This is a genomic window from Streptomyces sp. NPDC090994, from assembly GCF_044768905.1.
Classification (GTDB): Bacteria; Actinomycetota; Actinomycetes; order Streptomycetales; family Streptomycetaceae; genus Streptomyces.
The window spans coordinates 1-57,671 of the sequence record NZ_JBIVWS010000005.1; the positions used below are offsets into that span (position 1 = coordinate 1).

Genomic DNA, 57,671 nt, shown 5'->3' on the forward strand with positions numbered 1-57,671 from the left:
ATCAGCAACCGGCAGGCGTGCGGACAGCGGTGTCGTCCCTCCCCGTCCCACCAGCGGCGCAGGGTGGCCACGGCGAAGGCGGCGGTGTCACCGTCGCACCCCACCGACACCCAGCCGGCATCCGCGCCGATGTCATAAATCCCGTACGGCACCGCCTTCAGCGCGCCCTTCTCGGGAAAGTCATGGGCACGCACCCGCACCGGCTGCCCGACCCGGTGCCACTCACATCCGGCGACCGCGTACTGACCGAGGGTCTCCTTCTTCTTGGTGTCCACGCTGATGACCGGCTGCCCGTCCGCAGATACGTCTTCACCTGGTCGTTGATGTAGTGGAACTGGGCGTCCCGGTCCGGGTGGCGGGCCCCCTCGGTGGTACGCGAGGTGCCCTGCAAGGAGAACCCTTCGGCCTTCAACAGCGCGGCCACCGTGCCGTGACCGACCCGGTGCCCCTGCCGGGACAACTCCGCGGCCAGGACACGGGTGGACTTCACCGTCCACCGCAACAGCAACTCCGGATCTCCCCGCTGATCCGGCTCGACCAGCGCCAGCAACGCCGGGACCAGTTCCGGATCGTGGTCTCGCAGCCGCTTGCAGCCCGCGCCCGCCACCCGAACCCGGCCATCGAGCCCTTCACCCTGTTGCAACCCGCGCGACACCGTGGACTCCGCCGCCCCCGCAACCGCCGCCACCAGGCGAATCCCTCCGTGGCCTCGCACACGGGCAGCAGCCCCCAGCACCAGCCGTCGCTGCCGCTCGTCCAGATACGGCAGCAACAGCTCGAACGTCTCCGCCAGCCCCGCCTCGATCCCCTCCACCACACCCGCTTCCTACGGGTCAACAAACCTCAAAAACCAAGGAGTTCTTTTTCGACAGCTCTCAGGGTCATCGTGTGGGAAGGCAGCCATCATCCGGCCGGAAGGGCCGGGCACTTCATCGGCTGCGGTCCGCGGCTCCTGATCATGGGCCGAGACCGACGTCACGTTACCAGCACATGGCCACAGGGTTTACCCATGGAGACAACAGAGAATTCACCGTTTTGCCGTGTGTTCGGTCACAAGGTGAACTCAGCGTGACCGAAGAGCGGGAAACAGCGACGGGGCGCCGCCCGACCCTCCTCGGGTCGGGCGGCGCCCCGCGGCATTCCGTCCGGCTCAGTCCTCCGTCGTGGCCGACACCGACGGCGCCGACTGCTCGGCCGCCGCGGTCTTCTTCGACGCGGTCTTCTTGGCGGCCGACTTGGTGGTCTTCGCCGCCTTCTTCGCCGTCGTCCTCGCCGTCGTCTTCCTGGCGGCGGTCTTGGTGGCGCTCTTGGCGGCGGTCTTGGTGGCCGTCGCCTGCTCGGGCGCCGTCTCGGACGCCGCCGTGTCGGACGCCGCCGCCTCCGACGCCGCCTTCTTGGCCGTCGTCTTCTTGGCGGCCGTCTTCTTGGCGGCGGTCTTGGTGGCAGCCGTCTTCTTGGCGGCCGTCTTCTTCGCCGGGGCCTTCTTGGCCGCCTTGCGGGCGGTCTTCTTGGCCGGGGCGGCCTCCTCGGCGGCCGGAGCCTCCGTGGCGGCCGGGACCTCAGCGGCGGCCGGAGCCTCCGTAGCGGCCGGCGCCTCCGCGGACGGGACGACCACGACGGCAGCCTCCGCGTCGGCGGTGGGCGCGGTGGCCTTGCGCACGGCACGGCGCCGCGGACGGGCCGGAGGCGCGGGCTCGGCGACCGCCGGCTCGGGCTGCTGCTCGGCCTGAGCCGCCTGCGGCTCGGCCCGCTCCACCGGGGCGGCGGATTCGGGAACCGTCACCACGGCGGCCTCCGCGCCGGCCGGCGAACCGGCGGGGGCGGACGCCTTGCGGGTCGCCCTGCGGCGCGTACGGCCCTTGGGCGCGGCGTCCGCCACGGGCGCCTCGGCGACCGCCGGGGCCGCCTGCTCCTGCGGCGTGCCGACCACCGCGTCCTCCACGGCGGCGGGCTCGGCCAGCGCCTCGGCGGCCGGCTCCGGCCGCACCGGACGCTCGGCCTCCTCCCGCGCCGTCACGTCCTGCGCCGTCGGCACCTCGGCCCGCGGAGCCTGGGCGGCATGGGCGGGCTCGCCGGACTCGGCTGATCCGGCGGCCGGGGAGACCTCCACGGCCTCCGGCTTCGGCGCGCTCGCCGGGGCCGACGCGCGCCGGCCGGCCCGGCGCCGGCTCCGGCCGCGCTTGGCCGCGGCCTCCGCCTCGTAGACGCTGCTGTACAGCTCCTCGTCGGGCGCGAAGTCCGGCGACGGCAGGGCGATCGGCTCGGTGACGCGCTCCGCGGCCTGCTCGGCCTCGGCCTCCGCCTCCTGCTCCGCCGTCGGTGTCTCGACGGTGAGCGCGGCCTCGTGCTCGTGCGGCTGCTCGGCGCCGCCCGCGCGGGCCCGCTTGCGGCGCTTGCCGCCGCCGTTCCCGCCGGCGGACGGCTGGTCGAGGTGGACGATGACCCCGCGCCCGTTGCAGTGCACGCAGGTCTCGGAGAACGACTCCAGCAGGCCCTGCCCGACCCGCTTGCGGGTCATCTGCACCAGACCCAGCGAGGTCACCTCGGCGACCTGGTGCTTCGTACGGTCCCGGCCCAGGCATTCGAGCAGGCGCCGCAGCACCAGGTCCCGGTTGGACTCCAGCACCATGTCGATGAAGTCGATCACGATGATGCCGCCGAGGTCGCGCAGCCGCAGCTGGCGCACGATCTCCTCGGCCGCCTCCAGGTTGTTCCTGGTGACCGTCTCCTCCAGGTTGCCGCCCTGGCCGGTGAACTTGCCGGTGTTGACGTCGATGACGACCATCGCCTCGGTCCGGTCGATCACCAGCGAACCGCCACTGGGCAGCCAGACCTTGCGGTCCAGCGCCTTGGCGAGCTGCTCGTCGATCCGGTACGTGGCGAAGACGTCGACCTCGCTGGTCCACTTGGACAGCCGGTCGGCGAGGTCGGGCGCGACGTGGGACACGTACCCGTGGACGGTCTCCCAGGCGTCCTCGCCGCTGACGACGACCTTGGTGAAGTCCTCGTTGAAGATGTCGCGGACGACCCGGACGGTCATGTCCGGCTCGCCGTACAGCAGCGTCGGCGCGTTGCCGCCGTTCTTGGCCTTCTTCTGGATCTCCGCCCACTGCTGCTGGAGCCGCTCGACGTCGCGGCGCAGCTCGTCCTCGCTGGCGCCCTCGGCGGCGGTGCGCACGATGACGCCCGCGTCCTCGGGGACGATCTTCTTGAGGATGGTCTTCAGCCGGGCCCGCTCGGTGTCGGGCAGCTTGCGGCTGATGCCGGTCATCGAGCCCTCGGGCACGTAGACCAGGTAGCGGCCGGGCAGGGAGACCTGGCTGGTGAGGCGGGCGCCCTTGTGGCCGATGGGGTCCTTGGTCACCTGGACCAGGACCGACTGGCCGGACTTCAGGGCGGACTCGATCCGGCGCGGCCCGTTGGCCATGCCGAGCGCCTCGAAGTTGACCTCACCGGCGTACAGCACGGCGTTGCGGCCCTTGCCGATGTCGATGAAGGCGGCCTCCATCGACGGCAGCACGTTCTGCACCTTGCCGAGGTAGACGTTGCCGACGTACGAGGTGGCCTGCTCCTTGTTGACGTAGTGCTCGACGAGCACGCCGTCCTCCAGGACGCCGATCTGCGTGCGCTCGCCGTGCTGGCGCACGACCATCACGCGCTCGACGGCCTCGCGGCGGGCCAGGAACTCGGCCTCGGTGATGATCGGGACGCGCCGGCGCCCCTGCTCGCGGCCCTCGCGGCGGCGCTGCTTCTTGGCCTCCAGACGGGTCGAGCCCTTGATGGACTGCACCTCGTCGGAGGGCTCCGCCTTCGCGCGGGGCTCGCGGACCTTGACGACGGTCCGCTCGGGGTCGTCGGAGGACTGCTCGGCCTCGCCGGAACCGTCCCCGGCCCGGCGGCGACGGCGACGGCGGCGACGGCTGCTGCTGGAGCCGGACCCGCCGGCCCCCTCGCCGCCCCGCGTGCCGGTGTCGTCGTCCTCGGCGTCGTCCTCGTCGGCCTGCTCGGCGGTGTCCTCGGCGTCCTGCGCGGCCTGCTCGGCGGCGAAGTGCTCGGTGTCGGCGTCCGTGCCGTCGGTGTCGTGGTCGGCGTCGCCGTCGGCCAGGTCGCCCCGGCGACGGCGACGGCCGCCCCGGCGACGACGGCGGCGCGAGCCGCCCTCCTCGGCGTCGGCCCCGTCCGCGTCCTCGTCCGGCTCCTCGGCGTCCGCCTCGGCCTCCGGCTCGTCCACGTCGGCGGCGGTCTCGACGGGCCGCTCGTCGGCGGCCTCGTCGGCGGCGCCCCGGCGACGACGGCGGCGGCGCGACCCGGTGGGCTGCTCCTCCACGGCCTCCGGGGTCTCCACGGGCTCCGCGACCGGCGTGCGCTCCGGCTCGCGCTCGGGCTCCTGCGCGCCGGCGGCCACCGCGGCGGCCTCGGCCGCGGCCCGCTCGGGCGTCTGGAACTGGGGTTCGGTGAACACCGGCGGCTGGAACAGCGCGACGGCGGGACGGGCCGGGCGGGCCGCCCGCTCCTCGCCCGCCGAGCCGGACCCGGCCTTCCGCGCGGGCTCGGCGAAACCGGTGGCGGCCTTGCGGACGGCCCGGCGGCGCGAGCGACGCGGGGCGGCCTCCTCGGCGGGAGTCTCGGCCGCGGGAGCCTCGGCGGCGGTGGCCGTCTCGGCGTCCGCGTTCGCGGCGACGGGCTCCGCCGCCGCGCCGCCCGCGGTCTCGGCGCTCTCCACCGTTGCGCTCTCCGGCGTGCCGGTGCTCTCCGGCGTCTCGGCCGGGGCGGTCACCCGACGGGTCGCCCGCCTACGGCTGCGGCGCGGAGCGGCGTCCTCGGCGGCCGGGCCGCTCTCGGCAGCCGGCGCCTCGGAGGTCACGGACGTCTCGGACGCCGCTTCGGCCGGCGCGGGGGTCCCGGCAGCCTCGACGGCCTCGGGTGCCTCAGCGGTCGCCGCGGGCGCGGACACGCTACGGGTGGCACGCCGACGCGTCCGGCGCGGAGCGGCCTCCTCCGCGGCCGGGGCGCTCTCGGCAGCCTGCGCCTCGGAGGTCACGGACGTCTCGGACGCCGCCTCAGCGGTCACCTCGGACGTCACGAACGCCCCGGCGCTCTCAGCCGCCGCCACAGGCGCCGACACGCTACGGGTGGCACGCCGACGGGTCCGGCGCGGAGCGGCGGCGACCTCGTCGGAGGCCGCGGACGCGGTGGGCGTCGCGGGCTCGGCCGCCGCGGGCCGGGCCGGTGCCGCCTCGGCGGCGGGCGTCGCGGGGATCACGGTCTCGGCGTCCTTCGCGGACGAGGGGGCCCCGGCGGGCGCGGAGGCACGGCGCACCGCGCGGCGGCGCGGACGGGCGGCGGGCTCCGCCACCGGCGCCTCCACCGGCTGCTCGGCCGGCTCGGTCTCCTCCGCCTCCTCCTCGACGACCTCGTCGGTGAGGTCGTCTGCGAGGTCGTCGGCACGATCGTCCGAGAGGTCCTCGGCGAGGTCCGTACCGGCGGCCGGAACAGCCGGTTCCACGGTCTCCGCCGGAGTACCGGAGGAACCGGCCGGCGGACCCGCCGGCCGGGACGCCGCCCGGCGCCGGCGGCGCGGCGGCAGGGTGTCGCTGGGGGTGTTGTCGGATGCGGAGCCGGTCACGGACTCCGTCGTTTCGGTCGGTTCGAGCATGCGGGCGTATCTCCCGTCAGGCTCCCGGGCGCCGCGCCTGGTCCGGCGTCGATCTCGTCGACCTCCGGTGACGTCCGCGGCTCGCGCTCTGCGCGGATGCCGCCGTCCGTTGGCGCGGGCGCCGCTCGGGAGCTCGCTGTGTCCTGTCTCACCGGTTCCGTACAACCTTGTCGCGTACGGCCTGGCGAAAGTCTTGTGGTCGGTGGCGCTGCCCGACCCAGGTGGCTCCCGAGTTCGACGGCGGCGCTTACGACGTGCGTCCCTCCGCGGGACCTTCCCTACGCAGGCGCCGTCGCGGCGGCAGTCGCGGCGGCCGTCTTCGGCTCGGTCGCTACTGCCTCGCGGTCGGGCGCGAGCGGGTCGGTCACCGTGCCGGTCTCTTCATCGAGCAGCCCCTGCGCCAGCCTGGTCACCGCTACGGGGACCGGCGGCGCCAGGTCGGCCACGGCGCGGAGACCGGACAGGACGTCGTCGGGTCGTACGGCAGGCGTCACGTGCCGAACAACCAGCCGCAGTATCGCACAGGGCTGGTCACTCGGCCTATCAGCCGGGGAACCGTGCGCCTGGACACTCTCCAGCCGCACGACGGCGGAGCGGGCGTCGAAGGTGCGCACACCGTTCTTGGTACGGCGCTGCACCTCCACGGCGGGCGCCTCGTTGAAGGCGTCCACCGCGCGGCCGGCGTCGGCCGGGTCCACCCCGTCCAGCCGCAGCTCCCACTCGGAAGCCGTCAGCCGGTCGGCGAGCCCGGAGGTCCGGGCCTCGACCGCCTCGACGATGTCCAGCCCGGCGGGCAGGGACGCGTCGAGCAGGGTTCTCAGCTGCTCCGGGTCACGCGCCGAGGTGAGCGCGATCTCCAGGTACTCCGCCTCACTGCCCGTGCCGGTGGGTGCGGCATTGGCGTACGACACCTTCGGGTGCGGGGTGAACCCCGCCGAGTACGCCATCGGCACCTCGGCGCGGCGCAGCGCACGCTCGAAGGCGCGCTGGAAATCACGGTGGCTGGTGAACCGGAGGCGGCCGCGCTTGGTGTAGCGCAGTCGGATGCGCTGCACCGCGGGTACCGGCGGCGGGCCTTCGGGCTGTCGCTTGCCCAGTGTCGTTCAGTCCTTCGTGAGAGCGGTCGTACTACTACCAAGAGTACGTGCCTCGGCACCGGAAGGTTCCCGCCGGTCCACCGGCCGCGCCTGCCGGGGTGCCCCGAAGAGCGCGCGCCGCACATCGGCCCGCGCCTGCCGCACCGAGGCCCGCACGGAGGCGAGGCCCTGCCGGACGGCCCGGCCGGCACCGCGCGCCGCCGCGGCGACCGGCCGCAGAAGATGGTCCCGCACCACGTGCCCCACGGGCGTCAGCACCGTCCGGTACACCCAGCGCACCGGCTCCACGAAGATCCACCGCAGCAGCGTCCCGAGGAACCGTCCGACCGCCCGGGAGAGGTACCCGGCGACCCGCCAGGCATGGCCGAGGGCGGCCCAGACCTCCCGCCCGATCACGGCGAGGACCCGGCCGACGGGCGCCAGCACCCACCGCCACAGGGCGAGGACGGGCAGCACCAGCAGCACCCGCCCGGTCCAGTACAGAGCCGTACCGATCCCGGTCACGACCATGCGCACGCACCAGGCCACTCCCCTGCCGCACCAGGCGAGCGCGCGTCCCACGGGAGCCAGCACCCACCGGTGCAACCACCCCGCCGGCAGCACGACCAGGTACCGCGCCAGCCACACCACGGCCGCCCACAGCCCCGTCCCGACCGGCACGACCAGCCGCGCGTACACCCACCCCAGCGCGTGCCCGGCCGGCGTCAGCACCCAGCGGTACACCCACCGGACCGGACGGACGACCAGCACCGTCCCGAGCCACCCGACGCCCTTGGCCAGGGGGACGAGGACGTACCGCCACAGCCCCACCACCGGCCGGACGAACACCGCCCGTGCCAGCCACAGCACCGCTCGCCCCAGCGGCCGCAGCACCGTGCGCCCCAGGAACCGCGCGGCGACCACCAGCGCGTCCCACGCCATCCGCACGGGCAGCACCAGCACGAGCGCCACGATCCGCACCGGAAGGCGGACGGCGACGGTGAGGCACCCTTCGGCGGACTGCCCCGCCCCGGGCGCCGTGTCGCGCGCGTCCCGGGGCGGCTTTTCGAGATCCATACCGGAGTAGACGCCTGACCGGCCCCCGTGGATGCGGGTTACTTGACCGTCAGCGGCAGCAGCTTCTTGCCGGTCGGGCCGATCTGGATGGAGGTGTCCATCTGCGGACACATGGAAAAACGCTTAAAACCATGCCTACGCTGGTCACCATGAGGAAACGAGGACAGCGGCGGCTCGCGGCAGATCGAGCGGCCTACAGCGTGGAAGCCGAGTGGACCGAAGCCGACCTTGCGCTGTTGGAGGGAGCTGAAGCGAGCCGAGGACCTGCTCCCCGAGGACGCTCCTCGGGCACTTCTGTCGATCCGTCTGTCGGTGCTGACGGACGACACGACGTCACCAGTGCGACAGGAGCTTGATCTCCGCATCCTGGCCAGGGAGCGAGGTTGCCGAGTCATCGGTGTCGCCTCGGATCTGAACGTGTCCGCGACGAAGGTTCCGCCGTGGAAACGGAAGGAGCTCGGGGACTGGTTGAACAACCGCTCCCCCGAGTTCGACGAGATCCTGTTCTGGAAGCTCGATCGCTTCGTACGTCGCCTCTCCGACCTCTCGACGATGATCGAGTGGAGCCTGAAGCGCGGGAAGAACCTGGTCGCGAAGAACGACAGCCTCGACCTCACGACGACCGCCGGAAAGATCATGGTCACGATCATCGGTGGCATCGCCGAGATCGAAGCGGCCAACACCTCCACGCGCGTCACCAGCCTGTGGGACTACGCGAAGTCTCAGGAGGACTGGCTCGTCGGGAAGCCGGCGTACGGCTACGTCACGGATGAGGACGACACGGGGAAGGTCGTTCTCACCATCGATCCCGAGGCGTACAAGGCACTGCACTGGGCTCGGCGCATGGCGCTTCGGGGACGCTCCGCCCGTTTCATGGTGCGCTGCCTGAAGCGGTCCGGCCTCATGAGCCAAGGGCTCACCGTGGCGACTCTCCTCCGCCGTCTCCGCAACCCGGCACTCCTCGGCTACCGCGTAGAAGAGGACAAGAACGGAGGACAGCGGCGTTCGAAGCCGGTGCTCGGTAAGGACGGCAGGCCGATCAAGGTCGCTTCCCCCATCTTCACCGAGGAGGAGTTCGAGGCCCTCGGCGCTGCTCTGGACAAGCGCAAGAAGAACCAGCCTCCCCGCCGTGTCGGTGGAGCGACCCAGTTCCTCGGCGTTCTCCTGTGCGCCGACTGCAAGACGAACATGACGGTTCAGATTACGAACAACACGTACGGGACCTACCAGTACCTACGGTGCCGCAACTGCAAGAGCGGGGGTCTCGGAGCGCCTAACCCCGAGCGGATCTACGAACGCTTGGTGGAGGACGTCCTCAAGGTCCTCGGGGACTTCCCCGTACAGGTTCGCCAGTACGCGGAGGGCGCCGAAGCACGGCGGGAGGTCAAACGTCTTCAGGAGTCCATCGCGCTGTACATGAAGGAACTCGAACCCGGAGGCCGGTACACGAAGACGCGGTTCGCGAAGGAGCAGGCGGAGGCGACACTGGACAAGCTCATCGGGGAACTCGAAGCGATCGATCCCGAGACGGCGAAGGACCGATGGGTCAACGTCCACGGCGGCAAGACGTTCCGTGAGCACTGGCAGGAAGGCGGCATGGAAGCCATGTCCGCAGACCTGTACCGCGTCGGCATCCGCTGCGAGGTCACCCGCACGAAGGTGCCGGGGGTCCGGGCCCCGAAGGTGCACCTTCGCTTGCTGATCCCGAAGGACGTACGCGAACGGCTCGTAATCCGCGAAGACGACTTCGCGGGAGCCTTCTGATCCCAGGCCGTACAAGGACGAAGCCGCCTTCCCGTCATGCGGGGAGGCGGCTTCATGTCTCACTCGAACCATGTAGTCGCGTCGAACGGTTCCTCTGTGCCGTCCTCATCCACGATCACTATCTCGCTCTCGATCAGGCTCGCTGCTCTGTCGTTCGAGGGCTGGGGTGCAGGCAGGGGAGTTATCGGTTGCCACCTCCCCACCGCCTGTCCTCAGCACTGAGCCGCCGGCACTCCGCGAGGTCTTCGGCGACTCCAACCGCGATGAGGGCCGCGCCGGGGGTGTGGCCGGAGCCGACATAGCGCCAGTGCGCGTCTGTGACCGCGTCGGGAATCTCGGCGTGGCCGACGTGCTGAGCGCGTTCGGCCCGTAGCGCCGCGTAGGTGGTGGAGTACGCGCGGGACTTGGTGAGGATGTGGCCGCGGTAGCCGAGGGTGTGGGCCCAGGTGCGCAGGTGCAGGGGTGCGTACTCGGGAAGGCCGCCGAGGCGCCAGCAGATGCGCATGAGGGTGCGGACGTGTTCGCTCACGGGCGCCGTGTCGATGTCGTCCCGGGTGGTGACCTTGTGGTCGGTGCCGGCGCCGGTCTCGCCCGCTCCCTTGGTGACGTACTTGGCGACGTACGCGGCCACGGCGTCGTCACCGGGCCCGTCACCGTCGGCGTACAGCGGACGGACGTCGAGTTGGGCGCCCCAGCGCAGGAGCAGTTCACCGACGGCGGGACTGTACGGGGTGCGGACCAGGACCCGCCCGGCGGAGGTGCGTACGGCGTCCGTGAGCCGGTCGACGGTGGCCCAGAGCGGGGGTTCGTCGGCCGGTCCGTCGGGGCCGTCGAGGCGGACGACGGCGTGTACGTGGACGGCTGCCCGTTTCTGGTACTCGGCGACGCGTGCGAAGGACAGGCGGGCGTGGTGGGCGAAGTGGGACTGTACGAGGCCGGCGGAGGAGGCCAGGCGCCGACGGACGTCGATGACGAAGCGGTCCCACAGCTTGGAGGCGTGCGCGTGCCAGAGCACGTGTCCGGTGTAGTCGTAGCAGTCGGGGCACAGGGGCTGACCGATGAGGGGGTCAGCCGGAGCGTGCCCGGCGGCACAGCCGAGGGGACGGCCGTGCTCGCAGGTGCCGCCGTCACGGCGAGGGCGGCAGCGTTCCCCGGTGCGGTGCACGGGGCCGAAGGATGGCGCGGTCAGGGTGACGAAGAGCCGGGGTCGGCTGCGAACGGTGGCGGGGACGTTCTTGCCGCCGATCAGGCCCGCGCGGACGAGGTGGAAGGTGTCGCCGGCGTGGAGGCGGGAGCAGGGGGCGCAGACGGTTGCCCGGCGGTTGCGGCAGCGGACGAGGAGGTGTTCTCCGGGTTCGTCGCGGGTGTCGTACTGGCGGAGGATCTCGCCGGTCGTGCCGTCCAGGGTGGTGGTGGAGCCGGAGAGGTGGACGGGGTGGGCGCAGCCGCCGGTTGCGGTGACCTGCTCCAGCCAGCGGGAGAAGTGCGGATCTTGGGCGATGCGGATGGCGTCGCGGTCTGCTTCAGGGAGCCGGCGCAGGCGCGCCGCGCGGTCGAGGACGGCGCGCCTGTCAGCCGGGGTGAACTCCGGGGTGATGGTGGTGACCTTCCGGTGGGGGCCGCCGCAGCGGCTCGGACGTGGACGGGTGGCGCGTGGTCGGTCATGGGAATCACCTCTCCTGCTCGGTCGATGGGTGGGTGGGTCAGCGGATGGTTCCGACGCCCCGGCAGACGCGGCAGCGGCGAAGCCGTCCGGTCCAGGTCTTCCGGGCCCCGTCGCCCTTGCACTGAGGGCACCTCACGCGAGGCATGGGCATGGTGGTGTGTCCTTTCTGCTCAGGCGTGGGAGAAGCCGTTGATGATCCAGGTGACGAGGCCGTGCACGGTGTAGACCACGGGGGTCTGGCCGAGGTAGACGCCGAAGAGGCCGACGCAGACCGCTTCCCAGGCCCGTACGTCACGGGAGCGGACGAGAAGAACGGTGATGAGCCCGAAGATCACCGCGAACGCGAACGCCGTACCCTCGCTGATCACTTGTTCTCTCCTTCCAGCGCCGCCAGGGCGCGGGTGATGGCAGGCAGTTCCGGGGTCATGCCGGCGAACTTGCGGGCCGTCGCAACGGCCTCATCCGTCGGGGTCAGGTGCGAGCGGGCACGGCTCCAACCACCGTCCGGCCCGGTGCACACGGCGACCCCTCGTTCCTCCGGTGTGATCGCTTGCGCGACGGCCACGGCGTCCTTGTTGAGGTCGCCCAGGGTCATCTCTGCCGTGCCGGGGTCGTTGACCCGGTGGCAGATACGGCCGCCGAGCTGGGCCCGCAACGCGGTGACACCGGGGCCGAGGTCGGAGCCGACGCGTTGCCCGGCGACGACCAGGTGCAATCCGAGTGCGGCCCCGAGCTGGGCGATCCGGAGCAGGAGCGTCGAGCACTGTTCGGCTTCCGCCTTGCCCTCGCGGGTGCCGTCGGACAGGTACAGTTCCGCGATCTCGTCGACCAGGACGACGACCGGTACGGGCCGCGGCTTGTCCGGCAGTTCCCAGATCGAGCGCACACCGGCTGTGCGGCACGCGTTCATCCGTTCCTGCATGTCGACGACGAGCGCGGAGAGGACGGCGACCGCTTCGCGTCGGCAGGTGGCGAGCGCGCTCAGTCGCCCGGCGAACAGACCGAGTTCCATGCCGCCCTTGCAGTCGATGCCGACCAGGGCGACGGGTTGCGGGGCGAGCTGGGTGACCAGCCGGGCCAGCAGAGTGGACTTGCCGGAGCGGGTAGCACCAGCGATGAGCCAGTGCGGGACGAGCCGGAGGTTCATCACCCAGGCGCCGCCGCTCTCCAGCGCGCCGATGGGCGCGGACAGCAGTTCGGCGGGGGCGGTTGCTAAGCCGGGCCGCTGAAGCGGGTCGGTGGCCATCGCGGACAGCAGGACGAGGCCGCGTTCCGGCGAGGTGACCCGTACCGCGTGCACCCGCCACGCGTGGACCAGGGCATCAGCCGCCTTCATGTACGTCGCCGGAGTCTGGCCCGCGTGCAGTCGCACGGTCACGGTCAGCCCCATCCGGGTGGCACGCGGGAACGAGGCCCTCGGAGCGATCGGCCGGACCGGATCGCCCTTGACCACCAGGTCCCCGAGCAGGCCGCGAGGCGGACGGCGGGAGACGGCGAGGTCGTTGAGCACGGCGACCTTGCGCCAGGTGAGGACCACCCGGCACGCGGTGACGGGGTAGCCGATCAGGTACCAGTGCCAGACCGGACGGTGCCGGCGCACCAGATCACCGACGACGAACACCCACGCCAGCACCGCGAGCGCGAGGACGAACAGGACCGGCCCCATCACGCGCCACCGCCCTTGCCGTGCGCGGCACCGCCGCCGTGCACGGGCGTGATCGCGTCGGCCCGGAAGCTGACGCCGTGCCGGTCGCCCATGGCCCACATGAACGCCGTCAGTCCGGTGACCTTGACGATCTGTCCTTCCTCGATGCCCTTGGGCTCACCGGTCACCGCGATCTCGATGACGGAGATCCGCCGCCGGTCCTGCCGCACGGTGACGGCCACGGTGAACACCGGATTGCCGTCCCGGTCCTTCTTCACCTCCTGTGTCTCGGGGTTGCTGATCTTCGCTTCCGGCGCTATGGCGCACCGCAGTACGCCGAGCCGCGCCGTGTCCACGGGAATGGACTGCATGTTTCTTCGGCCTCCCTGGCCAGTCAGGACGCCCAACACATCTAGACGTCACTTGTCCTTACGAGTTACGACTATGAGGCTCTGTACGGCGAGGGTGCAACTACTTATGCTGACGAGTGATGACGCGCGTGCGACGTGCCTACGACACCGAACCGGAGAAGCCGAGATGACGGAGATCCAGCGCCCCGGAGCCCTCTACCAGCAGGTAGCCGCCGCCATCCGCGAGGCGATCCTGTCCGGCGAGTTCGCACCGGACTCCCCGTTGCCGTCGGAGGCCCAGCTGATCGCCCGCTACGGGGTTTCCCGCCCCACCGTGCGCAACGCGATCGCCGCACTGCGCGCGGAAGGGCTGATCGACGTACGGCACGGCAAGGGCAGCTTCGTACGCTCCGACGGCCAGCCCGCACTCACCATCGAGCGCCGTGTCAGCCGCACCAGCGACGGCCGCTTCACCATGCCCAACGGCGACACATGGGAGGAGGCCGAGGAGCCGGCCACGTACCGCACCCGCACCAGCAAGGCCACAGGCCGACTGCTCCAACTCGCCGAGGAAGAGGCGCTCTTCGGCTGCGACCGACTGCTGATCGATCCGGGCACCGGCACCCGCGTCATGCACCGCACGCTGATCCCCTTCGAGGTAGCCGAAGCCGTCCCGCTGCTGGGAAAAGAGCCGTGCAAGCGCCCGGCAGCGATCTACCGGTTGCTCGCCCAGGACGGCCATGCCCTGTGGTGGTCGGAAACGGTCCGTGCCCGTATGCCGCTGCCCGACGAACGCGCCACCCTCCAGCTCCCGGACGCGACCCCGATCCTGCACCTGGCCCGCATCGCGCACGGCACCGACGACCGCCCGAAGATCCTCGAAGAACTGCGCGTCGGCGCGGACCGTGCCGAAATCGCCTACCGGATCACCGCCGACAAACAGCCCGCCCGACACCGCCAGGCGTGAGGGGCGAGAGGCATCGGTCGAAATCGCCTTTACTTCCTCAAGGGCGCGCCTGCGGCGCGCCGGGTCGCCCGGCCGCCCCGGCCGGGCGTGCGGCGTGGCCGCCGATCCCGTCCGGTCGCCGGACGCCCCACACCGCAGAACACCCGAGGGGTCGAGGCGTCGACCGGCCGTCCCGGGCCGGGGCGTGGTCGGCCGGGGGTCGCCGGCCTCCGAGACTTTAGGCAGCTCCCATGGGGCGAGCCTCGAAGAACAGGGGGCCCATCGGGCACATACGCGGGCAGGACCAGTGCCTGCCCGATTCGCCGGGCCAGCGTAGGGCCCCCTGTTCACTCGCCCCATGGCAGCTACCGCCCAAAGTCTCTCCGGCAGGCGACGTGCCCACGCGCGCCGCTCACCGGCGAGAAGGCCCCTCATGCCGCGCCACCGTTATCGTGAGCGAGTCCCTCCAGGAGCCCGGCGAGCAACTCCGCCGCTTCCGGCCGGCCCGCCAGCCGCACGACCCCGCGCCCGTCGCCGTCTGTCGAGGCGACCGCCCGCACGGCGGACAGTTCGAAGCCGACCCCGAGAAGCGCGCGGTTCAACCGGTCGGCAGCTTCACGCGCAGTACGCCAGCCCGAAACGTAGTCGACGCCCGACACCCACAAGCCGCAGTCGCCCCTTGCGACATCGTCGAGGCCGTCGCCCACCCAGCTCTCACCCGAGCCAGTCACCTTGCCCACCTCTGTCCCGATCCAGGTAACGCGTCGTCATATCTCTTTGGACCAGGGCGAACGCGCAGCACGGCGGCCCCGGTACCATCAGGCACCGGGAACCGCCGCGTTCCCAGCCGGGCCACCCTTCGCTTTCCAGGGCTGATGGGGTGGCCCGGTCTCGGTTTGTGGTTGTGAGGCGCGGCCCTCCGGCCGTGGGGGAGCTCCCGAAAACACCGGAGGAGCCGCGCCCTGGCCGAAGGGGTCAATCTCCGGCCGTACCGGGCCGCCACCCGCTCCCGATCGCGAAGGAGCCAAGTCTGGGCAGCGGCCCGGAGATCATCAGCGCGGTACGGACTTCCCTTCGCCGTTCAGATCGAAGCGGGCCCAGACCGTCTTCCCGCCGTACTCTCCCGGCGTCCACCAGACCGCCACCGCCAGGCGCTGAACGATGAGCAGTCCCCGACCACTGTCCGGCAGCACCGCCTCAGACAGTTCTCCCAGCAGTCCCGGGGAGAACGGCTCTCCCACCGGAAGCAGCGGAGGGGTCGAGTCCTCGTCGGCGACACCGATGAACAGCCACTTCGGCCACATCTTGAAGATCACGTCGATGCGCCGGCAGCTACCGGGGGAAGACAGATGCCGGTCCGGCACGGCGTGGTTCACCACGTTGCCCACCAGTTCCGAGACGACCAGCCGAGCATCGTCCACAACCGCTTCGGCACCCGCGTTCCGAAGGAACACACCCGTCATGTCGCGCGCGACGCGCGCCGTGTCACCCAACTCGGCGAAAAGCGTCAACGTCAGGAAGTGACCGTCCGAGGACGGCTCCGGCGTCACGAACCAGTGCGCGTACGCGTCCAGCTCACTCGCCAACCGTTCGCTCTTCCCCGCATCCATCACTTCCCCTTCCGAGGCCCTACAGCCCTTACGACACCGCTTGCTTCACGCAAGCCAGTACACGGCGAAGCAGGCGTGACCGGGAGCGTTCACCAGGGGGTTCACGTGAACACCGGCAAAGGCGAAGGGGGTTCATCAATGAACCCCCACGGCTGATACTGCTGTGACACGATGAACACTCGCCGTCATTCTCGGGTTGGCAGGGGAGCATGAGCCGAGAGCCGAACGCGCAGTTGATCGCCGTCATGGATCAAGCCAAGGTCTCGAACAAGGGCCTTGCGAAGCGCATGAAGGACGCCGCCGCAGCACGCGGCATCAGTCTCGGAACGACGCACGTCTCCGTGCAGCGATGGCGGGACGGCGCCGGCATCCAGCCCCGGACAGCAGCGATCATGGCAGACGTACTGAGCGCCAAACTCGGCCGCCGCATCAGGCCCGGCGATCTCGGCTTCTTCGACCACGCGCAGCCCGCTGCCCCTCAGCCGGTCGGTTACCCGAACACCGTTCCCGAAGCGCTCGCTACCCTGAGCAACCTCACAGACGAGAGCGTTGAAGCTCCCACAGGTGATCAGCTGATCGTCGCCGACGGAGACCTCAGCTCAGCCGTCCTCTCATGGATGATCGCGCGCCCCGACGGCGTCCAGGCCGACAGACCCGCCCGCCAACGCGTCGGCATGCGCGACGTACGCGCGATCAGGGACGCTGCGGGCATGTTCATGCAGCTCGATTTCAAGTACGGCGGAGGCCATGGCCACAAGGCACTGCGCCACTACTTCCGCCATGAAGTCCTGCCCCTGCTGAACCAGCTACAGCGAGAAGGTGGGCACCGCCTTGTTCGGCGCCGCCGCCGAGGTCTCCCAGCTCCTCGCGTGGACCGCGTACGACACCGGGAACCACCGACTCGCCCACCGCTACATGTCGTCCACGCTCCGTCTGACCCAGGTCATCGACGACCGCATGTTCGGCGCCCGCATCCTCGGCAACCTCAGCCACCAGGCGAACTACCTTGGCAAGCACACCCAGGCCATCCAGCTCGCCCGCGCTGCCGTCGAGGGAGCCAAAGGCCGAGCCACCCCGCGCGCCATGGCCAACTACTGGGCCATGGAGGCCCGCGCCCTCTCCAACGCAGGCGAAAAGGCCGGCGCGGCCCGCGCGATGAACGAGGCGGAACGCCACTTCGAACAGGCCGACAGCGGCGACGACCCGGCATGGCTGAGCTACTTCGACGAAGCGGAACTCACGGGCGAGTTCTGCCACTGTTTCCGCGATCTGCGGATGCGCCGGGAAGCAGTCGAGCAGGCACAGCGCGCCGTCGACAGCACCGACCCGGCATACGCCCGCACCCTCGGTTTCTGTCGCATGGTGCTCGCCCAGAGCCAGCTCATAAACGGTGACTTGGAAGCCGCGGTCGCCACCGCGAGTCTCGCAGTCGACGGCGGGGACTCCCTCCAGTCCTCCCGCTTCCAGCGCTACGTGACCGACTTCCAGGCCGAGGTGAGCCCACACGCGGCCCACCCCACCGTAGTCGCGTTCAACGAGAAGGTGAGCGAGGCACTGGCCCGTCTGGACGACGACGAGTAGCAGCTACCACGGCCGCCAGTCCCGAGGCGCGTCATCGTTACGCAGGGCCGAGATACGCCGGCGGTACTCGGCAGCCGTCCTCTCGTCCTCCCGCACGTTCTGCATTAGCCACGTCGTCATGCCGAACTCTTGGAGCCGCCGAAGCGTGTCGTAACCAGGCCAGTCGTACAGGTCCCGCCCATAGGCCCGCACGAAGTCGCCATACTGCTCGTCCGTTTGCCACCCGAGGCTGTGATGCTCCGTGGCCGTGACCATCAGGTCCCACTCGGGGTGATCGAAGCAGAACGCCTCGAAGTCAATTAGGATGACTTGCCCTTGGTCGTCGACCATGAGGTTCTGCACGTGTGCGTCACCGTGCACGGGCCCCTTGGGAGTCTCGAAGCGCAACTCTTCGAACTGACCACGCAACTCATGCCAGCGCTTCCGCAGGAAGACTCGGTCATCCTCCGGAATCGGAGCCCGGTCGATCCTCAGCTCTTGCTTACCGAAGGGATCGAACGAGGGGAACTCCACCCCGGCCGGCAACGCCATCGAGTGAAGATCCCGCAGGATGCCACCCAGCTCCCCGTACGTCGCCTTACGGTCACCCTCGCGGATGAGATGCCAGAAGGTCACCGGGTGACCGTCGACCAGGAGCGGCTGTTCTAGGTCATCGAGGATGCGCGCCCCGGGGAATCCCTCCCCCGCCAGCCACCGCGACACGGCCACCTCGATACGCGCCTTGGGCAGCCACTCCACCCCCCGAGCCACCCGCACGACCACGGGCACCGACGCCAGGCGAAACAGAGCGTTTTCCCCGAACCGGATCAGCTCAGCGCCCCCGCCATCCAGCCCCGCCACCCGGCAAGCGGCACTCACCACCCGCGTAGCTCTCTCCAACGTGAACCCCTCTTTCGACCGAGCAGCGTCAACCGCCATGCCCGAACCAGCTCCCCTAGTCGCGCGCGATCAACCAGCGCACGCCTACGGGTGACCAACCCGCGTACGCCGGACATGACCTTGACCGTACCCGCTGCCAACTATCCCCTAAGCCGCTGTAGCAAGGTTTGTCACGTGAGCGTCTCTGACTGCTGGATGACCTGCCGTTTACTGCCCTACCCAGTAGAGGCAAGCTTGTGCAGTCCAGTTATACCGATCATGACTTGGTGAATGAATGACAACAAACAGCGCTCAAGCTCTGCTCTTCCTCAAGTCGGTAAGGTACGGGACGACGGGCCGGCACCATGGCGCGTATGCCAACCTGGAGCCGAAGTATCGCGCCTGTACGCCGCCACTGGCGTCGCCTCCTGCTTCCCACTGGAAGCCTTTTCGTCACGTGTAGCGACAGCCTCTACGGCACCTCGCACCGCACCTTCGGAACATTTCTATTCTTCGGCGGATTAGTTATTGGACTTTATGGAGGCAAGTCATGGGTGGGCGCCCTCGACGATTGGCAGTCCTGGCAAGACGTTCGCCATTGGGCAAGTCGCAAATGGGACACCGGATGGAAGCGCTACTGGGATTACCTGAAGCTGGCAACGTGGGGCATCGCCATGGCTGGCGTCATTTTATACATCGTTAGGCTATCCAACACGATCGCCCAAAACCCAGATGATGTCGCCGAGCACTTCGATTATGCCCTGCCGCTGATGTTGACATGGGCTTTCCTGCCTCTTTGGGCACAGTCAACCGAGCCAAAAGACCCGGAGCAGACTGAGCTTTTGCGGCAGCTACCCGGCCGCGTCGGGCGAGCAGTGATCACTCGAACTGTAGCGAATTCGGTAGCCGTGTACTTCGCCGGGATTTCCGTCTACGCCCTGATCGCCACAAGCCGACCGACGGCACTGATCCCTGTAGCGGTGACACTCGGTGGCGCATTGATCGCTTCCGGGCATAAAACGTGGGCGCGGCTTCGCAAACTATCAACGCAACTGCACCACAACATTGAGGTGTTGAAGCGAGACCTGGAAATGATTCACGATAGCGGCGATGAGGTCAACAAAAGAAAGGATGCGGCACTGAGAAGTTGGAATGTGGTCCAACTTGATCTATGGACGAACGTAGACACCGGTTACGCCTTTTACGGTACGCCATTCCTGCCTCTCACAATGACTCACTGGCTAAATGGAGAGGTGAAGCGCGCAATCGATTCCCTGAGCGCCAATGGCGACGCGGCCAAAGACGTCCTGACTGTCCTAAATAAGGTTCAGGAGGCATGTTTCGGTCGAATTGACTCGGTAGCGTGAAGAGCCGATCACAAAGTGGCTCCGCCACCAGAGAGCCACCGTGCGGCCGTCGCCGGCAGACACTAGGCCGAGGTTCAATGAAAATGAGGCCACCCGACGCCCTTCACACCCACTCCACGTCCGACGAGACGCCTGAAGGCTCCGCAGGCGGCGGCAGCGGCGTCCTAAGCGCTCTCTTCGCCGGCTGCCGCCGATCCTTCTGCAAGCCCAGCGCGCTCAGCGCCGCTACCGCCTCTGACTCTGTGATGTCAGTCACAGAGTCGGCGATGCGGCGGAGCGGCTCGCTCATCCCACAGTCCCCCGTTTTCGCTGGTCAGTCGGACTTCTTGACCGTCAGCGGCAGCAGCTTCTTGCCGCTCTCGCTCAGTTGTGGCCATGTATCGAACTGAGGGCACACCCCGCAGTCGAAGCAGGGCGTCCAGCGGCAGTCCTCGACCTCCGTCTCGTCGAGGGCGTCCTGCCAGTCCTCCCAGAGCCAGTCCTTGTCGAGGCCCGAGTCCAGGTGGTCCCAGGGGAGGACCTCCTCGTAGGAACGCTCGCGGGTGGTGTACCAGTCGACGTCCACGCCGTAGGGGGCCAGGGCCTTGGCGGCGCAGGCCATCCAGCGGTCGTAGGAGAAGTGCTCGCGCCAGCCGTCGAAGCGGCCGCCGTCGTCGTAGACGGCGCGGATGACGGCGCCGACGCGGCGGTCGCCGCGGGACAGGAGGCCCTCGACGATGCCGGGCTTGCCGTCGTGGTAGCGGAAGCCGATGGAGCGGCCGTACTTCTTGTCGCCGCGGATCTTGTCGCGCAGCTTCTGGAGCCGGGCGTCGGTCTCCTCGGCGGAGAGCTGCGGGGCCCACTGGAAGGGGGTGTGGGGCTTGGGGACGAAGCCGCCGATGGAGACGGTGCAGCGGATGTCGCCGGAGCCGGAGACCTCGCGGCCCTTCTGGATGACGTTCATCGCCATGTCGGCGATCTGGAGGACGTCGTCGTCCGTCTCCGTGGGCAGGCCGCACATGAAGTAGAGCTTGACCTGGCGCCAGCCGTTGCCGTAGGCCGTCGCGACCGTCCGGATCAGGTCCTCTTCCGAGACCATCTTGTTGATGACCTTGCGGATGCGCTCCGAGCCGCCCTCGGGGGCGAAGGTGAGACCGGAGCGGCGGCCGTTGCGGGTCAGTTCGTTGGCGAGGTCGATGTTGAAGGCGTCGACGCGGGTGGAGGGGAGGGAGAGGCCGATCTTGTCCTCGGTGTAGCGGTCGGCCAGGCCCTTGGCGATGTCGCCGATCTCCGAGTGGTCCGCGGACGACAGGGAGAGGAGGCCGACCTCCTCGAAGCCCGTCGCCTTCAGGCCCTTGTCGACCATCTCGCCGATGCCGGTGATGGAGCGCTCGCGCACCGGGCGGGTGATCATGCCGGCCTGGCAGAAGCGGCAGCCGCGGGTGCAGCCGCGGAAGATCTCGACCGACATGCGCTCGTGGACGGTCTCGGCGAGCGGAACCAGCGGCTGCTTGGGGTAGGGCCACTCGTCGAGGTCCATGACGGTGTGCTTCGACACGCGCCACGGGACACCGGACCTGTTCGGTACGACGCGGGCGATACGGCCGTCGGGGAGGTACTCGACGTCGTAGAAGCCGGGGACGTAGACGCCGCCGGTGCGGGCCAGGCGGAAGAGGAGTTCCTCGCGGCCACCGGGGCGGCCCTCGGCCTTCCAGGCGCGGACGATCGCGGTGATCTCCAGGACCGCCTGCTCGCCGTCGCCGATCACGGCGCAGTCGATGAAGTCGGCGATCGGCTCGGGGTTGAACGCCGCGTGGCCGCCGGCCAGGACGATCGGGTCGTCCAGGCCGCGGTCCTTGGCCTCCAGGGGGATGCCGGCCAGGTCGAGCGCGGCGAGCATGTTGGTGTAGCCCAGCTCCGTGGAGAAGGACAGGCCGAAGACGTCGAAGGCCTTCACCGGGCGGTGGCTGTCCACCGTGAACTGCGGGACCTGGTGCTCCCGCATCAGGGCCTCCAGGTCCGGCCACACGCTGTAGGTGCGCTCGGCGAGGACGCCCTGCTGTTCGTTGAGCACCTCGTAGAGGATCATGACGCCCTGGTTGGGGAGGCCGACCTCGTAGGCGTCCGGGTACATCAGCGCCCAGCGGACGTCGCAGGAGTCCCACTCCTTGACCGTCGAGTTGAGTTCTCCGCCGACGTACTGGATCGGCTTCTGCACATGCGGGAGCAGAGCTTCGAGCTGCGGGAAAACGGACTCCGCGGCCGCAGCGACTTCGGCAGACATCTCGCGCACCTTCGTGAGCTGGACTGAACTGACAGGGGTGACCATCTAGCCTAACGCGGCTCGGCGGGGCCACCCGCACGCCGGACAGGTCACAGGGCGGTCGCCGCGTCCTTCACGCCGTCCCAGAAGGCGGGCAGCGCGGCCTCCAGGTCCGCCGCCCGGCACCGCTCGCGTTCGTGGAGCAGGCCGTAGGTGAAGGTGTCCTCCCCGGCCGCGTGGGCGACCGCGGACAGTTCGCGCAGGGCGCCGCGGGCCATCACGCTGTCCTGGTGCTCGCCGAGCCGGGACTGCAACGCCTTCATGGACTTGACCATGGCTTTCGCCGGTTTGCCGAGGGCCGGTACGGCCGCCTCCGCCGCGTACCGGGTGCGCTTGGCCTTCTTGCGGGCCTCGTGCAGCGCGACGTCGCGGTCGGGGCCGGGGTCGGCGTCCAGGGCCTGTCCGACCAGGGCGGAGACCTTGCGGAAGTCCTTGCGGACCGCCTCGGCGAGCACCTTGTGGGGCTTCTTCCCGGCGGCCTCGCGCAGGGGCGGGTCGGTGAGCAGGGTGTCCAGGGTGTCGAGCAGGGTGAGGTAGCGGTGGGAGTCGAGGACGGCCAGGAGCCGGCCGCGGGCGCCGCCGTGCTCGGCTCCGGACCACTTCCGCAGCCGCTCGGCGACCGGGCCGTGCACCAGGTCGTGCGGTACGTCGTCGAGGGCGGCCGTCAGCCGTGCGGTCAGCACCTCGCGGTCGCGGTCCTCGCCGAGGACGCCCGCCAGCCACTTCAGCTCGTCCCCGACGGGGTCGGTGACGGAGCGGTCCAGTACGGCACGGAACGACTTGAGGGTGCTGCGCAGCCTGCGCGTCGCCACCCGCATGCTGTGCACGGAGTCCTCCGCGTCCCGGCGTACGGCCGGGTCGAGGCCGACGATCGCGTCCCGCTGCTCCCGCACATAGGCCAGGACGTGGTCGCCGGCGCTCGCCGGTTCCGTGGCGGGCGCGGGGCCGCGGGTGCGGTCGGGGGCCGTCTCGGCGAGGGCGCGGGCCAGCTTGGAGGAGTGGGCCGCGGGGCGCAGGCCGGCCTTGCGCAGCCGCTTCTCCACCTTGTCGAGGAAGGCCGGGTCGCCGCCGTCGGCCAGCTCCACCTCGATCTCGGTCCACCGGACGTCGCCGACGCCGCCGCTGAGCCGTTCGGCCCGCACCGTGTCCAGGCCGACCTCGGCGAGCGGCCGGCCCCGCGCGTCGAGGAGGTCGCGTACGTCGCGGGCCGAGCGCAGCCGGACGACGGGCAGCAGGTCGGCGTGGCGGACCCGGGAGCGGACCAGAGCGGCCAGTTCGCCGGGGACGGTGTCGGACAGCGGGGCGTGGATCTCCTCGCGCTCGCCCGGGGCGACGGGGAGCTTGAGGTGCCAGCCGGCGTCCGAGCCTCCGGTGCGGCGGCGCAGGGTGATACCGCGGGCGGCGAGGCGCTCGTCGGCGGTGTCGTAGTAGGTGGCGTCGAGGTGGGCGACGCCCCGGTCGGCGACGGTCGCGACGCCTGCCACACCGGTCAGGTCGGGCAGGCCGCCGCTGTCGTCGTCGGTTTCGTACTTCCGCTCGATCTCACGCTTGATGTCCGCCATGTGGCGTACGTACCCGGCATCGGACGCCGATCACCTCCCCGGCGGGGAGGCGACCGGCGTCGCTAGGCCGACATGGGCCGCTGCACGGTGATCGACTGGAGCAGGCCGACGGCCATCCACACCGAGAACATGGACGAGCCGCCGTAGGAGACGAACGGGAGGGGCAGGCCGGTCACCGGCATGATGCCGAGGGTCATTCCGATGTTCTCGAACGACTGGAAGGCGAACCAGGCGACGATCCCGGCGGCGACGATCGTGCCGTAGAGGTCGGGGGTGTCGCGGGCGATGCGGCAGGCGCGCCACAGGATGACGCCCAGCAGCAGGATGATGAGTCCGGCGCCGACGAAGCCCAGTTCCTCGCCGGCGACCGTGAAGACGAAGTCCGTCTGCTGCTCGGGGACGAACTGGCCGGTGGTCTGCGAACCGTGGAAGAGGCCGGAGCCGGTGAGGCCGCCGGAGCCGATGGCGATGCGGGCCTGGTTGGTGTTGTAGCCGACGCCCGCGGGGTCCAGCTCGGGGTTGGCGAAGGCGGCGAAGCGGTTGATCTGGTACTCGTCCAGGATGCCGAGCTGCCACACCGCGAGGGCGCCCGCGGTGCCCGCGCCGATCAGGCCGAACACCCAGCGGTTGGAGGCGCCGGAGGCGAGCAGCACGCCCAGCACGATGATGACCATGACCATGACCGACCCGAGGTCGGGCATGAGCATCACGATCAGCATGGGGACGACGGCGAGGCCGAGCGCCTGGAGCACCGTGCGGTGGTCGGGGTGCTGCTTGTCGCCCGCGTCCACGCGGGTGGCCAGCAGCATCGCCATGCCCAGGATGATGGTGAGCTTGACGAACTCCGAGGGCTGCAGGGAGAAGCCGCCGGGCAGCTTGATCCAGGAGTGGGCGCCGTTGATGGTCGAGCCCAGCGGCGTCAGCACCAGCAGGATCAGGAACACGGAGGCGCCGTACAGCAGTGGCACGGCCGTGCGCAGCGTGCGGTGGCCGATCCACACTATGGCGACCATCAGGGCGAGGCCGATGCCGGTGTTGAGCAGGTGGCGGAGCAGGAAGTAGTACGGGTCGCCCTGGTTCAGCTCGGTGCGGTTGCGGGTGGCGGAGTAGACCAGCAGGGTGCCGAGCAGCGAGAGGGCGCCGGCGGCCAGCAGTATCGGCCAGTCGAGCCTGCGGGCCACCGAGTCGCGGGCGAAGATGCGGGTCCAGCCGGCGCGTTCGGGTCCGTAGCCGGAGACCTGGAAGCTGTTGGCCCCGGTCATGTGAGCATCCTCCGCTTCCTGCGGCTGCGGTCGCCGGGGCAGCCGCCGCGCCGTCGGCGGCGGGTCTGGCGGTTGCCGGTGTCCTGGTTGGCGACGGTCGCGCCCTGCTCCGTGCCGTCGAGCGGGGCGTACTCGTCCTTCTCGGTGGCCTGCTGGTCCTTGACCGGGTCGTCGGAGATCTTCGGCGCGGCGATGGTGCCGTCCGTCTTGACCTTCGGCAGGGACTTCTGCGGCGTGGGGAGCAGTGCCTTCTTGGTGTCGATGTCGCCGTCGTCGGAGACGCCGTACAGGGCGTCGTAGATGTTGCGGACGGCCGGGCCGGAGGCGCCGGAGCCGGTGCCGCCCTGGGAGATCGTCATGACGATCGCGTAGTCCTCGGTGTACGTGGCGAACCAGGACGTGGTCTGCTTGCCGTAGACCTCGGCCGTACCGGTCTTGGCGTGCATCGGGATCTCGTCCTGCGGCCAGCCCTGGAACCGCCAGGCGGCCGTTCCCTCGGTGGCGACGCCCGCGAGGGCGGCGTCCATCTTGTCGAGTGTGTCTTTGCTTATCGGCAGCTTGCCGTGGGACTCGGGCTCGATCTCGTCGACGTCCTTGCCGTCGGCGCTGATGACGGCCTTGCCGACGGAGGGGTCGTAGAGCGTTCCGCCGTTGGAGATGGCGGAGTAGATGGTGGCCATCTGGATGGGGGTGACGAGGGTGTCGCCCTGGCCGATGGAGTAGTTGATGGCGTCACCGGCGCGCATCTTGTTGCCCTCGACGCAGTTCTCGTACGCGATCTTCTCGACGTAACTGCCGTCCTTCTTGCCGGTCTTGCACCAGGCGTCCTTGTTGGCCTCCCAGTAGTCCTGCTTCCACTGGCGGTCGGGGACGCGGCCGGTGACCTCGTTGGGGAGGTCGATGCCGGTCTCCTCGCCGAGGCCGAACTGGTGGGCGGCCTTGTAGAAGTAGTCGTTGGCGTTCTTGCCCTCCATGCCGCCGTCCTTCTTCCACTCCTGGTGCGCGAGGCGGTAGAAGACGGTGTCGCAGGAGACCTCCAGGGCGCGGCCGAGGTCGATGGGGCCGTAGTTGGCGGACTCGAAGTTCTTGAAGACCTGGCCGCCGACCGAGTACGAGCTGGAGCAGTCGTAGCTGCCGTCGAAGTCGTAGCCGGCCTCGACGGCGGCGGAGGTGGAGACCACCTTGAAGATGGAGCCGGGGGCGGCCTGGCCCTGGATGGCCCGGTTGAGCAGCGGGTAGTTGGAGTTCTTCCCGGTGAGCTTCTTGTAGTCGGCGGCGGAGATGCCGCCGACCCAGGCGTTGGGGTCGTAGGTCGGGTTGGAGGCCATGGCGACGACGCGGCCGGTCTTGGCCTCCATCACGACGACCGCGCCGGAGTCCGCCTTGTAGTTGGTGCCGGTGTTGCGGTCGTGCTCCTTGCGGGCGGCCTTCATCGCCTCGTTCAGCTCGTACTCGGCGATGCGCTGGACGCGGGCGTCGATGCTGGTGACCAGGTTGTCGCCGGGCTGGGCGGCGTCGGACTCGGCCTCGCCGATGACCCGGCCGAGGTTGTCGACCTCGTAGCGGGTGACGCCGGCCTTGCCGCGCAGTGCCTTGTCGTACTGGCGCTCCAGGCCGCTGCGGCCGACCTGGTCGGAGCGCAGGAACGGCGAGTCGGTGTCCTGGGCCTGCTGGATCTCGTCGTCGGTGACCGGGGAGAGGTAGCCGAGGACCTGGGCGGTGTTGGCCTGGCCCGGCGCGGCGTAGCGGCGTACGGCCTCGGGCTCGGCGGTGATGCCGGGGAACTCCTCGGAGCGCTCGCGGATCTGCAGGGCCTGCTTGGCGGTGGCCTCGTCGGTGATGGGGATGGGCTGGTAGGGCGAGCCGTTCCAGCAGGGCTGGGGGGTCTCGGCGTCGCAGAGGCGGACCTTCTCCATGACGTCCTCGGGCTTCATGCCCAGGACCCCGGCGAGCTTGGTGAGGACGGCCTCGCCGTCGTCCTTCATCTTCAGCAGGTCGGTGCGGGAGGCGGAGACGACCAGGCGGGTCTCGTTGTCCGCGAGGGCCACGCCGCGGGCGTCCAGGATGGAGCCGCGGACGGCGGGCTGGACGACCTGCTGCACGTGGTTGCCGGAGGCTTCCTTGGCGTAGGCGTCGCCCTCGCGGATCTGGAGGTACCAGAGCCGGCCGCCGAGCGTGCACAGGAGGGACAGCACGAGGACTTGGATGACGATGAGCCGGGTCTGGACGCGTGTGCTCCGACCGGTCTCGGGGATGTTGGTCACTGCGGTTGCCGCCCCCTCTCAGTGCGCCGACGTGTGTGCGCGTACGAATGATGAACGGTCGGGCTGTGCGGCCGCGTTCCGCTCCAGCACACCCGTTCGAGTGAACTCGCCCGTTCTCACCGCCGCTTGCCCCTGACGCGTCCGGCTGACCGTCCGGCTCACCGCCGCTGGCCCCTCCTGCTTCCGATCCGTCCGCCTCACAGCCGCTTGACCCCCTTGATGCGTCCGGCGCGGGCGACCCGGGCCCGGGCCGCCTTCACCCGCAGGCCGTTCTTCTGGCCGCCGACGCGCAGGCCGGTGCCGCCGGAGAGCCAGCCGGAGGAAATGTCGGTGCTCTGGGCGGCGGAGCCCGTGTCGGCGAGCGGGTCGTTCTCCGCGCGCCGGGCCAGGGCCATGATCCCGGGGACCACGAACGGGGCGAGCAGCAGGTCGTAGAGGGCGGCGGTGAACAGCAGCCCGCCCAGGCCCACATGGCGGGCGGCGGTGTCGCCGACCAGGGCGCCCACCCCGGCGTAGAGCAGGGTGGAGCCGAGGGCTGCGACGACCACGACGGCCATCGGACCGGTGGCGGACTTCAGGCGGCCGTTGTCGGGCCGGGCGAGGCCGGCCAGGTAGCCGATGACGCACAGCACGAGGGCGTAGCGCCCGGCGGCGTGGTCGGCGGGCGGGGCGAGGTCGGCGAGCAGGCCGGCGCCGAAGCCGACCAGGGCGCCGCCGGTGTGGCCGTAGACCAGGGCGAGGCCGAGGACGGTGAGCAGCAGCAGGTCGGGGACGGCGCCGGGCAGGTGGAGCCGGGCCAGGACGCTGACCTGGATCACCAGGGCGACGACGACCAGGGCGGCGGACAGCAGGATGCGGTTGACGCGCATGGGACTCGTGGCTCCTACTGCTCGGGCTGGAACTGGCCGTCGGCGGGCGCCTGTCCGGACGGCGTCACGGTCACCGTCACGGTGGGCGTGGGAGTCGGCTTCGGCTTGTCGGGGAGCACGGTGTCGCGGGGGTCCTTCTTCGGGGCCTGGACGACGACACCGACGATGTCGAGCTTGGTGAAGCTGACGTACGGCGTGACGTAGAGGGTGCGGGTCAGGTCACCGCCGGAGGGGTCGACCCGGGAGACGACGCCGACGGGGACGCCGGGCACGAAGGGCTTGTCGCCCTGCGAGCCGAAGGTGACCAGGCGGTCGCCCTTCTTCACCTCGGCCTTGCCGTTGAGCAGTTCGACACGGAGCGGGCGGTCGCCCTGGCCGGAGGCGAAGCCGAGTTCGTCGCCGTTCTCCATGCGGGTGCCGACGGTGAAGTCGGGGTCGCTGGCCAGCAGCACGGTGGAGGAACTGGGGCCGACGGTGGTGACGCGGCCGACCAGGCCGTCGCCGTTGAGGACGGTCATGTCCCGCTCGATGCCGTCGTCGGCGCCGACGTCCAGGGTGACGGTCCAGGAGAAGCCCTGGGCCGCTCCTATGCCGATGACCTGGGCGCCCTTGATGCCGTACTGGCCCTCCCCGGCGATCTTGAGCATCTTGTCGAGCTGCGCGAGCCGGCTGCGGCCGCGGTCGTCGCTGCCGAGCTTCGCCTTCAGGGCCGCGTTCTCCTGCTCCAGCCGGGCGAGCCGGTCGTGCCGGTCCCCGGAGTCGCGGATCGCGGAGATCGCGTTGCCGACGGGGTCGACGGCGGACGACACCCCGTTCTCGATCGGGCCGAAGACGGTGGCCGCGGCCTGCCGGGCACCGTCGACCGGGGAATCCTCCCCGCCGCGGATGTCCACCGTGATCAGCGCGAACGCTACGGCGATCAGCAGCACCAGGAGCAGCCGGCTCTCTTTCGTGTCCCTCACGTGCGGCGGCCGTGCCTTCCTCGTCGGAATTCGGGAATTCGTCGGTGGTGCGTAGGCGGTACGTAGGTGATACCTGGGCGATACGCAACCGGTACGTCAGTGGTTGTTCTGTTGTGCGGCGATGGCACCCGGCCCGCCCGGCGGCGCGCGCAACGGGTGTTCTCACGTCTCTATATCAACGATCCGCCGCACGAGAGGAGATCGTCTCGTACGGCGGAACGAAGCGTCACGTCATCTGCGGGGCTGCGCGTCCAGCACCTGCTGGAGCGCCTCGAACTCCTCGACGCACTTGCCGGAGCCGAGCGCCACGCTGTCCAGCGGGTCCTCGGCGATGTGGATCGGCATGCCGGTCTCCCGGCGCAGCCGCTCGTCGAGTCCGCGCAGCAGCGCGCCGCCGCCGGTCAGGACGATGCCCCGGTCCATGATGTCGCCGGACAGCTCCGGCGGGCACTTGTCGAGGGTGGTCTTGACGGCGTCGACGATGGCGTTGACCGGTTCCTCGATCGCCTTGCGTACTTCGGCGGCGGAGATGACGACGGTCTTGGGCAGCCCGGAGACCAGGTCCCGGCCGCGGATTTCGGTGTGCTCGTCGGTGTCGAGGTCGTACGCCGAACCGATCGTGATCTTGATCTGTTCGGCCGTCCGCTCACCCAGCAGGAGGGAGTACTCCTTCTTGATGTGCTGGATGATGGCGTTGTCCAGTTCGTCGCCCGCGACGCGGATGGACTGGGCGGTGACGATGCCGCCGAGGGAGATGACCGCGACCTCCGTGGTGCCGCCGCCGATGTCGACCACCATGTTGCCCGTGGCCTCGTGGACCGGCAGGCCGGAGCCGATGGCCGCGGCCATGGGCTCCTCGATGATGTGCACCTGGCGGGCGCCGGCCTGGGACGACGCCTCGATGACGGCACGGCGCTCGACGCCGGTGATGCCCGAGGGCACACAGACGACGACACGCGGACGAGCCAGATACCGCCGCTTGTGGATCTTCAGGATGAAGTAGCGGAGCATGCGCTCGGTGATCTCGAAGTCGGCGATCACACCGTCCTTCAGAGGTCGCACGGCAACGATGTTGCCGGGCGTGCGCCCGATCATCTTCTTCGCTTCGGCGCCGACCGCGAGAATGCCACCGGTGTTGGTGTTGATGGCGACGACGGACGGCTCGTTGAGTACGATCCCGCGACCCCTGACGTACACCAGCGTGTTGGCGGTCCCGAGGTCGACAGCCATGTCACGGCCGATGAACGACATTGAGTTCCCCATCAGGATTCGACTGGCCTTCCCAGGAGCTTTTGAGGGCTTTTCAGGTCGGCGAAGTGGGTGCAGTGGCGTGAAGGCTTCCATCGTAGACGCGCTTTCGCGAACACTGCGCGAGGGTCTTCGCCATTGTCAGCAGATCACGTCCTGCCTCGCTTGTGGAGACGGGCCGACGGAGGCAAACGTTCCCCCGATCGGCACGCATATGTCACAGGGCGGCCGCTTTTGCGCGACCGCCCTGGTCAGCTGGGCCATTCGGCTGACACACCGTCAGGAAAACGAGGCTCGCCGATTCAGTCGCGGCCCGGGAAGAAGATCTTCAGCTCGCGCTCGGCGGACTCCTCGGAGTCGGAGGCGTGGATCAGGTTCTCCCGGACGATCACGCCGTAGTCGCCGCGGATGGAGCCGGGCGCCGCGGCGATCGGGTCGGTGGGGCCGGCCAGGGCGCGCACGCCCTCGATGACCCGCTCGCCCTCGACGACCATCGCGACGACCGGGCCGGAGGCCATGAACTCCACGAGCGGCTCGTAGAACGGCTTGCCCTTGTGCTCGCCGTAGTGCTGCTCCAGCGTCTCCTGGTCCAGGGTCCGCAGTTCCAGCGCGGTGATCCGCCAGCCGGCCTTGCGCTCGATACGGCTGATGATCTCGCCGGTCAGGCCACGACGGACGGCGTCGGGCTTGAGGAGGACGAGGGTGCGCTGGGTCACTGCGGGCTCCTTGGGAGGTGAGGACGGACCATGTGGTGACTGACACTACCGGGCGTGTCATGGCCCCGGTCACGCAGCGTCAGCCCCACAGGTGGGGTCCGGCCGTCAGGCGGCGTCCGCCTGCGCCGCGAACCGCGCCTTCGCCTCGTCGATCTTCTTGCCGTAGTGCACCGACGCCCACCACAGGCCGGCGAAGACGACCCCGAGGACGTACATCATCGGGACGACGAGCCCGGACGCGACCAGGGCGATCTGCAGCACCCAGCCGAGGGCGACCCCGCCGGGGCGGGTGACCATGCCGCACAGCACCACGCACAGGAACATCGCGATGCCGCTGACCGTCCACACCGTGCCCATGGTGAGGTCGGGGTCCTTCATGGCGACCAGCCCGGCGAAGCCGATCACGAAGAACTCGCCGATCAGCGTCGAGGAGCAGAGGGTACGCACGGGATGTCAGCCCCTTCCCAGCAGCAGTCGGGCCTCGCCGACGGTGATGACGGAACCGGTGACGAGGACCCCGCCGCCGGAGAACTCGCCCTCCTCCTCGGCCAGCGTGATCGCGGCCTCCAGGGCGTCCGGCAGCCGGGGCTCGACCTGGACGCGGTCGTCGCCGAACACCTCGACGGCGATGGTCGCCAGCGCGTCGGCGTCCATCGCCCGGTGGCTGGAGTTCTGGGTGACGACGACCTCCGCGAAGATCGGCTCGAAGGCCTCCAGGAGCCCGCGTACGTTCTTGTCGCCGCTCGCGCCGACCACGCCGATCAGCCGGCTGAAGTCGAAGGCCTCCCCCACCGCCTCGGCGGTGGCGCGGGCGCCGGCCGGGTTGTGGGCGGCGTCCAGCACGACGGTCGGGGAGGTCCGTACGACCTCCAGGCGGCCCGGCGAGGCGACGGCGGCGAACGCCTTGCGGACGGTGTCGATGTCCAGCGGGTCGGGGCGCTGGGCGCCGACTCCGAAGAACGCCTCGACGGCGGCGAGCGCGACGGCCGCGTTGTGCGCCTGGTAGGCGCCGTGCAGCGGCAGGTAGACCTCGGGGTACTCGCCGCCCAGGCCGCGCAGGGTGAGCAGCTGTCCGCCGACGGCGACCTGGCGGGCGACGACGCCGAACTCCAGGCCCTCGCGGGCCACCGTGGCGTCCACGTCCACGGCCTTCTTCAGCAGCACCTGGGCCGCGTCCACCGGCTGCTGGGCCAGGATCACGGTGGCGTCCTGCTTGATGATCCCGGACTTCTCGCCGGCGATCTCGGCGGTGGTGTTCCCGAGCCGGTCGGTGTGGTCGAGGTCGATCGGGGTGACGACGGCGACGTCCCCGTCGATGACGTTGGTGGCGTCCCAGCTGCCGCCCATGCCGACCTCGACGACGGCGACGTCGACGGGGGCGTCCGCGAAGGCGGCGTACGCCATGCCGGTGAGCACCTCGAAGAACGACAGCCGGTACTCCTGCTGCCCGTCGACCATCTCGACGTACGGCTTGACGTCCTGGTACGTCTCGATGAAGCGCTCGGCGCTGATCGGGGCGCCGTCCAGGCTGATCCGCTCGGTGATCGACTGGACGTGCGGTGAGGTGTACCGGCCGGTGCGCAGCTCGAAGGCGCCGAGCAGGGCCTCGACCATGCGGGCGGTGGAGGTCTTGCCGTTGGTGCCGGTGATGTGGATCGACGGGTACGAGCGCTGGGGCTCGCCCAGGACGTCCATCAGGGCGGCGATCCGGGTGACGGACGGCTCCAGCTTGGTCTCGCCCCAGCGGGTGGCCAGCTCGGCCTCGACCTCGCGCAGGGCCTGGTCGACCTCGGGGTCCTCGGGGCGGGCCGGCACGTCGGCCTGCGGGGGGCCGCCCTGGGTGCGCAGGGTGCGGCTGCCGGCCTCGATGACGGCGAGGTCGGGGTCGCGGGTGGTCTGCTCCGCGATCAGCTCGTCGAAGGCGTCGGACTCGTTCTGGTCGCTCACGGGACCAGTCTACGGAGTGCGCCGCAGGGGGTGGGGGCTGGCCTTCGCGGGCGGATGCGGGTCACGTCGTGGCTGGTCGCGCAGTTCCGCGCCCCTGCGGAAGTCCCCGGCGCCCATGAGGCACCGGGGACTGGGCCGAGCGAGAACGCCTTACGCCCGAGGCAGGCGGTCCAGCTGCGCCTGGATTCGGACGATGTCCTCCTCCGCCTTCGCCAGCCGCCCCCGGATCTTGTCGACCACCTGGTCCGGGGCCTTCGCCAGGAACGCCTCGTTGCCGAGCTTGGCCGTGGCCTGGGCCTTCTCCTTCTCGGCGGCGGCGAGGTCCTTGGCGAGGCGCTTGCGCTCGGCCGCCACGTCGATCGCGCCGGAGAGGTCGAGGGCGACCTCCACGCCCGCCACCGGCAGGGTCGCCGTCGCCGTGAAGGACTCGCCCTCCGGCTGGAGGCGCAGCAGCTGGCGGACGGCCGGCTCGTGCGGGGCGAGGGCCGTGCCGTCCAGGGTGAGGCGGGCCGGGACGCGCTGGCCGGGCTGGAGGCCCTGGTCGGCGCGGAAGCGGCGGACCTCGGTGATGACGGACTGGACCAGCTCGATCTCGCGCTCGGCGGCCTCGTCGCGGAAGCCGCTGTCCGACGGCCACGGGGCGACGACGACCGACTCGCCGCCGGTCAGCGTGGTCCACAGCTCCTCGGTGACGAACGGGACGACCGGGTGCAGCAGCCGCAGCGCGACGTCCAGGACCTCGCCGAGGACGCGCTTGCTGACCTCGGCCGCGGCCCCGCCCGCCTGGAACGTGGTCTTGGACAGCTCGACGTACCAGTCGAAGACCTCGTCCCACGCGAAGTGGTAGAGGGCGTCGGAGAGCTTCGCGAACTGGAAGTCCTCGTAGTACGCGTCCACGGCGGCGACCGTGCGGTTCAGCCGGGACAGGATCCAGCGGTCGGTGGACGACATCTCGGACGCGTCCGGCAGCGGGCCCTCGACCGTGGCGCCGTTCATCAGCGCGAAGCGCGTGGCGTTCCAGATCTTGTTGGCGAAGTTGCGGGACGCCTGGACCCAGTCCTCGCCGATGGGCACGTCGGTGCCGGGGTTGGCGCCGCGGGCCAGGGTGAAGCGGACGGCGTCGGAGCCGTACTTGTCCATCCAGTCCAGCGGGTCGACGACGTTGCCGAACGACTTCGACATCTTCTTGCCGCGCTCGTCGCGGACCAGGCCGGTCAGGGCGATGGTCTTGAAGGGGACCTCGCCGTCCATGGCGTACAGGCCGAACATCATCATCCGGGCGACCCAGAAGAAGATGATGTCGTGGCCGGTGAGCAGGACGTCGGTCGGGTAGAACTTCGCGAGGTCCGGGGTCCGCTCCGGCCAGCCCAGCGTCGAGAACGGCCACAGGCCCGACGAGAACCAGGTGTCGAGGACGTCGGTCTCCTGGTGCCAGCCCTCGCCGGTGGGCGGCTCCTCGTCGGGGCCGACGCAGACGACCTCGCCGTCGGGGCCGTACCAGACGGGGATGCGGTGGCCCCACCACAGCTGGCGCGAGATGCACCAGTCGTGCATGTTGTCGACCCAGTCGAAGTAGCGCTTCGACATGTCCTCGGGGTGGATCGCGACGCGCCCGTCGCGGACCGCGTCGCCGGCCGCCTTCGCCAGCGGGGCGACCTTGACCCACCACTGCATCGACAACCGCGGCTCGACGGTCGTGCCGCAGCGCGAGCAGTGGCCGACGGAGTGGACGTAGGGGCGCTTCTCGGCGACGATCCGGCCCTGCTCGCGCAGGGCGGCGACGATGGTGGAGCGCGCCTCGAAGCGGTCCAGGCCCTGGAAGGGACCGTGCGCGGTGATGACGGCCCGCTCGTCCATGACGGTGATCGACTCCAGGCCGTGGCGCTGGCCGATGGCGAAGTCGTTCGGGTCGTGGGCCGGGGTGACCTTGACCGCGCCGGTGCCGAACTCCGGGTCGACGTGGCTGTCGGCGACGACCGGGATGAACCGGTCGGTCAGCGGCAGCTTGATCTTCTTGCCGACCAGGTGCCGGTACCGCTCGTCGTCGGGGTGGACGGCGACGGCGGTGTCACCGAGCATCGTCTCCGCGCGGGTGGTGGCGACGACGAGCGTCTCGTCGCCCTCGCCGTACCGGATGGAGACCAGCTCGCCGTCGTCCTCCTGGTAGTTGACCTCGATGTCGGAGATGGCGGTGAGACAGCGCGGGCACCAGTTGATGATGCGCTCGGCGCGGTAGATCAGCTCGTCGTCGTAGAGCCGCTTGAAGATCGTGCCGACGGCCCGGGACAGGCCCTCGTCCATGGTGAAGCGCTCCCGGGACCAGTCGACGCCGTCGCCGAGGCGCCGCATCTGGCCGAGGATCTTGCCGCCGTACTCCTCCTTCCACTGCCAGACGCGCCGGACGAACTCCTCGCGGCCGAGGTCGTGCCGGGACTTGCCCTCCTCGGCGAGCTGCTGCTCGACCTTGTTCTGGGTGGCGATGCCGGCGTGGTCCATGCCGGGCAGCCACAGCGCCTCGAAGCCCTGCATCCGCTTGCGGCGGGTCAGCGCGTCCATCAGCGTGTGCTGGAAGGCGTGGCCGAGGTGGAGCGAGCCGGTGACGTTCGGCGGCGGGATGACGATGGTGTACGGGGGCTTCTCGCTGGTCGCGTCGGCGGTGAACCAACCCCGTTCTACCCAGCGCTCGTACAGCTTCCCCTCTACGTCGGCCGGCGTGTACTGGGTCGGCAGATCGGTCGTGGGCGCTGCGTGCGGCTGCTGAGTGTTCTCGGTCACCGGGCCAGTTTAGAGGTGTCGCGACCGAGTCCCGAAACCCGTTTCGTTTGTAACGGGTGCGCTCCCCGGTGCCCCGCGCGGACGGCTCCTGAGCCAGGATGTCGGGTACGCGTGAACTTCTGGAGGGGAACCCAGAGATGAGTCAGAACCACCCGGGCCCGTACGGCGGGCAGCAGCCCCCGCACCCCGGTCAGCAGCCGGGTCCGTACGGGCAGCCGGGCCCGTACGGACCGCCGCCGCAGCCGCCCCAGGCACCGCAGCCCGGCTACGGCTACCCCCAGCAGCCGGCCGCCCCTCCGCAGACCCCGCCGGGCCCGCCCCAGCCGCAGCCCGGTTACGGCTATCCACAGCAGCCCCCACAGGGCGTGCCCCCGCAGCAGCCGCCACCGCCCTACGGTCAGCAGGCCCCCTACGGCCAGCAGGGCGGCCCCTACGGCCAGCAGCCGCCGTACGGACAGCAGCCCGGCCCCTACGGCCAGCAGCCGCCGTACGGTCAGGCCCCCTACGGCCTCCCCCAGCCCCCGCCGCCGGCCGGCGGCAAGAAGAAGGCCGGGCTGATCATCGGCGCGGTCGCGGTGGTCGCCGCGATCGGGGTGGGCGCCTACTTCGTCTTCGGCGCGGACGGCGGTTCCAGCTCCGTGGCGGACGACGGCGCGCACAAGCTGGCGACGCCGAAGACGGTGCTGGACGAGTACACCCTCATGCCTGGTTCCTCCAACAGCGACGAGCTGACCGAGACGCTGGAGAAGAGCGGTGTCGAGAAGGGCAAGACCGTCATCGGTGTCTACTCGACCTTCGACTACATGGATTACGACTCGAGCGACCCCAGCGCGGTGCCGGACGATTACTCCTTCCTCACCTACGCCGGCGCCTACGGCGAGATCGAGGACCCCGAGGCCACGCTGGACTCGTTCTTCTCGTCGGAGAAGGCGGCGGGCGCCGAGAGTACCGAGGACACCCGGGCCGAGCTGGTCGGCGAGCCCGTGGCGGTCGACCTCGACGGCGCGGTCATGAAGTGCCAGGAGGCCAGGGGCACCAGCCCGCTGACCAAGGAGGAGAAGTCGGACTGGTTCTGCGCCTGGGCCGACCACAGCACCTTCGCCTTCGTGTCCCCGGGCCGGGTGAAGGACAGCATGTCCAAGGAGACCGCCGTGGAGATCACCAAGAAGCTCCGCGAGGAGGTCCGCGTCAAAGCGTGACCGGCCGGCGCAGAGTGAGAGGGGCCCCGGTCTTGTCGACCGGGGCCCCTCTCACTGTGCGCTACGCCGACTTCTGCTCGCCGGGCCCGCGTCCGCCGCGCGAGTCGCGGGGGATCAGCGTCGGGTTGACGTTGGAGAGGACCACGTCGGCCGTGATGACGACCCGGGCGACGTCCTTGCGGGACGGCACCTCGTACATCACGCCCTGGAGGACCTCCTCCATGATGGCGCGCAGGCCACGCGCGCCGGTCTGGCGCAGGATCGCCTGGTCGGCGATGGCCTCCAGCGCCTCGCGCTCGAAGTCCAGCTCGACGCCGTCGAGTTCGAACAGCCGCTGGTACTGCTTGACCAGCGCGTTGCGCGGCTCGACGAGGATCTGGAGCAGGGCCTCGCGGTCGAGGTTGTGCACGGAGGTGAGCACCGGCAGCCGGCCGATGAACTCGGGGATCATGCCGAACTTGACCAGGTCCTCCGGCATGACCTCCTGGAAGTGGTCCTGCGACTCGCGCTCCCGCTTGGAGCGGATCTGCGCGCCGAAGCCGATGCCCTTGGCGCCGGCCCGGGCCTCGATGATCTTCTCCAGGCCCGCGAAGGCGCCGCCCACGATGAACAGCACGTTCGTCGTGTCGATCTGGATGAACTCCTGGTGGGGGTGTTTGCGGCCCCCCTGCGGCGGCACCGAGGCCGTGGTGCCCTCCAGGATCTTGAGCAGCGCCTGCTGGACGCCCTCGCCGCTGACGTCGCGGGTGATCGACGGGTTCTCGCTCTTGCGCGCGACCTTGTCGATCTCGTCGATGTAGATGATGCCGGTCTCGGCCTTCTTGACGTCGTAGTCGGCGGCCTGGATCAGCTTCAGCAGGATGTTCTCGACGTCCTCGCCGACGTACCCCGCCTCGGTGAGCGCCGTGGCGTCGGCGATCGCGAACGGGACGTTCAGCATGCGGGCCAGCGTCTGCGCCAGCAGGGTCTTGCCGGAGCCCGTGGGGCCCAGCAGGAGGATGTTGGACTTCGCCAACTCGATGGCGTCCTCGCGGCTTTGGGCGCCGCCGTTCTCACCGGCCTGGACCCGCTTGTAGTGGTTGTACACCGCGACGGAGAGCGCCTTCTTGGCGGCCTCCTGGCCGACCACGTACCCCTCGAGGAACTCGTAGATCTCGCGGGGCTTGGGGAGCTCCTCCCAGCGGACCTCGCTGGTCTCCGCCAGCTCCTCCTCGATGATCTCGTTGCAGAGGTCGATGCACTCGTCGCAGATGTACACACCGGGCCCTGCGATGAGCTTCTTGACCTGCTTCTGGCTCTTGCCGCAGAACGAGCACTTGAGCAGATCGCCGCCGTCACCGATGCGTGCCACGGTGTGCTTCCCCTTCGCCTGGGAGACTCCTGGACGCCGAGGTCCAGCGGACTCCTGGTGCTGCCTTATGTCGACGGTACCTTGCCTGGACCCCCGTCCGGGCCCCCCTTGGCACGGTTCACGTTGGCGTGAACCGTGCCGAACCATGCCAAGGGGCGGCAGACGATACAGCCTCTCGCCTCAGCTCGTCTCAGCGGAGGGAGGAGTTGTCCATCTTCCGGGTGGTGATGATCTGGTCGATCAGACCGTAGGAGAGCGCGTCCTCGGCCGTGAGGATCTTGTCGCGCTCGATGTCCTCGCGGATCTTGTCGATCTCCTGGGTGGAGTGCTTGGCCAGCATCTCCTCCAGCTGCGTACGCATCCGCAGGATCTCGTTGGCGGCGATCTCCAGGTCGGAGACCTGGCCGCGGCCGGTCTCGCTGTAGGGCTGGTGGATCAGCACGCGGGCGTTGGGCAGCGCCATGCGCTTGCCGGGGGTGCCGGCGGCGAGCAGGACGGCGGCGGCGGAGGCCGCCTGGCCCATGCAGACCGTCTGGATGTCCGGCTTCACGTACTGCATCGTGTCGTAGATGGCCGTGAGGGCCGTGAACGAGCCGCCGGGGCTGTTGATGTAGACCGAGATGTCCCGGTCGGGGTCCATCGACTCCAGGCACAGCAGCTGCGCCATGACGTCGTTGGCGGAGGCGTCGTCGATCTGGACGCCGAGGAAGATCACCCGCTCCTCGAAGAGCTTGGCGTACGGGTCGTACTCGCGCACGCCCTGGGAGGTGCGCTCGACGAAGCGGGGGATGACGTAGCGGGACTCGGCCGTGGGGCCGGTGTACTCGGCGCGGGCGCGGTCGTACAGGCCGCTGCCGGGGATGTCGTTCACAGTGTCTCCTGGAAAGAGCTGAGGCGGTCGGCTGGGGGGCTCGGGATAAGGGGCTCAGGCGCCCGTGCCGCCGCCGCCCGGCATGCCCGCGGCCGTGGCGATGACGTCGTCGATGAGGCCGTACTCCTTGGCCTCGAAGGCGTCGAACCAGCGGTCGCGGTCCGAGATGCGGGTGATCTCCTCGACCGTCTGGCCGGTGTGCTGGGCGGTCAGCTCGGCCATGCGCTTCTTGGTGTGCAGCAGCCGCTCCGCGTGGATCTTGATGTCCGAGGCGGAGCCGGCCAGGCCGGCGGAGGGCTGGTGGACCAGGATCTCGGCGTTCGGCAGCGCGAAGCGCTTGCCGGGCGTGCCCGCGCTGAGCAGGAACTGACCCATCGAGGCCGCGAGGCCCATGGCGATGGTCACCACGTCGTTCTTGATGTACTGCATGGTGTCGTAGATCGCCATACCGGCCGTGATCGAACCGCCCGGGCTGTTGATGTACAGGTAAATGTCCTTGTCCGGGTCGGAGGCAAGGAGCAGCAGCTGTGCGGTGATCTTGTTCGCGATGTCGTCGTCGACCGGCTGGCCGAGGAAGATGATCCGCTCGCCGAGCAGCCGGTTGTAGACCTGGTCGCCGAGGCCACCACCGATGGAGGGCTCGCCGGCGGCTGAGGGCATCAGATTCGTCACGTATCCACCTGCTCGTCTTACGACGGCGCCGGGCCGTCTCACGTTTCCCTGCGGGGCTGGAGCCGTATTCGGGGACTCCACTGCCCTCGTATTCATGGACCCTAACGCGCGGGTCCCTTCGGGGAATCCCGCGAAGTGGGGTGTTCGCCGGGGGCGTAGCGTCGTCGTGACTTCTCGTCGTCGGCGGCTGCGGGTGCGTCGTGGCCGCGCGCGCCCCGGGGCGGAGCCGCGTGGACACAGCCCCGTGCCCTTGGGGACGCTGCCCCGCCGGACGACGGGAGGGCCCCGGGGTTGTCCCCAGGGCCCTCCCTACGACCTGTCAGGCGCCGAGGGTCAGCCCTCGGTCTTCTCCTCGGCCGGGGTTTCCTCGGCGGGGGTCTCGGTGGCGGCCTCGGCCGTCTCCTCCTCCTCGTCGTCGCTCAGGTCGACGATCTCGCCGTTGGTGTCCTTGACCGTGGCCTTCTCGACCACGACGGCCAGGGCCTTGCCGCGGGCGACCTCGCCGACGAGGAGCGGGACCTGGCCCTGCTCGACGACGGCCTGGGCGAACTGGTCGGGGGACATGCCGGAGGAGGCGGCGCGGCGCATGAGGTGCTCGGTGAGCTCCTCCTGGTTGACGTTGAGCTTCTCCTGCTTGACCAGCTCGTCGAGGACGAACTGGGTCTTGATGCCCTTGACCGCGGCCTCGCGGGTCTCGGTCTCGAACTCCTCCTCGGTCTTGCCCTGGATCTCCAGGTACTTCGCGAGGTCGAGACCCATCTGGCCGAGCTGGTGGTGCTCCAGGTTGTGCTTGCGGGTGTTGACCTCGTCCTCGAGGAGCTTCTCGGGGACGGGGACCTCGACCAGCTCCAGCAGCTTGTCCAGGACGCGCTCCTGGGCCTGGGTGGCCTGGTCGTACTGCTTCATGTTCTCGAGGCGCTTGCGGCTGTCGGCCTTCAGCTCGTCGAGGGTGTCGAACTCGGAGGCGAGCTGGGCGAAGTCGTCGTCCAGCTCGGGCAGCTCGCGCGCGGCGACCTGGCTGACCTTGACGGTGACCTCGGCCTCCTGGCCGGCCGCCGAGCCGCCCTTCAGCTCGGAGGTGAAGGTGGCCTCGCCGCCGGCCTCCAGGCCCTTGACGGCCTCGTCGATGCCGTCGAGCAGCTCGCCGGAGCCGATGGTGTAGGAGACGCCGCTGGCGACGCCGTCCTCCAGGACCTCGCCGCCGACCTTGGCCTCCAGGTCGATGGTGACGACGTCGCCGTCCTGGGCGGCCCGCTCGACCGGGGAGGTGGAGGCGAAGCGCTCACGGAGCTGCTCGACCGACTTCTCCACGTCCTCGTCGCTGACCTCGACCGCGTCGACCTCGACCTCGATGCCGGAGAAGTCCGGGATCTCGATGGTCGGGCGGACGTCGACCTCGGCGGTGAAGTTCAGCGTCTCGCCGTCCTTCAGCTCCGTGATGTCGACCTCGGGCTGGCCCAGCGGGTCCACCTCGGCCTCGTTGACGGCGTCGGTGTAGAACTTCGGGAGGGCGTCGTTGACGGCCTCCTCCAGCACCGCACCGCGGCCGAACCGCTGGTCGATGACGCGGGCCGGGATCTTGCCCTTGCGGAAGCCCTTCACCGTGACCTGCTGGTTGATCTTCTTGTACGCCGCGTCGAGGCTGTCCTTGAGCTCCTCGAAGGGCACCTCGACAGTGAGCCGAACCCGAGTCGGGTTCAGGGTCTCCACGGCGCTCTTCACGGTTCGGTCTCCTTGTGGCTGACTTCTTGGGTTCTGCCGGAGCCAGAGCGGCCCGGCCGATGTTCGCCGCCCGGGAGACTGCACAGGATGAGACACACGGGCGTGCAGCTTGCATAGTAACGGCAGCGGGTACACGGCCCAAAAGGCGATCATGTCGATCGCGGCACGATCATGCGAGGTGATCGGCGCGGCGGCCGGTGAACGGCTCGGACGACCGGTCGTCCGTCCGGACGGACGGCCGGTGAATGGTCGGGGTGGCGGGATTTGAACCCACGGCCTTCCGCTCCCAAAGCGGACGCGCTACCAAGCTGCGCCACACCCCGTCTGGTGCGACACGTAGGGTACATGCCGACGGCCCCTCGGACCCGCGCATTCCACGGGCTGCCGTGAAGGTCCGGCGGCGACGGCGACGGGGTGTGCGGCGGAGGGGGACGACCCGCTACGATGCCTTCAGTGCCGCGGGCGGTGATCCGCGGCGCGCGCTGTGCGGGCGTAGCTCAATGGTAGAGCCCCAGTCTTCCAAACTGGCTACGCGGGTTCGATTCCCGTCGCCCGCTCCACACGGCTCGGGGCCAGGTCGGAGGTTCGCTTCTCCGCCTGGCCCCGGTCATGTCCCGAGGCCGTCCGGTGCCGTCGGGCGGCATCCGGCCCGGCCGTCGCTGGTACGCGGCGGCGGTCGTGGTCACCACATCACCGGTCCGGGCGACCCCGTTCTCACCGGCCCGGGGACCCGCGACCGGACCTGGAACCCGCTCTACGACATCGAAGTGCCGCGGGCGGGTGAGTACGAGGTCACCCGCATCTCCCACGGGCCGTCCCGGTCTGCCGTCGGGGACCCGGGGGCCCTCGCCCCACTGCTCGGTATCGGCGTCGGCGTCGCGGTTCGGACGGCGGCCACCCGCGCAGCGCGCCCCGGGCGCCGGCACACCCCGGCTTCCGTGAAGCGGGCCCCGGGCGTTGTCAGAAGCTGATCGAGTTGATCGTCTCCGCTATCGAGTTCATAAAGCGGTTGATCGACGGCGCCATGCCGGTGGAGGCGAGGAAGAAGCCGAAGAGCACCGCGACGATCGCGGGGCCGGCCTTGAGGGATCCCCCGCGGATGAGCACCACCAGGATGATCGCCAACAGCAGCACCACAGACAGTGAAATGGCCACAACTGATCACACCCTAGGTCGGTCCGCTCTCCCGGCCCGGAGGTACGGTCTCGCGCACCCCCGCCAGGAACCATCGTGCCACCAACCCGGCCACCTCATGCGGCCGGTGACGCAACGTCTGGCCGGCGCCCCACGGGTCCGCCGGGCACCATGACGCCTCCGGTACCCCAACACCCGTGGTCCGCACAGGAATGCGAAGGAACGCTCGGGGAGGAAATCCGACCGGTTCGCCGCCACTCCTCCACCGCGCGTTCGCAGGGAATTCGAATTGTTGCGGCGGGCACATCGGGGCGCGTCCAAGTGGGCGATTTATCGCCCCCCTTGTCACGATGAATCAGGACAAGGGGGGCGAGGATGGGCGGACCGTCTCCGGTCCGGGTGTGGGGGATCGTCGCGCCTCACGGCCTTTTGGCGGCTCATATGCGGGAATGGCGCAGGAATGGCACCGGGCGTTTTACGGAGCCCCACAGACGACGCTAGGGTGCCTCGAATGTTCCACGCTGCCCCGTCCCCGCACGGCGACCGCAGGACGCCGCCTCCTTCCGGCAAACAGCGCGACGCGTTCTTCGACAACGCCAAGTACCTGGCGATCGTGCTGGTCGCCATGGGCCACTCCTGGGAGCCGCTCAAGGGCGACAGCCGCGTCCTGGAGGGCCTGTACCAGGTGGTGTACGCCTTCCACATGCCGGCGTTCATCATCATCTCCGGCTTCTTCTCCCGCAGCTTCGACATGCGCCCGGACCGGCTGCGGCGGCTGATCACCGGGGTCGTCGTGCCGTACGTCCTCTTCGAGACGGCGTACTCGCTCTTCAACCGCTACGCCGGCGGCACGCCGGACCAGGAGATCAGCCTCCTGGACCCCTGGTACCTGACGTGGTTCCTGGTCGCGCTGTTCGTGTGGCGGCTGACCACGCCGGTCTGGAAGCTGATCCGGTACCCGCTGCCCGTCGCCCTGGTCATCGCCGTGCTGGCGTCCGTCTCGCCGGAGATCGGTGACGACCTCGACCTCCAGCGGGTGCTGCAGTTCCTGCCGTTCTTCGTGCTGGGGCTGCGGATGAAGGCCGAGCACTTCCAGTGGGTGCGCCGCCGGTGGGTGCGGGTCGCGTCGGTGCCGGTGTTCGCGGCGGCCGTGGTGGCCGGCTGGTGGGCGGTGCCGCGCATGGACACCGCCTGGTTCTACCACCGTGACTCCGCCCAGGAACTGGGCGCGCCCTGGTGGACCGGGCCGGTCATGACGCTGGCGCTGTTCGGCTGCTCGCTGTTGCTGACCGCCTGCTTCTTCGCCTGGGTCCCGCGCCGGCACCTGTGGTGCACGGCCCTGGGCGCGGGCACGCTCTACGGCTACCTGCTGCACGGCTTCGTGATCAAGGGCGCCGACTCCCTGGGCCTGTTCGACCCCGCCTGGCTGCACGCGCCGCTCGGGGAGGTCTTCGTGACCGTCCTGGCCGCGGCGGTCGTCACGCTGCTGTGCACCGCGCCGGTGCGGCGGGTCTTCCGGTTCGCGATGGAGCCGACGATGGCGTGGGCCTTCCGGCGGGACGCGGCGCAGGCGGCCCGGGAGCGCGAGCAGGCGGAGCCGGGCCGGGCGCGGGGCGAGGACAGCCGGGAGAAGGTCTCCGCCTAGCGGAACACCGTCAGCGGTACGCCGTCAGGGGAACACCGTCAGCGGAACGCCGTCAGCGGTACGCCGTTGACCGGCCGCCGCCGGGCGGGCCGCCGTTCGCTCAGCCCGGCAGACCGAGGAGTGCGCGCATCCGCGTGTACTTCTCGGTCAGCCGTGCGCGGGTCGCCTCGTCGAGGAGCGCGAGCCGGGCCGGGTCGGCGTTGTGCGCCAGGTCGGCCTCCTTGACCAGCAGCGCGCCCGGGGTGGCGCGGATGCGGGCGGCGTACGCCTCGGGGGGCTCCCCCGCCCGCTTGGTGACCGCGAGCACGATGTCCTTGGTACGGCGGCTCAACGGTGCCTCGGCCAGCCAGGTGCCCGGCAGGGCGTCGTCCTCGACGGCGTCGTGCAGCCAGGCCGCCGCGATCTGCTCGTCGTCGCCGCCCCGGCGCCGTACGCCCTCGGCGACGGCGGCCAGGTGCTCGGCGTACGGGCGGCCCGCCTTGTCGGTCCGGCCCGCGTGGGCGGCGCGGGCGGTGGCCTCGACGGCGGCCAGGGACAGGACGGGTCCGCTCATGTCAGGCGTCCGCGGCCTGGGCCAGTGCCTGGGCCGTGGTCGGTCCCTCCCGGCAGATCAGCAGGAGGGCCCGGTCGTCGTTGACGTCCTTCGCGACGGCCTCGATCAGGTGCCAGGCGGCGCCGTGGAAGCCGCCGGCGACATAGCGGTCGGCCTCGCCGGTGAGACGGTCGATGCCCTCGACGATGTCGCGTTCGGAGGTCTCCACCAGGCCGTCCGTGAACAGCATCAGCACGTCGCCGGGGCGCAGCGAGCCCTTCACGGGGTCGAACTGGGCGCCGTCGTACACGCCCAGCAGTGGTCCCTCGGCCGCCTTCTCCTCCCAGCGGCCGGTGCCGGCGCTGAGCTGGAGGCCCGGCGGGTGCCCGGCGGTGTACAGCTCGTAGTCGCCGGAGTCGAGGTCCAGGACGAGGTGGGTGGAGGTGGCGAAGCCCTCGTCCCAGTCCTGGCGGAGCAGGTAGCCGTTGGCGGCGGGCAGGAAGGCGTGCGGGGGCAGGCTGCCCAGCAGGCCGCCGAAGGCGCCGGAGAGCAGCAGGGCGCGGGAGCCGGCGTCCATGCCCTTGCCGGAGACGTCGGTGAGGACGACCTCCAGGGTGCGGCCGCCGTTGGTGCGGGCGGCGACCACGAAGTCGCCGGAGAAGGACTGGCCGCCGGCCGGGCGCAGCGCCATCTCGCGGTGCCAGCCCGGGGGCAGCTTGGGCAGCTTGCTCTGCACCCGGATGCGTTCGCGCAGGTCGAAGAGCATGGTGCCGCCACGCCGCCAGGGCACGCCGACCCGGCTGCGGAACTGGGCGATCAGCAGGCCGACGAACCCGCAGGCGGCGACGACCAGGACCACGCCCGGGGTGACCCGGGAGGGGCCCTCGGTGTACGGGCCGAGCCGGACGGACTCCACGATCAGCGCGGTGGCCGCCGCCGCGTACAGGCCGAGCAGGCTGGAGGGGCGCAGCAGCAGGCCGCCGGCGACGATCGGCAGGACCAGCGCGGCCGGGGAGACCCACACGGAGTTGACCATGGTGGTGACCGCGATGACGGGCACGGTGAGCAGCAGCCCGGCCAGCGCGATCCAGTCCGAGCCGTCGCCGCGGAAGTAGTCGACGGCGGATTTGCGCAGCGCGACGCGGGCCCGGTGCCACTGCTTCTTCAACCGGGCCGTGAACGTGTCGGCTTCCGCGCGCCGCTGTCGTCCTGCTGCCATCAGTTCGGGACCCTATCCATCGGAGCGGGCGCTTGGCACGGGAGGTACCACTTGTCCCCCGTCCGAGGCCGGAGTTCACAGTGAACTGCAAGCGGGGCCGCCGTGTGGGCCACCGGGGGAAATTTCCCTGGCTCACCCCGTATCAGCCCTGATAGGCATGGTCCATGAGCACTGACAGCACCGAGCGGACGACGGCCCTGCGGGTATTGCGGCAGGAGGAATGGGACCAGTGGTACAACACCCTGCTGCGTGCCTTCGGCGGGGTGCCGGAGGCGCCCGAGGAGCGGGCGCTGTACAACTCCCTGACCGAGGCCGACCGTTCGCTCGGTGTCTGGGAGGGGGACGAGTGCGTCGGGACGGCGGGGGCGTTCGGCTTCCGGATGAGCGTGCCGGGCGGCGCGCTGGTGCCGACCGCGGGGGTCACGATGGTCGGCGTCGCCGCGACGCACCGGCGCCGGGGCGTGCTGACGTCGATGATGCGCCGGCAGCTGGACGACATACGTTCCTGGGGCGAGCCGCTGGCGGTGCTGACGGCGTCCGAGCCGGCGATCTACGGCCGGTTCGGGTACGGCGCGGCGACCGTCCAGGTCAGCGCGGAGATCGACACCAGTCACGTACGGCTGTCCGTCCCGGCCGGGACGGATGACGTACGGCTGCGGTACGCGGAGCCCGCGGACGTCCTCGACGCGTGCGAGGCGGTGTACGCCCGGCTGGTGCCGGGGCGGCCGGGGATGCTGGCCCGGCAGCCGGGGTGGGAGCGGCTGGGGCTGCTGGACCCGGAGAGCGGGCGGGACGGGGCGTCGCCGCTGCAGTGCGTGGTCGCGTCCCGGGACGGCGAGGTCACGGGGTACGCGCGGTTCCGGGTGCGGCCGGGGTGGGGGAAGGCCGGGCACGAGGGCACGGTGGTCCTGGCCGACCTGGAGGGGCTCGACCCGGCGACCCGGGCGGCGCTGTGGCGGTTCCTGTTCGACATCGACCTGACGACGACGCTCAGCGTGCAGCGCCGGCCGGCCGACGACGGGTGGCAGTACCAGGTCTCCGACATCCGGCGGTGCCTGCCGCAGCTGCGGGACATGCTGTACGTACGGCTGGTGGACGTGGGGGCCGCGCTGGAGGCGCGGACGTACCGGGCGCCGGTGGACGTGGTCTTCGAGGTCGAGGACGCCTTCTGCCCGTGGAACGCGGGGCGCTGGCGGCTGGCGGGCAACGAGAAGGGTGCGTCCTGCACCCGGACGTCCGATCCGGCGGACCTCGCCCTGTCCGTGCGGGACCTGGGCTCGGCCTACCTCGGCGGTGTGTCGCTGACCGCGCTGGGCCTGGCCGGGCGGGTGCGGGAGCTGCGGCAGGGGGCCCTGGCGGAGGCGTCGCTGGGCTTCTCCTCCGACGTCGCCCCCTGGCTGCCGCACGGCTTCTGAGCGCGGGGCCCCGGGCCGGAGGGTCCCGGTCAGGGGCGTTGGCAGGCCGGGCACCAGAAGAGGTTGCGGGCGGCGAGGTCGGCGGTGCGGATCTCGCCGCCGCAGATGTGGCAGGGCAGGTTCGCCCGGCGGTAGACGTAGACCTCGCCGCCGTGGTCGTCGACGCGGGGCGGGCGGCCCATCGCCTCCGGGGTGTGCTCGGGGCGGACCGTGTCGATGCGGTTGTTGCGGACGCCCTCGCGCATCAGGCCGACGAGGTCGTGCCAGAGCGCGTCCCAGAGGGCGGGGCCGATGTCCCGGCCCGGGCGGTAGGGGTCGACTCCGTGCCGGAAGAGGACCTCGGCGCGGTAGACGTTGCCGACGCCGGCGATGACCTTCTGGTCCATGAGCAGCGCGGCGATCGTCGTACGGCTGCGGGAGATCCGGGCGTAGGCGGCGGCCGGGTCGGCGTCCGCGCGCAGCGGGTCGGGGCCGAGGCGGTCGTGTATCGCCTGCTTCTCGGCCGGGGTGATCAGGGCGCAGGCGGTGGGGCCGCGCAGGTCGACGTGGGCGGTGTCGTTCAGCAGGCGCAGCCGCACGGTGTCCGTGGGCGGGGGCGCGGGGGCCGGGCCGAAGGTGACCTTGCCGAAGAGGCCGAGGTGGATGTGGACCCAGTCGCTGTCGCGGAAGCCGAGGAAGAGGTGCTTGCCGTGCGCCTCGGTGGCGGTCAGCTCCGCGCCGTCGAGGAGGGCCGCGGCGTCGGAGAACTTGCCCTGGGGGCTGGTCACCCGGACGGCCCGGCCGGCGAAGGCGGCGTCGTAGTCCTGGGCCAGCCGGTGGATCGTGTGCCCTTCTGGCACCTGCTGTCGTCCTTTTCCTCACGTCCCGCCCTGCCGTGTCCTGCGGCGGGGCGGGTACGGACCTGCCGGTCTACTGCTGCGGGTGGTGGGCCGGGATCGGCGGGAGGTCCCCGGTCGTCTCGTACCCGGCGAGCATCTCGATGCGGCGGCTGTGCCGCTCGTCACCCGAGAAGGGGGTGGTGAGGAAGGTCTCGACGAACTTCGTCGCCTCCTCCTGGGAGTGCATGCGGGCGCCGACCGCGACGACGTTGGCGTCGTTGTGCTGACGGCCGAGCGAGGCCGTCTCCTCGCTCCAGGCCAGTGCGGCGCGTACGCCCTTGACCTTGTTGGCGGCGATCTGCTCGCCGTTGCCGCTGCCGCCGATGACGACGCCGAGGGCGCCCTCGTCCGCGGCCGTCCGCTCGGCGGCGCGGAGGCAGAAGGGCGGGTAGTCGTCCTGGGCGTCGTAGATGTGGGGCCCGCAGTCGACGGGCTCGTGGCCCGCGGCCTTCAGCCACTCGACGAGGTGGTTCTTGAGTTCGTAGCCCGCATGGTCGGAGCCGAGATACACGCGCATGCGTCGAGTGTGACACGCGGGGCAGGGGGAGGCGGCGTCGGGTGGCGCGTGCGGAGAAGTGAACAGGGCCACAGAAGCAACAGAGAATCTTTGCATAACGTATCGGAATCAAAGGTTCAGGAAATTGACAGCCTCGGTTTCACTGGTCCGACTATGACCTCTCAGCCGACTCGTACCGAAGCCGCGCCCGGCCCCGAGGCCGGCGCCGCGTCCGGGACCGGGCTCAAGCCCGGGCTCAAGAACCGCCATCTGACCATGATCGCCATCGGCGGTGTCATCGGCGCCGGCCTGTTCGTGGGCTCCGGCACCGGGATCGCCGCCGCCGGTCCCGGCATCCTGCTGTCGTACGCGCTCGTCGGCACGCTGGTGGTGCTGGTGATGCGGATGCTGGGCGAGATGTCCGTGGCCAATCCGACCTCCGGTTCGTTCTCCGCGCACGCCGACCGGGCGCTGGGGCGGTGGGCCGGTTTCTCGATCGGCTGGCTGTACTGGTTCTTCTGGGTGGTGGTGCTGGCGGTCGAGGCGACCGCCGGGGCGTCGATCCTGGAGGAGTGGGTCCCGGCCGTGCCCCAGTGGGGGTGGGCGCTGATCGTGATGATCGTGCTGACCGCCACCAACCTGGTCTCCGTCGGCTCCTACGGGGAGTTCGAGTTCTGGTTCGCCGGGATCAAGGTCGTCGCCATCGCGGCGTTCATCGTCGTCGGCGGGCTGGCCGTGTTCGGCGTGCTGCCCGGGGCCGACACCGATCAGGCGGGGCTGTCCAACCTGACGGAGCACGGCGGCTTCCTGCCCAACGGGCCCGGCGCCATCCTCACCGGCGTCCTGCTCGTCGTCTTCTCGTTCATGGGCAGTGAGATCCCGACGCTGGCGGCCGGCGAGTCCGACGATCCGCAGCGGGCGGTGGCCAAGGCGACCAACAGCGTCATCTGGCGGATCGCCGTCTTCTACCTGGGGTCGATCCTCGTGGTGGTGTCCCTGCTGCCCTGGGACAGCGCGTCGATCACCGAGGACGGCTCCTACGTCGCCGCGCTGGACTCGCTGGGCATCCCGCACGCCGGGCAGATCATGAACGTCATCGTGCTGTCCGCCGTCCTGTCCTGCCTCAACTCGGGGCTCTACACCGCGTCCCGGATGGCCTTCTCACTGGGTGAGCGCGGGGACGCGCCGCGGTCGTTCGCGCGGACCACGCCGGGCGGGGTGCCGCGGACGGCGATCCTCACCTCGGTCGCGTTCGGCTTCCTCGCCGTCTTCTTCAACTACAAGTGGCCCGACTCCGTCTTCCTCTTCCTCGTCAACTCCTCGGGCGCGGTGGCCCTGTTCGTCTGGCTGGTGATCTGCTTCTCGCAGCTGCGGATGCGGCGGATCATCGAGGCGGAGGCGCCGGAGAAGCTGGTCGTGCGGATGTGGCTGTACCCGTATCTGACCTGGGCGACGGCGGCGCTGATCGTCTTCGTGCTGGGTTACATGCTGACCGACACCGAGCACGACGGACGGACGACGATCCTGCTGTCGCTGCTGGTGGCGGCGGTGGTGCTGGTGGTGGCGCTGGTCCGGGAACGGGTCGGGGGCGGGCGCGAGCGGGAGCGGGAGCGGGAGCGCGAGCGCGGGGTCGGAGCAGAGTGAAGCTCTTCCTGGCCTTCTCGTAGAGCTTCAGGGCGTCCTCCTCGGTCTCCGGCCGGTATCAGGGGCGACCTGGTACGCCGCGCCGTCGGCGCTCACCGCCGGGTGGACGCGGTGGCTCCCGGGTGGCTGCCCTCGCCGGCCTCGCCGGGGCGCGGCCCCGGTACGCGAGAGGCCCGTCGGGCCGTCGTACGGAGGTGTACGGCGGCCCGGCGGGCCTCTGCGTGGGAGCGGGCCGGCGTCAGCGCCGGTCGGCCAGCTTCCAGGCGGCGGGCAGCACGCCCATCGCCAGGGCGGCCTTCAGGGCGTCGCCGATGAGGAACGGGGTGAGGCCCGCCGCGATCGCGGCGCCGGCCGACATGCCGGTGGACAGGGCCAGGTAGGGGACGCCGACGGCGTAGATGATCGCCTCGCCGAGCAGCATCGCGCCGGCCGTCCGCCAGGCGGAGCGGTCGGCGCCGCGGCGTGCGAGGGCGCCCATGGCCGAGGCGGCGAGGATCATGCCGAAGACATAGCCCAGGGACGGCAGGGACACGCCCGAGCCGCCGCCCGCGAACCACGGCACGCCCGCCATGCCCACCAGCGCGTACAGCGCGAGCGAGAGGACGCCGCGGCCGGCGCCGAGAGCGGTGCCGACGAGGAGCGCGGCGAAGGTCTGGCCGGTCACCGGCACCGGGGAGCCGGGGACGGGCACGGCGATCTGGGCCGCGAGGCCGGTGAGCGCGGCGCCGCCGGCCACCAGCGCGGCGTCCCTGACCCGGGAGGCAGGGAGCAGGTCGGCGAGTACCCGGCCGGGACGGGCGAGGACGGTGGCGGTGCTCATGGGGCCTCCGCTGGGCGGTGAGGGACGGTTCGGGACACCGCGACGCTATACCGCCGCACTGACACGGATCACCGTCGGCGCCCGACAAAGGCGGCGCCACGGAGTTGGTTGGCTTCGGACAACGGGGGCGCGTCGCACCGGCACGGGGGTGACACCGGTCACTGAGGTGCGGTGACACACCTCTCCGCACTGCCGTGGAGTGACCGGAACGCCACGCTCCGGAATTCTCCATTCCGGATACTGGTCAGTCACTTCGGCGGACCGCGCGTACGCCCAGACTGTTGTCGTTTTGCCCCCTCGTATTCACCCCCTCGCATCCACCCCCTCGCATTTACCCCCTCGCAGCAAGGGACGAGCCGCGCCCATGCCCAGCACCACCACCGATCTGCCGTCGGGGACCGCCGACGGCCTCTCGCTCTCCCACGGTCTCAAGCAGCGCCATCTGTCGATGATCGCCCTCGGCGGGGTGATCGGCGCGGGGCTGTTCGTCGGGTCCGGGGCCGGCATCGCCGCCGCCGGGCCGTCGATCGTCGTCGCCTACGCCGTCTCCGGCCTGCTCGTGATGCTGGTGATGCGGATGCTCGGCGAGATGTCCGCCGCGTATCCCTCGTCGGGCACCTTCTCCGCGCACGCCGAGCGGGCGATCGGCCCCTGGGCCGGGTTCACGGCGGGCTGGGCGTTCTGGGTGCTGCTGTGCACGGCCGTCGGCCTGGAGGGCATCGGCGCCGCGCAGATCGTCCACGGCTGGCTGCCGGGCACGCCCGAGTGGGCCTGGGTGGCGCTGTTCATGGTGGTGTTCTGCGGGACGAACCTGGCCGCCGTGAAGAACTTCGGCGAGTTCGAGTTCTGGTTCGCCGCGCTCAAGGTCGGCGCGATCTCGCTGTTCCTGGTGCTGGGCGTGCTGGCGGTCGCCGGCGTCCTGCCGGGCACCGACTCCCCCGGCACCTCCCACCTGGGCGACTTCCTGCCCAACGGCGGCAACGGTCTGATCATCGGCCTGCTCGCCTCGGTCTTCGCCTACGGCGGCCTGGAGACGGTGACCATCGCGGCGGCCGAGTCGGAGAACCCGGTCAAGGGCGTGGCGAGCGCCGTGCGGACGGCGATGTGGCGGATCGCGCTGTTCTACATCGGCTCGATGGCGGTCATCGTCACCCTGGTCCCCTGGGACTCCCCGGAGGTGGTGGAGAAGGGCCCGTACGTCGCCGCCCTCGACGAACTCGGCATCCCCGGCGCCGGTCAGCTCATGAACGTCGTCGTACTGGTCGCGCTGCTGAGCGCGATGAACGCCAACATCTACGGCGCCTCCCGCATCGGCTACTCGCTGGTCGAGCGCGGCCAGGGGCCGAAGGCGCTGGGCCGGGTGTCGGGCGGGGTGCCGCGGGTCGCGGTGCTGGTCTCCTCGCTCTTCGGCTTCGGCTGCGTACTGCTGAGCTACTGGCGGCCGGACGACGTCTTCGCCTGGCTGCTGAACATGATCGGCGCGGTCATCCTGGTCGTCTGGATCTTCATCGCCGTCTCGCAGCTGCGGCTGCGGCGCCGGCTGGAGCGGGAGGCGCCCGAGAGGCTGGTGGTACGCATGTGGGCGTACCCGTGGCTGACCTGGGTGGCGCTGGCGGGCATGGCAGCGGTGTTCGCGCTGATGGCCCGCGAGCCGGACACGCGGGTGCAGTTGTACTCGACGGGCGCGATGACGCTGGTCCTGGCGGCCGTCGGCTATGCCCGGCAGCGGCGGCGGGCGCGCGGCTAGCCGCCGCCCGGAGCTTCGCGAGGGCCCCCGCACGGACAGCGTTCCGTGCGGGGGCCCTTCCGTGTTCCGGCGGCACGCCCGGGAAATCCCCCCTCCGGTCGCCCCTCCGATCCCCCTGAGCCAACACTTGCTGCTAGCGTGCACTTGCAAGCCTTTTGCAATAAGAGGTCGAAGGGGATCGGTCCGTCATGCCCGTGTACACGCTTCCTGAACTGCCGTACGACTACTCCGCGCTGGCCCCCGTGATCAGCCCCGAGATCATCGAGCTGCACCACGACAAGCACCACGCGGCCTATGTGAAGGGCGCCAACGACACCCTGGAGCAGCTCGCCGAGGCGCGGGACAAGGAGCAGTGGGGATCGATCAACGGCCTGGAGAAGAACCTCGGCTTCCACCTCTCCGGCCACATCCTGCACTCGATCTACTGGCACAACATGACCGGCGACGGCGGCGGCGAACCGCTGGCCGCCGACGGCGTCGGTGACCTCGCGGACGCGATCGCCGAGTCCTTCGGCTCCTTCGCCGGCTTCAAGGCGCAGCTCACCAAGGCCGCCGCGACGACGCAGGGCTCCGGCTGGGGCGTGCTCGCCTATGAGCCGCTGAGCGGCCGGCTGATCGTCGAGCAGGTCTACGACCACCAGGGCAACGTCGGCCAGGGGTCGGTCCCGATCCTGGTCTTCGACGCCTGGGAGCACGCCTTCTACCTCCAGTACAAGAACCAGAAGGTCGACTTCATCGACGCCATGTGGGCGGTCGTGAACTGGCAGGACGTGGCCCGGCGTTACGAGGCGGCCAGGTCCCGCACCGACGTGCTGCTGCTGGCGCCCTGAGGTCCGGGCCGGGTGAAGCGTCCTGCCTCGTGATCGTCTTCTCACCTTTCGCGACGGCAGGCGGAAAAAAGGGGAACCCCCGTGAGGACGTGACTCACGGGGGTTCTCCGGTGTGTGCCGCGCGGGCCGGCAGTGATCAGAGGTTGCTGAAGTCCGGGCCCTTGGTGCGGGTGCGCTTGATCTCGTAGAAGCCGGGGACCGAGGCGACCGCCAGGGTGCCGTCCCAGAGGCGGGCGGCCTCCTCGCCCTTGGGGGCGGGGGTGACGACCGGGCCGAAGAAGGCGAGCTGCTCGCCGTCGGCGCCGGGGACGGCGATGACCGGGGTGCCGACCTCCTGGCCGACCTTCTCGATGCCCTCCTGGTGGGAGGCGCGCAGCTGCGGCTCGTACGGCGTGTCGTCCCAGTGGTCCATGAGGGACTCGGGCAGGCCGGCGTCCTTCAGGGCGGCGGCGGTCGCCTCCTTGGTCGGGCCCTCGCCCTGGTTGTGGAAGCGGGTGCCGAGCGCGGTGTAGAGGGCGCCGAGGACCTCGGGGCCGTGCTCCTCCTGGGCGGCGATGACGACGCGGACCGGGCCCCACGCCTTGGTCGCCAGCATCTCGCGGTACTCCTCGGGGAGGTCGTCGAGCTTGTCCTCGTTGAGGACGGCCAGGCTCATCACGTGCCAGCGCACCTGGATGTCGCGGACCTTCTCCACCTCCAGCACCCAGCGGGAGGTCATCCAGGCCCAGGGGCACAGCGGGTCGAACCAGAAGTCGACCGGGGTCTTCTCCGGCATGTCTCTCCTCGTGGGGCGCGTGGTGCGACGGGTGACGTCCTCGGTGAACACCTGGCCGGGCACGCCCATTCCCCGGCTGTCCGCCGTCAGGGGCACGTGGGAGGATCGGTGCTGTCCACATCCTGAACACGCGCCGAGGGAGTGCCGCCCGTGCCCGGTGAGAATCTGTCCCGTGACGAGGCCCGGGAGCGGGCCGCCCTGCTGTCCGTCGACGGGTACGAGGTGTCCCTCGACGTCCGCTCCGCGGTCGGAGACGCGGACGGCGCGGGGCCGCGCACCTTCCGGTCCGTCACCACGGTCCGCTTCCGCTGCAACGAGCCGGGTGCCTCCAGCTTCGCCGACCTCGTCGCGCCGAGCGTGACCGCCGTGTCCCTCAACGGCCGCGACCTCGACCCGAGCGAGGTCTTCGACGGTTCCCGGATCGCCCTGGAGGACCTGGCCGCCGACAACGAGCTGGTCGTCGACGCCCAGTGCGCGTACTCCCGTACCGGCGAGGGCCTGCACCGGTTCGTCGACCCGGAGGACGGCGAGGTCTACCTCTACACCCAGTACGAGCCGGCCGACTCCCGCCGGGTCTTCGCGGGCTTCGAGCAGCCCGACCTGAAGGCGCCCTTCCGCTTCGAGGTGCGGGCGCCCGAGGAGTGGACGGTGTGGTCGGGCGGCGCCGGGGAGCGCGTCGACGGGGTGTGGCGGTTCGCGGAGACGAAGCCCATCTCGACGTACATCACCTGCGTGGTCGCGGGGCCGTACCACTACGTGACGGACTCCTACGAGCGGACCCTCGCGGACGGGACGCGGCTGGAGATCCCGCTGGGCGCGCTGTGCCGCAAGGGGCTGGCGCCCTACTTCGACGCCGACGACGTGTTCCTGGTGACCAAGCAGGGGCTGGACTTCTTCCACGACCACTTCGACTACCCGTACCCGTTCGGCAAGTACGACCAGGCGTTCGTGCCGGAGTACAACCTCGGGGCGATGGAGAACCCGGGGCTGGTGACCTTCCGGGAGGAGTACATCTTCCGCGGGAAGGTGACGCGTTCGTCGTACGAGGGCCGCGCCAACACGATCCTGCACGAGATGGCGCACATGTGGTTCGGCGACCTGGTCACCATGGAGTGGTGGGACGACCTGTGGCTGAAGGAGTCCTTCGCGGACTTCATGGGCACCTTCGCCAACGTCGGCGCGACCCGGTTCAAGGACGCCTGGATCACCTTCGCCAACCGCCGCAAGGCGTGGGCGTACCGCGCCGACCAGCTCCCCTCCACGCACCCGATCACGGCCGACATCCGTGACCTGGAGGACGCCAAGCTCAACTTCGACGGCATCACGTACGCCAAGGGCGCCTCGGTGCTCAAGCAGCTGGTGGCGTACGTCGGCCAGGACGCGTTCCTGGAGGGCGCGCGGCGCTACTTCAAGCGGCACGCGTACGGCAACACGCGCCTGGGCGACCTGCTGTCGGTGCTGGAGGAGACCAGCGGGCGGGACATGGCGGCGTGGGCGCGGTCCTGGCTCCAGACGGCCGGGGTCAACGCGCTCACCCCGCAGGTGCTGCTCACCACCGACGGGCGGATCGACGAGCTGGCGGTGGTGCAGGAGGCCGCCGAGTCGCACCCCGAACTGCGTCCGCACCGGGTGGCGGTCGGGCTGTACCGGCGGGGCGAGGGCGGTGCGCTTCAGCGGTACGCGCGGGCCGAGGCGGACGTCGACGGGCCGCGGACGGTCGTCGCGGAGCTGGCCGGGGAGCAGGCGCCGGAGCTGGTGCTGGTCAACGACGACGACCTGACGTACTGCAAGATCCGCTTCGACACGGCCTCGCTGGCGGCGCTGCGGGACGGGCTCGGTGACATGACCGATCCGCTGGCCCGCGCGCTGTGCTGGTCGGCGCTGTGGAACATGACGCGGGACGCGCTGCTGCCCGCGCGGGACTTCGTCGACCTGGTGCTGCGGTTCGCGGGGCGCGAGTCGGACATCGGCGTGCTCCAAATGCTGCACGCCTGGGCCGACTCGGCGCTGACCCACTACGCCGCCCCCGCCTGGCGGGAGACCGGCGGACGGCTGCTGGCCGAGGGCGCGCTGCGGGAGCTGCGGGCGGCGGCCCCGGGCGGCGAGCCCCAGCTGGCGTGGGCGCGCTTCTTCGCGGCGGTGGCCGCCGAGGAGGCGGACCTCGCGCTGCTGCACGGGCTGCTGGAGGGCACCGAGAAGATCGACGGCCTGGACGTGGACCAGGAGCTGCGCTGGGCGTTCCTGGAGCCGCTGGCGGCGCACGGCGCGGTGGACGAGACGGTGCTCGCCGCCGAGCTGGCCCGGGACGACACCGCCTCCGGCAAGCGCCACCAGGTGCGCTGCCTGGCCGCCCGGCCGTCGGCGGCGGTGAAGGCGCAGGCGTGGGCGCAGGTGGTGGAGTCGGACGCGCTGTCCAACGCCCTCGTCGAGGCGACGATCGCGGGCTTCGCCCAGCCCTCCCAGCGGGAGCTGACCGCGCCGTACGCGGAGAAGTACTTCGCGGTGATCGAGCGGGTGTGGAGCGAGCGGTCGATCCAGATCGGCATGGACGTGGTCCGGGGGCTGTTCCCGGGACTCCAGGACTCGCCGGAGACGCTGGCGGCGACCGACGCGTGGCTGGCGGCCCACGAGGACGCCGCGCCCGCGCTGCGGCGGCTGGTGCTGGAGGCGCGGGACGACCTGGGCAGGGCGCTGCGCGGACAGGCGTGCGACGAGGCCGCCGCCGGCTGAGGCACACCGCCGCACCCCTTCCGTTACACAACCGGCGCGATCCGCCCCGTAACCCCTGGTCCGCACCTCGGCGGGCCAGGGGTTTCCGGTATCCGAACTGGTGTCCCGAAAGGCGGTCTTGTCCGGATTCGGTGGCGGTCTCGTCACAGGGGTTACAAGAGGGCCGGGATGCGGGAAATTTCCGGTCATGACGCACAACACCCCGCTCTCGCCCCGCCCCTCGCACCACCCGGTCGCCGACTCGGGGCGTGTTCTGACCGCCGTCCAGCTCCGCGCGCACGGCGTCACGGCCGCCGAGACCGACGAGCGGTGCCGGCCCGGCGGGCCCTGGCAGCGGCTGCTGCCCGGCGTCGTCCTGCTCCGCCCCGGCCCGCCGACCGGCGAGGAACGGCTGCGGGCCGTACTGCTGTACGCGGCGCCGCAGCGGACCGCGGGCGGTGTGCCGGCGCAGCCCGGTCCGGGCGGGGAGGCCGGTGCCGGGCGGTCCG

42 protein-coding genes, 2 tRNA genes and 3 pseudogenes (1 of these 47 running past the window's edge) are annotated in these 57,671 nt (G+C 70.5%); 13 read left to right on the plus strand and 34 right to left on the minus strand.

The window, feature by feature from the left end; translation table 11 throughout:
* From ACIQR3_RS12860 to ACIQR3_RS12875, 4 genes and pseudogenes are all read right to left on the minus strand, one after another.
* A pseudogene (locus ACIQR3_RS12860) lies at positions 1 to 814 on the minus strand (ISAzo13 family transposase); the annotation flags it as partial.
* A gap of 336 nt (positions 815 to 1,150) precedes the next feature.
* Positions 1,151 to 5,656 carry a ribonuclease E/G gene (locus ACIQR3_RS12865; RefSeq protein ID WP_403537818.1) on the minus strand — a complete coding sequence of 1,502 codons (4,506 nt, stop codon included), beginning with the start codon at positions 5,654 to 5,656 and terminating at the stop codon, positions 1,151 to 1,153.
* Between the two features lie 278 nt (positions 5,657 to 5,934).
* Positions 5,935 to 6,711 (minus strand): TIGR03936 family radical SAM-associated protein, encoded by a 777-nt coding sequence (locus ACIQR3_RS12870; protein WP_403537819.1) that lies wholly within the window; start codon positions 6,709 to 6,711, stop codon positions 5,935 to 5,937.
* Positions 6,712 to 6,759: 48 nt separating this feature from the next.
* Positions 6,760 to 7,809: a hypothetical protein gene (locus tag ACIQR3_RS12875; RefSeq protein ID WP_403537821.1), complete on the minus strand. Its 1,050-nt coding sequence runs from the start codon at positions 7,807 to 7,809 to the stop codon at positions 6,760 to 6,762.
* A gap of 200 nt (positions 7,810 to 8,009) precedes the next feature.
* On the opposite strand from ACIQR3_RS12875, the pseudogene ACIQR3_RS12880 reads away from it, so the two are divergent.
* A pseudogene (locus ACIQR3_RS12880) lies at positions 8,010 to 9,573 on the plus strand (recombinase family protein).
* A gap of 181 nt (positions 9,574 to 9,754) precedes the next feature.
* Here the strand turns inward: ACIQR3_RS12880 and ACIQR3_RS12885 are convergent.
* From ACIQR3_RS12885 to ACIQR3_RS12900, 4 genes are all read right to left on the minus strand, one after another.
* Positions 9,755 to 11,113: a replication initiator gene (locus ACIQR3_RS12885; protein WP_403538423.1), complete on the minus strand. Its 1,359-nt coding sequence runs from the start codon at positions 11,111 to 11,113 to the stop codon at positions 9,755 to 9,757.
* Between the two features lie 296 nt (positions 11,114 to 11,409).
* Positions 11,410 to 11,607 (minus strand): hypothetical protein, encoded by a 198-nt coding sequence (locus ACIQR3_RS12890; protein WP_403537822.1) that lies wholly within the window; start codon positions 11,605 to 11,607, stop codon positions 11,410 to 11,412.
* On the minus strand, positions 11,604 to 12,905 hold the full coding sequence (locus ACIQR3_RS12895) for an FtsK/SpoIIIE domain-containing protein (RefSeq protein WP_403538424.1): 1,302 nt from the start codon (positions 12,903 to 12,905) through the stop codon (positions 11,604 to 11,606). Before ACIQR3_RS12895 ends, ACIQR3_RS12890 begins: the two co-directional genes overlap by 4 nt.
* Positions 12,905 to 13,255: a hypothetical protein gene (locus ACIQR3_RS12900; RefSeq protein ID WP_403537824.1), complete on the minus strand. Its 351-nt coding sequence runs from the start codon at positions 13,253 to 13,255 to the stop codon at positions 12,905 to 12,907. The genes ACIQR3_RS12895 and ACIQR3_RS12900 overlap by 1 nt, the downstream gene beginning before the upstream one ends.
* 166 nt (positions 13,256 to 13,421) lie before the next feature.
* Here ACIQR3_RS12900 and ACIQR3_RS12905 point away from each other — a divergent pair, with 166 nt between their 5' ends.
* Complete coding sequence (locus ACIQR3_RS12905) at positions 13,422 to 14,201, plus strand: GntR family transcriptional regulator (protein ID WP_403537825.1); 780 nt, start codon at positions 13,422 to 13,424, stop codon at positions 14,199 to 14,201.
* Positions 14,202 to 14,611: 410 nt separating this feature from the next.
* Here the strand turns inward: ACIQR3_RS12905 and ACIQR3_RS12910 are convergent, their stop codons facing one another.
* Both ACIQR3_RS12910 and ACIQR3_RS12915 read right to left on the minus strand, forming a co-directional pair.
* The gene (locus ACIQR3_RS12910) at positions 14,612 to 14,920 is read right to left on the minus strand and encodes a hypothetical protein (protein WP_403537827.1); all 309 of its coding nucleotides are present in this window, start codon (positions 14,918 to 14,920) and stop codon (positions 14,612 to 14,614) included.
* A gap of 312 nt (positions 14,921 to 15,232) precedes the next feature.
* Complete coding sequence (locus ACIQR3_RS12915; protein WP_403537829.1) at positions 15,233 to 15,790, minus strand: ATP-binding protein; 558 nt, start codon at positions 15,788 to 15,790, stop codon at positions 15,233 to 15,235.
* 209 nt (positions 15,791 to 15,999) lie between these two features.
* Here ACIQR3_RS12915 and ACIQR3_RS12920 point away from each other — a divergent pair.
* Positions 16,000 to 17,371: pseudogene (locus ACIQR3_RS12920) on the plus strand (sporulation protein).
* A 3-nt stretch (positions 17,372 to 17,374) separates the two neighbouring features.
* Here the strand turns inward: ACIQR3_RS12920 and ACIQR3_RS12925 are convergent.
* A complete protein-coding gene (locus tag ACIQR3_RS12925; protein ID WP_403537831.1) occupies positions 17,375 to 18,289 on the minus strand; it encodes a phosphotransferase enzyme family protein in 915 nt (304 codons plus the stop codon).
* 494 nt (positions 18,290 to 18,783) lie between these two features.
* Here ACIQR3_RS12925 and ACIQR3_RS12930 point away from each other — a divergent pair, with 494 nt between their 5' ends.
* Positions 18,784 to 19,596 (plus strand): hypothetical protein, encoded by an 813-nt coding sequence (locus ACIQR3_RS12930; protein WP_403537832.1) that lies wholly within the window; start codon positions 18,784 to 18,786, stop codon positions 19,594 to 19,596.
* A gap of 313 nt (positions 19,597 to 19,909) precedes the next feature.
* Here ACIQR3_RS12930 and ACIQR3_RS12935 read toward each other — a convergent pair whose 3' ends face one another.
* The 11 genes from ACIQR3_RS12935 to ACIQR3_RS12985 form a co-directional block, all read right to left on the minus strand.
* Entirely contained in the window at positions 19,910 to 21,859 is a 1,950-nt protein-coding gene (locus tag ACIQR3_RS12935) for a TIGR03960 family B12-binding radical SAM protein (protein ID WP_403537834.1), read from the minus strand.
* 89 nt (positions 21,860 to 21,948) lie between these two features.
* Positions 21,949 to 23,460, minus strand: coding sequence for a CHAD domain-containing protein (locus tag ACIQR3_RS12940; RefSeq protein ID WP_403537836.1), 1,512 nt, complete (start codon positions 23,458 to 23,460; stop codon positions 21,949 to 21,951).
* A 62-nt stretch (positions 23,461 to 23,522) separates the two neighbouring features.
* Complete coding sequence (gene rodA / locus ACIQR3_RS12945) at positions 23,523 to 24,722, minus strand: rod shape-determining protein RodA (protein WP_403537837.1); 1,200 nt, start codon at positions 24,720 to 24,722, stop codon at positions 23,523 to 23,525.
* Positions 24,719 to 26,986, minus strand: a complete 2,268-nt coding sequence (mrdA, locus tag ACIQR3_RS12950) for a penicillin-binding protein 2 (protein WP_403537839.1) — start codon at positions 26,984 to 26,986, stop codon at positions 24,719 to 24,721. Before mrdA ends, rodA begins: the two co-directional genes overlap by 4 nt.
* A gap of 197 nt (positions 26,987 to 27,183) precedes the next feature.
* Positions 27,184 to 27,855 (minus strand): rod shape-determining protein MreD, encoded by a 672-nt coding sequence (mreD, locus tag ACIQR3_RS12955; protein ID WP_403537841.1) that lies wholly within the window; start codon positions 27,853 to 27,855, stop codon positions 27,184 to 27,186.
* Positions 27,856 to 27,869: 14 nt separating this feature from the next.
* Complete coding sequence (gene mreC / locus ACIQR3_RS12960; RefSeq protein ID WP_403537843.1) at positions 27,870 to 28,817, minus strand: rod shape-determining protein MreC; 948 nt, start codon at positions 28,815 to 28,817, stop codon at positions 27,870 to 27,872.
* A 231-nt stretch (positions 28,818 to 29,048) separates the two neighbouring features.
* Complete coding sequence (locus ACIQR3_RS12965; RefSeq protein WP_006133575.1) at positions 29,049 to 30,068, minus strand: rod shape-determining protein; 1,020 nt, start codon at positions 30,066 to 30,068, stop codon at positions 29,049 to 29,051.
* Between the two features lie 299 nt (positions 30,069 to 30,367).
* Positions 30,368 to 30,781, minus strand: coding sequence for a nucleoside-diphosphate kinase (ndk, locus tag ACIQR3_RS12970; RefSeq protein ID WP_403537845.1), 414 nt, complete (start codon positions 30,779 to 30,781; stop codon positions 30,368 to 30,370).
* Between the two features lie 105 nt (positions 30,782 to 30,886).
* Positions 30,887 to 31,228 (minus strand): DUF4233 domain-containing protein, encoded by a 342-nt coding sequence (locus ACIQR3_RS12975; RefSeq protein ID WP_403537846.1) that lies wholly within the window; start codon positions 31,226 to 31,228, stop codon positions 30,887 to 30,889.
* 6 nt (positions 31,229 to 31,234) lie between these two features.
* Positions 31,235 to 32,728: a bifunctional folylpolyglutamate synthase/dihydrofolate synthase gene (locus ACIQR3_RS12980; RefSeq protein WP_403537848.1), complete on the minus strand. Its 1,494-nt coding sequence runs from the start codon at positions 32,726 to 32,728 to the stop codon at positions 31,235 to 31,237.
* Positions 32,729 to 32,878: 150 nt separating this feature from the next.
* On the minus strand, positions 32,879 to 35,503 hold the full coding sequence (locus ACIQR3_RS12985; protein ID WP_403537850.1) for a valine--tRNA ligase: 2,625 nt from the start codon (positions 35,501 to 35,503) through the stop codon (positions 32,879 to 32,881).
* A gap of 137 nt (positions 35,504 to 35,640) precedes the next feature.
* On the opposite strand from ACIQR3_RS12985, the gene ACIQR3_RS12990 reads away from it, so the two are divergent.
* A complete protein-coding gene (locus tag ACIQR3_RS12990; RefSeq protein ID WP_403537852.1) occupies positions 35,641 to 36,702 on the plus strand; it encodes a hypothetical protein in 1,062 nt (353 codons plus the stop codon).
* 61 nt (positions 36,703 to 36,763) lie between these two features.
* Here ACIQR3_RS12990 and clpX read toward each other — a convergent pair whose 3' ends face one another.
* From clpX to ACIQR3_RS13015, 5 genes are all read right to left on the minus strand, one after another.
* Positions 36,764 to 38,053 carry an ATP-dependent Clp protease ATP-binding subunit ClpX gene (clpX, locus tag ACIQR3_RS12995; RefSeq protein ID WP_215168995.1) on the minus strand — a complete coding sequence of 430 codons (1,290 nt, stop codon included), beginning with the start codon at positions 38,051 to 38,053 and terminating at the stop codon, positions 36,764 to 36,766.
* A gap of 190 nt (positions 38,054 to 38,243) precedes the next feature.
* Positions 38,244 to 38,924 (minus strand): ATP-dependent Clp protease proteolytic subunit, encoded by a 681-nt coding sequence (locus ACIQR3_RS13000; protein WP_403537854.1) that lies wholly within the window; start codon positions 38,922 to 38,924, stop codon positions 38,244 to 38,246.
* Between the two features lie 54 nt (positions 38,925 to 38,978).
* Positions 38,979 to 39,584: an ATP-dependent Clp protease proteolytic subunit gene (locus ACIQR3_RS13005; protein WP_403538426.1), complete on the minus strand. Its 606-nt coding sequence runs from the start codon at positions 39,582 to 39,584 to the stop codon at positions 38,979 to 38,981.
* A 345-nt stretch (positions 39,585 to 39,929) separates the two neighbouring features.
* Complete coding sequence (gene tig / locus ACIQR3_RS13010) at positions 39,930 to 41,318, minus strand: trigger factor (protein ID WP_403537855.1); 1,389 nt, start codon at positions 41,316 to 41,318, stop codon at positions 39,930 to 39,932.
* Between the two features lie 246 nt (positions 41,319 to 41,564).
* Positions 41,565 to 41,641 (minus strand) — tRNA-Pro (locus ACIQR3_RS13015).
* A gap of 163 nt (positions 41,642 to 41,804) precedes the next feature.
* Between ACIQR3_RS13015 and ACIQR3_RS13020 the strand changes: the two genes are divergently transcribed.
* Positions 41,805 to 41,878 (plus strand) — tRNA-Gly (locus ACIQR3_RS13020).
* A 400-nt stretch (positions 41,879 to 42,278) separates the two neighbouring features.
* Here ACIQR3_RS13020 and ACIQR3_RS13025 read toward each other — a convergent pair.
* Complete coding sequence (locus ACIQR3_RS13025; protein WP_215168989.1) at positions 42,279 to 42,473, minus strand: hypothetical protein; 195 nt, start codon at positions 42,471 to 42,473, stop codon at positions 42,279 to 42,281.
* A gap of 490 nt (positions 42,474 to 42,963) precedes the next feature.
* Here ACIQR3_RS13025 and ACIQR3_RS13030 point away from each other — a divergent pair, with 490 nt between their 5' ends.
* A complete protein-coding gene (locus tag ACIQR3_RS13030) occupies positions 42,964 to 44,097 on the plus strand; it encodes an acyltransferase family protein (protein WP_403537857.1) in 1,134 nt (377 codons plus the stop codon).
* Positions 44,098 to 44,197: 100 nt separating this feature from the next.
* On the opposite strand, the gene ACIQR3_RS13035 is transcribed toward ACIQR3_RS13030, so the two are convergent.
* A complete protein-coding gene (locus ACIQR3_RS13035) occupies positions 44,198 to 44,650 on the minus strand; it encodes an HD domain-containing protein (RefSeq protein WP_403537859.1) in 453 nt (150 codons plus the stop codon).
* 1 nt (position 44,651) lies between these two features.
* Positions 44,652 to 45,848, minus strand: coding sequence for a PP2C family protein-serine/threonine phosphatase (locus ACIQR3_RS13040; protein WP_403537861.1), 1,197 nt, complete (start codon positions 45,846 to 45,848; stop codon positions 44,652 to 44,654).
* Between the two features lie 164 nt (positions 45,849 to 46,012).
* On the opposite strand from ACIQR3_RS13040, the gene ACIQR3_RS13045 reads away from it, so the two are divergent.
* Positions 46,013 to 47,263, plus strand: coding sequence for a GNAT family N-acetyltransferase (locus ACIQR3_RS13045; protein ID WP_403537863.1), 1,251 nt, complete (start codon positions 46,013 to 46,015; stop codon positions 47,261 to 47,263).
* Positions 47,264 to 47,292: 29 nt separating this feature from the next.
* On the opposite strand, the gene ACIQR3_RS13050 is transcribed toward ACIQR3_RS13045, so the two are convergent.
* Together ACIQR3_RS13050 and ACIQR3_RS13055 are read right to left on the minus strand one after the other, a co-directional pair.
* The gene (locus ACIQR3_RS13050) at positions 47,293 to 48,102 is read right to left on the minus strand and encodes an Fpg/Nei family DNA glycosylase (RefSeq protein ID WP_403537864.1); all 810 of its coding nucleotides are present in this window, start codon (positions 48,100 to 48,102) and stop codon (positions 47,293 to 47,295) included.
* A gap of 70 nt (positions 48,103 to 48,172) precedes the next feature.
* A complete protein-coding gene (locus ACIQR3_RS13055) occupies positions 48,173 to 48,658 on the minus strand; it encodes a ribose-5-phosphate isomerase (RefSeq protein ID WP_403537866.1) in 486 nt (161 codons plus the stop codon).
* A 153-nt stretch (positions 48,659 to 48,811) separates the two neighbouring features.
* Here ACIQR3_RS13055 and ACIQR3_RS13060 point away from each other — a divergent pair, with 153 nt between their 5' ends.
* A complete protein-coding gene (locus ACIQR3_RS13060; protein WP_403537868.1) occupies positions 48,812 to 50,281 on the plus strand; it encodes an amino acid permease in 1,470 nt (489 codons plus the stop codon).
* Between the two features lie 238 nt (positions 50,282 to 50,519).
* On the opposite strand, the gene ACIQR3_RS13065 is transcribed toward ACIQR3_RS13060, so the two are convergent.
* Positions 50,520 to 51,101, minus strand: coding sequence for a biotin transporter BioY (locus ACIQR3_RS13065; protein ID WP_403537870.1), 582 nt, complete (start codon positions 51,099 to 51,101; stop codon positions 50,520 to 50,522).
* 364 nt (positions 51,102 to 51,465) lie between these two features.
* Here ACIQR3_RS13065 and ACIQR3_RS13070 point away from each other — a divergent pair, with 364 nt between their 5' ends.
* Entirely contained in the window at positions 51,466 to 52,848 is a 1,383-nt protein-coding gene (locus tag ACIQR3_RS13070; protein ID WP_403537872.1) for an amino acid permease, read from the plus strand.
* A gap of 188 nt (positions 52,849 to 53,036) precedes the next feature.
* Positions 53,037 to 53,678, plus strand: coding sequence for a superoxide dismutase (locus ACIQR3_RS13075; protein ID WP_403537874.1), 642 nt, complete (start codon positions 53,037 to 53,039; stop codon positions 53,676 to 53,678).
* A gap of 136 nt (positions 53,679 to 53,814) precedes the next feature.
* On the opposite strand, the gene ACIQR3_RS13080 is transcribed toward ACIQR3_RS13075, so the two are convergent.
* Entirely contained in the window at positions 53,815 to 54,453 is a 639-nt protein-coding gene (locus tag ACIQR3_RS13080) for a DsbA family protein (RefSeq protein WP_403537876.1), read from the minus strand.
* A gap of 150 nt (positions 54,454 to 54,603) precedes the next feature.
* Between ACIQR3_RS13080 and pepN the strand changes: the two genes are divergently transcribed.
* Both pepN and ACIQR3_RS13090 read left to right on the plus strand, forming a co-directional pair.
* Entirely contained in the window at positions 54,604 to 57,183 is a 2,580-nt protein-coding gene (pepN, locus tag ACIQR3_RS13085) for an aminopeptidase N (protein ID WP_403537878.1), read from the plus strand.
* Positions 57,184 to 57,370: 187 nt separating this feature from the next.
* Positions 57,371 to 57,671: the 5' portion of a hypothetical protein gene (locus tag ACIQR3_RS13090; RefSeq protein ID WP_403537880.1), read on the plus strand. It continues 740 nt past the right edge of the window; 301 of the gene's 1,041 nt are visible here — the first part of the coding sequence; its start codon is at positions 57,371 to 57,373; its stop codon lies beyond the right edge, outside the window.

Excerpts from the sequence above, each read along its gene's own strand:
- ACIQR3_RS12865 (WP_403537818.1), bottom strand. The coding sequence starts at position 5,656 with ATGCTCGAACCGACCGAAACGACGGAGTCCGTGACCGGCTCCGCATCC.
- ACIQR3_RS12875 (WP_403537821.1), bottom strand. The coding sequence starts at position 7,809 with ATGGATCTCGAAAAGCCGCCCCGGGACGCGCGCGACACGGCGCCCGGG.
- ACIQR3_RS12895 (WP_403538424.1), bottom strand. The coding sequence starts at position 12,905 with ATGGGGCCGGTCCTGTTCGTCCTCGCGCTCGCGGTGCTGGCGTGGGTG.
- ACIQR3_RS12900 (WP_403537824.1), bottom strand. The coding sequence starts at position 13,255 with ATGCAGTCCATTCCCGTGGACACGGCGCGGCTCGGCGTACTGCGGTGC.
- ACIQR3_RS12905 (WP_403537825.1), top strand. The coding sequence starts at position 13,422 with ATGACGGAGATCCAGCGCCCCGGAGCCCTCTACCAGCAGGTAGCCGCC.
- ACIQR3_RS12915 (WP_403537829.1), bottom strand. The coding sequence starts at position 15,790 with ATGGATGCGGGGAAGAGCGAACGGTTGGCGAGTGAGCTGGACGCGTAC.
- ACIQR3_RS12925 (WP_403537831.1), bottom strand. The coding sequence starts at position 18,289 with ATGGCGGTTGACGCTGCTCGGTCGAAAGAGGGGTTCACGTTGGAGAGA.
- ACIQR3_RS12935 (WP_403537834.1), bottom strand. The coding sequence starts at position 21,859 with ATGTCTGCCGAAGTCGCTGCGGCCGCGGAGTCCGTTTTCCCGCAGCTC.
- ACIQR3_RS12940 (WP_403537836.1), bottom strand. The coding sequence starts at position 23,460 with ATGGCGGACATCAAGCGTGAGATCGAGCGGAAGTACGAAACCGACGAC.
- rodA (WP_403537837.1), bottom strand. The coding sequence starts at position 24,722 with ATGACCGGGGCCAACAGCTTCCAGGTCTCCGGCTACGGACCCGAACGC.
- mreD (WP_403537841.1), bottom strand. The coding sequence starts at position 27,855 with ATGCGCGTCAACCGCATCCTGCTGTCCGCCGCCCTGGTCGTCGTCGCC.
- ACIQR3_RS12965 (WP_006133575.1), bottom strand. The coding sequence starts at position 30,068 with ATGTCGTTCATCGGCCGTGACATGGCTGTCGACCTCGGGACCGCCAAC.
- ACIQR3_RS12990 (WP_403537852.1), top strand. The coding sequence starts at position 35,641 with ATGAGTCAGAACCACCCGGGCCCGTACGGCGGGCAGCAGCCCCCGCAC.
- ACIQR3_RS13005 (WP_403538426.1), bottom strand. The coding sequence starts at position 39,584 with ATGCCCTCAGCCGCCGGCGAGCCCTCCATCGGTGGTGGCCTCGGCGAC.
- ACIQR3_RS13030 (WP_403537857.1), top strand. The coding sequence starts at position 42,964 with ATGTTCCACGCTGCCCCGTCCCCGCACGGCGACCGCAGGACGCCGCCT.
- ACIQR3_RS13035 (WP_403537859.1), bottom strand. The coding sequence starts at position 44,650 with ATGAGCGGACCCGTCCTGTCCCTGGCCGCCGTCGAGGCCACCGCCCGC.
- ACIQR3_RS13040 (WP_403537861.1), bottom strand. The coding sequence starts at position 45,848 with ATGGCAGCAGGACGACAGCGGCGCGCGGAAGCCGACACGTTCACGGCC.
- ACIQR3_RS13045 (WP_403537863.1), top strand. The coding sequence starts at position 46,013 with ATGAGCACTGACAGCACCGAGCGGACGACGGCCCTGCGGGTATTGCGG.
- ACIQR3_RS13055 (WP_403537866.1), bottom strand. The coding sequence starts at position 48,658 with ATGCGCGTGTATCTCGGCTCCGACCATGCGGGCTACGAACTCAAGAAC.
- ACIQR3_RS13060 (WP_403537868.1), top strand. The coding sequence starts at position 48,812 with ATGACCTCTCAGCCGACTCGTACCGAAGCCGCGCCCGGCCCCGAGGCC.
- ACIQR3_RS13065 (WP_403537870.1), bottom strand. The coding sequence starts at position 51,101 with ATGAGCACCGCCACCGTCCTCGCCCGTCCCGGCCGGGTACTCGCCGAC.
- ACIQR3_RS13070 (WP_403537872.1), top strand. The coding sequence starts at position 51,466 with ATGCCCAGCACCACCACCGATCTGCCGTCGGGGACCGCCGACGGCCTC.
- ACIQR3_RS13075 (WP_403537874.1), top strand. The coding sequence starts at position 53,037 with ATGCCCGTGTACACGCTTCCTGAACTGCCGTACGACTACTCCGCGCTG.
- ACIQR3_RS13080 (WP_403537876.1), bottom strand. The coding sequence starts at position 54,453 with ATGCCGGAGAAGACCCCGGTCGACTTCTGGTTCGACCCGCTGTGCCCC.